This is a genomic window from Shewanella bicestrii (assembly GCF_002216875.1).
Classification (GTDB): Bacteria; Pseudomonadota; Gammaproteobacteria; order Enterobacterales; family Shewanellaceae; genus Shewanella; species Shewanella seohaensis.
On record NZ_CP022358.1, the window covers coordinates 173,015 to 230,685 of the forward strand.

Sequence of the window (57,671 nt, forward strand, 5' to 3'; positions counted from 1 at the left end):
GACGAAGTCTGGCGCGTTGATGATTTGCCATACAGGCTTGTCTTGACGGTTAAATTCTTCTGGGATGATAAAAAGGTTGCGGGCGAACAGTTGGTGCCAAGCGTATTGAGTCGTCACACGCACTGGCTGGTAATGTTCTGGATCTGCACCGACTTCGAGGTCAGATACAAACAACTCTTTATCGGCGAGGAATGCTTCTACACGCGCCCATAATCCTTCAAAAGCACCGGGTTCAAATGCTTGGTTGACGGGTCCCCATTCGATGTCAGCCGCTGAACTGTCTTCTTTTACAATGAAGCGATCGCCAGGAGAGCGACCTGTGCGGGTACCGGTTTTAGCAACCAGTGCGCCGTTTGCAGTCAATTCACCTTCGCCGCGTAGCAGGGCAAATTCGACCAGTTGTGCTGTTGAGGGGTTGTAGTGAACGCGGTTTAATCCATCCGCCATAGTGAGGTCTCCATTGACTTGTATTTGTAAGGTTATTTTTTTATCGATCGTCTGCCGATTTTGTTTTTATTTATCGCGCTAGTCGTGCTAGGCGACAAAGTGTGCCGATTGTATCCTATCCGTGGGTAAAGTGTGAGCTGGATCATTGAGGCGGTACAAAAAAGGGCACCCTAAGGTGCCCTTTTAACAGTCAATTTTGACTTACTGCTGGGTATTTGAGCCGGTGCCGTTGGCATAAATGGCTGCGATATCAATGCCATCGAATACGTATTTCGCATTGCAGTATTCACAGCCCATTTCGACTTTACCGTCTTCGGTCAGAATGGCTTCGACTTCGGCTTGATCAATCGTTTTGATCGCGGCTGCGCTGCGCTCACGTGAGCAAGTGCATTTAAAGCTGACTTCGATAGGATCGAATAGACGCACTTCTTCTTGGTGATATAGGCGGTGCAAGATGTCCTGCGCATCTAAGGTGAATAACTCTTCCGCCTTGATGGTCGCGGTCAGCTGACACAAATGCTCGAAGTCGGCATTGTGGTCTTCTTGGCTTGGCAATACTTGCAGGAACATACCCGCAGCTTGTTTACCGTCGGCAAATAACCACAGTGCAGTAGGTAATTGCTCTGACTGGTTAAAGTAGTCTTCAACACAGGCGGCTAAGGTTGGCTTGTCGAGGGCGACCACGCCTTGGTAACGCTCACCTTCATCCGGTGTTAGGGTGATAACCATATAACCTTGGCCAAACAGATCGGCGAGGCTTGCATCGTCGGCTAACTCACCTTCCCAGCGCGCAATACCGCGTAATTGCTGCTGGTTATTGCCATTGATCACCGCCAGTGATACTGGGCCGTTACCCTGCAACTGCACGCTGATATCGCCACTGAATTTTAAGGTGGCGGTTAACAGCGACGTTGCCGCCAGCAATTCACCCAGCAGGATTTGCAACACGGGTGGGTAAGCGTGTGAGCCAATCACCTGTTGATAGCTGTCTTGTAACTGTACGAGTTCACCACGCACATCGGCATTGTCGAACAGGTAGCGGTTTAAAATATCTTGTATCATCTTGTATCTCACTGTTAGGTAACTTTTACGTAATTCTTAGTATTCTTTAAAACGGATAAGTTGGCGTCGTTGCTTTTTATCCGGTTTATGGTCGGGCGCAGGATTATTGAGAATATTCAATCGTCTTGCTTCGGCGTTTACCGCACGCTTGGCCACACTAGCAGCCGTTTCTTCGTACAATTCCTGCGCAATCGTCGCGCTTTGGCGCATTTCAGATAATTTTTTTATGACGATCTCTTTATCGTCATATCCTTGTCGTATCTTAAGGACGGCACCTATCTCGGCATTCTTACTAGATTTGGTGCGAGCACCGTTGTAATGTACTTTGCCGCCGTTGATCATTTCTTTGGCAATGGCACGGGTTTTATAAAAACGTGCGGCCCATAACCACTTATCGAGTCGAACGCTGCCACTGTCGCCTGAACTTTGCGTCATAGTGTCTCCAAGATAAAAGCTCGATGAGCTCACATGCTGAGCAATAAAATGCCTAAGTCGCATTGCGATGATGTTAAAGGGTGGTGCGCTTCACACCCTTTTGAGGCGGGCAAAGTTAGCATAAATGGCCAATTTTCGCCAATTGCAATACTGTTATGGGCTTGTTGCCAAATGCGGCCTAGGTTAGCATGTGGCGAACATTATAAATTTTATAATCAGAACAGAGACCTGTATTGAGGGTCCACATAAATATGGATTTATTAGATAAAGTTATCGCTAAAGCTGCAGGTATTCCGCATAAGCCATTGAGTCAGGTTGTTTTCTGGTTTGGTTTTATTCTGAGTTTACTCTTAGCCGCGCAAATTACATGGAAACTCGTACCTAGCACTTCATCCCCAACGGCTTGGTCGCCAACGGCTGTCACGACAACGGGCAAAGGCGCTGGGCAAGTTGATCTTGCGGGATTACAGCAGCTTGCACTGTTTGGTAGAGCCGATGCCAAATCGGATAAACCGAAAGTGGAAGTGGTTGAGACTGTGACCGATGCGCCCAAGACTTCCCTCTCTATTCAATTAACGGGTGTGGTGGCTTCAACCGCCGATCAAAAGGGCCTCGCGATTATCGAGTCCAGCGGCAGCCAAGAAACCTACAGCCTAGGCGATAAGATCAAAGGCACTTCGGCGTCGTTAAAAGAAGTCTATGCCGACCGGATTATCATCACTAACGCAGGCCGTTACGAGACCCTGATGCTCGATGGTCTGGTTTACACCAGCCAAAGCCCTGCGAATCAGCAATTACAAAAGGCTAAGAGTGAAAAGGCCGAAGTGGTTAGCCGCGTTGATCAACGCAAAAATACTGGAATTTCCCAAGAGCTGGCCGAATCCCGCAGTGAACTCTTAGCCGATCCCAGCAAAATTACCGATTACATCGCGATTTCTCCCGTTAGACAGGGCGAAAGCGTCGTGGGTTACCGTTTAAACCCAGGTAAAGATGTGAACCTTTTTAAGCAAGCGGGCTTTAAACCCAATGACCTTGCAAAATCGATTAATGGATACGACCTGACTGTGATGAGTCAGGCGTTAGAAATGATGAGCCAATTGTCTGAATTAACTGAAGTTTCTGTTATGGTTGAACGGGAAGGGCAGTTGGTTGAAATCATGTTTAGTTTGCCGCAATAACACGCGTTAGGGGAAAGTAAAATAATGAATAACAAACGGATTCGACGCAAACTGATTGCTGGAGTTGTGGCGGGCGCCACTATGCTGACCTCGCAATTTGTTTGGTCTGAACAATATGCGGCCAACTTTAAAGGCACTGATATTCAAGAGTTTATCAATATTGTTGGTAAAAACTTGAACAAAACCATCATTGTTGACCCGACGATTCGCGGCAAGATCAACGTTCGCAGCTATGATCTGCTCAATGACGAGCAGTATTACCAGTTCTTCCTCAACGTGCTGCAAGTATACGGTTATGCCATCGTCGAGATGGAAAATAACGTTATCAAAGTGATCAAAGACAAAGATGCGAAAACCGCGGCGATTCGTGTTGCTAATGACAACGATCCTGGCCTAGGCGATGAAATGGTTACCCGCATCGTGGCGTTGTATAACACCGAAGCCAAGCAATTAGCACCATTATTACGTCAGTTAAACGATAACGCTGGTGGTGGTAACGTAGTGAACTACGATCCATCAAACGTGCTGATGCTCTCTGGCCGCGCTGCGGTGGTTAATAAGTTAGTTGAAATCATTCGCCGTGTAGATAAACAGGGTGATACCTCTGTTCAAGTCGTGCCACTTGAATATGCTTCTGCTGGCGAAATGGTGCGAATTATCGATACCCTGTACCGCGCGACAGCTAACCAAGCGCAGCTTCCCGGACAAGCGCCTAAGGTTGTTGCCGACGAGCGGATTAACGCCGTAGTGGTCAGTGGTGATGAAAAGAGTCGTCAACGGGTGGTGGAGCTGATCCACCGTCTCGATGCGGAGCAAGCCAGCACGGGCAATACGAAAGTACGTTATTTACGTTATGCCAAGGCCGAAGACTTAGTTGAAGTGCTAACCGGTTTCGCCCAAAAGTTGGAAGGTGAAAAAGATCCTAGCGCTCAGGCAGCGGGTGGTGGCAAACGTCGTAATGAAATCAATATTATGGCCCACACTGATACTAACGCATTAGTGATCAGCGCTGAGCCAGATCAAATGCGCACTATTGAAAGCGTGATCAACCAACTCGATATTCGCCGCGCCCAAGTATTAGTAGAAGCCATTATCGTGGAAGTTGCCGAAGGCGATAACGTCGGCTTTGGGGTGCAATGGGCCGCGAAAGCGGATGGTGGCACTCAGTTCAATAACTTAGGCCCAACCATAGGCGAGATTGGCGCGGGTGTATGGCAGGCGCAGGATAAAGAAGGAACCTATATCACTAACCCAAGCACGGGCGAGGTGATTGGCCAGAACCCAAAAACTAAGGGTGATGTGACCTTGTTGGCGCAGGCCTTAGGTAAAGTGAATGGTATGGCATGGGGTGTAGCCATGGGCGACTTTGGCGCCCTAGTACAAGCTGTGTCGGCCGATACCAACTCAAACGTACTGGCAACACCTTCTATTACTACCTTAGATAACCAAGAAGCATCTTTCATCGTCGGTGATGAAGTGCCTATTCTGACTGGTTCTACCGCCAGCTCAAACAACAGTAACCCATTCCAAACCGTTGAGCGTAAAGAGGTTGGGGTGAAGTTAAAAGTGGTGCCGCAGATCAACGAAGGTAACGCGGTTAAGCTTGCGATTGAGCAAGAAGTCTCCGGCGTAAACGGTAACACGGGTGTGGATATTTCCTTCGCGACTCGCCGTTTAACCACTACTGTTATGGCTGATTCAGGCCAAATCGTGGTACTCGGTGGTTTGATTAACGAAGAAGTCCAAGAAAGCGTGCAGAAAGTGCCATTCCTCGGTGATATTCCGGTACTTGGCCATCTATTCAAGTCGTCTTCTAGTAAGAAGACCAAAAAGAACCTGATGATCTTTATCAAGCCCACTATTATTCGTGATGGTGTGACTATGGAAGGAATTGCAGGCCGTAAATACAATTATTTCAGAGCATTACAACTTGAGCAGCAAGAGCGTGGCGTGAACTTGATGCCAAATACTCAAGTGCCAATCTTGGAAGAATGGAATCAGTCTGAGTACGTGCCACCGGAAGTAAACGATATTTTGGATCGTTACAAAGAAGGCAAAGGGTTAGAAACTCAGATGCGTAAAACGGACTCGACCCTCAAGTCGCTGGATGAAAACAAGAACAAAGACAAAACACAATGAGTGAAATACAAGTAACCCAAGTCGAGGATTTAAGCCTAGTTTCTAACGAACTAGGTCTTGAAGCCGAAGGTGATGAGGTATTTCGCTCTAGCAGCAAAGAGCGTTTACCCTTTGCCTTTGCCCACCGCCATGAAGTGATTTTAGCCTATGGCGATGATGGCGCCTTGAACCTGTTTTATACCGCCAAAACCCCATTAGCGGCCATGCTCGAAGCGCGCCGCTACTCAGGGGTGGATTTGCCTTTAGTGTTGCTCGAGCCAAGCAAGTTTGAGGCGAAATTAACTCAGGCTTATCAAGCCAACTCCTCTGAAGCGCAGCAGCTGATGGAAGATATTGGCAACGAGATGGATTTATTTACCCTCGCTGAAGAGTTGCCACAAACCGAAGATCTGCTCGAAGGCGATGATGATGCGCCTATTATCAAGCTGATTAACGCCTTGTTATCTGAAGCGATTAAAGAAGAGGCCTCGGATATCCATATCGAAACCTACGAGAAGCAATTGGTCGTGCGTTTCCGTATCGACGGTGTGCTGAAGGAAGTGCTTAAACCGAATCGTAAGTTGTCATCTCTGTTGGTGTCACGGATTAAGGTAATGGCGCGCCTCGATATCGCCGAGAAACGTGTACCGCAGGACGGCCGTATTTCGCTGCGGATTGCGGGTCGTGCGGTGGACGTGCGGGTATCGACCATGCCATCAAGCCATGGCGAGCGGGTGGTGCTGCGTCTGTTAGATAAAAATGCCGGTAATTTGGACTTAAAACAACTGGGTATGACCGACAGTATCCGTGCCCAGTTCGATGAGCTTATCCGTCGTCCACACGGCATTATTCTGGTGACTGGCCCTACGGGTTCGGGTAAGAGTACCACGCTGTACGCGGGTCTTACAGAAATTAACTCTAAAGATACCAATATCTTAACCGTTGAAGATCCTATCGAATACGAATTAGAAGGTATAGGTCAAACCCAAGTGAATACTAAGGCGGACATGACCTTCGCCCGTGGTCTACGGGCGATTCTGCGTCAAGACCCGGATGTGGTAATGATCGGGGAAATCCGTGACCTAGAAACCGCCCAAATTGCGGTGCAGGCGTCTTTGACTGGTCACTTAGTGATTTCAACCCTGCATACCAACACGGCCTCTGGCGCGATTACCCGTTTGCAGGACATGGGCGTAGAGCCTTTCTTAGTCTCATCGAGTTTGCTTGGGGTATTAGCCCAGCGCTTAATTCGTACTCTTTGTCCAAAATGTAAAACAGAACATGTGCCCGATGAGCGTGAGCGTGAGCTGCTGGGTATTACTGCGGATGATCAGCGCCATATTTACCGCGCCAATGGCTGTAAGGCCTGTGGTAGCAGTGGCTACCGTGGTCGTACGGGTATCCATGAGCTGTTGCTGGTCGATGATAATGTGCGCGAGCTGATCCACGGTGGACGTGGCGAACTGGCGATTGAGAAATATATCCGCCAGTCGGTACCAAGCATTCGCCACGATGGCATGAGCAAGGTGCTCTCAGGTATCACCACTCTGGAAGAAGTCCTGAGGGTGACCCGCGAGGAGTAAGCTATGCCAGCATTTGAATATAAGGCGCTGGACGCCAAGGGAAAACAGCTAAAAGGGGTGATTGAGGCGGATACCGCCAGACATGCCCGTAGTCAGCTGCGTGACCAACGCATGATGCCGCTGGAGATTTTGCCTGTCACCGAAAAGGAAGCCAAGGCAAAAGGCACCGGATTCTCGCCCTTTAAACGCGGGATTTCGGTGGCGGAATTAGCATTGATCACCCGTCAAATTGCCACGCTAGTTGCGGCGGGCTTACCGATTGAGGAGTGTCTCAAGGCGGTGGGTCAGCAATGTGAGAAGGCGCGCTTAGCCAGCATGATCATGGCGGTACGCTCCCGCGTGGTGGAAGGCTATAGTCTGGCCGACTCTCTTGCCGAATTTCCGCATATTTTCGATGACTTGTACCGCGCCATGGTGGCCTCGGGTGAAAAATCCGGTCACTTAGAAGTGGTACTGAACCGCTTAGCCGATTACACCGAGCGTCGCCAGCAGCTGAAGTCCAAACTGCAACAGGCGATGATTTACCCCATTATGCTAACGATTGTCGCTATTGGGGTGGTATCAGTGTTATTGGCCGCCGTGGTGCCAAAAGTCGTTGGCCAATTTGAGCATATGGGCGCCGAGTTACCGGCGACGACCCGTTTCTTAATTGCCGCCTCAGACTTTGTCCAACACTATGGTCTGTTTGTGATCTTGGCGATCGGTATTCTGCTGGTGGTGTTCCAGCGTCTACTCAAGTCACCGATTTTCAAGATGAAATACCATACGTTTTTGCTAAAAATGCCGGTGATTGGCCGAGTGAGTAAAGGACTCAATACTGCGCGTTTTGCGCGTACCTTGAGTATTTTATCCGCCAGTTCGGTGCCTTTGTTAGATGGGATGCGCATTGCCAGCGAAGTATTGCAAAATGTGCGGGTGCGAGCGGCGGTGGATGATGCCACGGCGCGCGTACGGGAAGGAACTAGCCTAGGCGCAGCGTTGACTAACACTAAGCTATTCCCAGCGATGATGTTATATATGATCGCCTCGGGGGAGAAGAGTGGTCAGCTCGAGGAAATGCTTGAGCGTGCTGCGGATAACCAAGATAGGGAATTTGAGAGTAATGTTACACTGGCGCTGGGTGTGTTCGAACCCATGTTGGTGGTGAGCATGGCGGGGGTTGTACTCTTTATCGTGATGGCCATTCTGCAACCTATTTTGGCACTGAACAATTTGATTAGTGGCTAGTTTTTAATTTATGGATTATTGCCTCTTTGGACTCAGAGATGGCGCAGGTTTTTCTAGGAGATGTAGTCGATGCAAATGAACAAAAAGCACAAGGGTTTTACCTTACTCGAAGTGATGGTGGTAATCGTTATCCTCGGTATTTTGGCGTCTATGGTGGTGCCAAACCTGATGGGCAACAAAGATAAAGCCGATCAACAGAAAGCGGTATCTGACATAGTGGCGCTCGAAAACGCCTTAGATATGTACAAGTTAGATAACGGTGTTTATCCAACGACTGAACAAGGTTTAGAAGCCTTAGTACAAAAACCAACCATTTCACCCGAGCCACGTAACTACCGTGAAGAAGGCTATGTGAAGCGTTTACCACAGGATCCATGGCGCAATAACTACTTACTGTTAAGCCCAGGCGAAAACAGCAAGTTAGATATCTTTAGTGCAGGCCCAGATGGTCAGCCAGGTACCGAAGACGATATCGGTAACTGGAACTTACAGAACTTCCAATAAGATGTTAACGCTGCGCCACGCCGGCTTCACCTTGATGGAGGTGATGCTGGTGATTTTGTTAATGGGACTCACCGCTGCGGCGGTGACTATGTCTATTGGCAATTCAGGCCCACAACAGGCGCTGGAAAAAAATGCGCAGCAATTTATCGCCGCCACAGAGCTAGTGCTGGATGAAACCGTATTGAGCGGTCAATTTATCGGTATCGTGGTGGAAAAAACCAGCTATCAGTTTGTTTATTATAAAGATGGTAAATGGAATCCATTGGAGAAGGACAGGATTCTGTCTGAAAAACAAATGGAACCCGGCGTAGTGCTGAATCTAGTGCTCGATGGTTTACCCTTAGTGCAGGAGGATGAGAAGGACGAGTCGTGGTTCGACGAGCCCTTAATCGAGCCTTCTGCGGAAGATAAGAAAAAGCATCCAGAGCCGCAGATTTTGCTGTTTCCGAGTGGTGAAATGAGCGCCTTCGAGCTGAGCTTTATGACCAAGACCGACAAGGGGCCACTCGATGTGTTAGTGGTGGGCGATGCCCTTGGCCGTTTAACCCTAGGGCGACCCGATGAAATACGCTAAGGGTATGACCCTACTCGAAGTCATTGTGGCCTTGGCGGTATTTGCCATCGCCGCCGTCTCTATCACCAAAAGCTTAGGTGAACAGATGGCGAATATGCCGATTCTGGAGTCACGCACCCTTGCCCAATGGGTGGCGGACAATCAAATGGTCGACGCCAGACTCGATCCGCAATTTCCCGAATTAGGCAAAAAAGAAGGGCAGGTAGAACTCGCGGGTAAGGATTGGTACTGGCGTAAAGAAGTGGTGAAAACCACGGATGATAACTTTCGCATGATCCGCATTAGTGTCAGTGAAGATGAACGTTATCAGCGTATTGCAGCGCAAGTGAGCAGTTATGTCCTTAAAACAAACTAAGGCTCATAAGGGATTTACCCTGCTGGAAATGCTGATCGCGATTGCGATTTTTGCCATGTTAGGTTTAGCCGCCAATGCGGTGTTAAGCACTGTGCTGACCAACGATGAAGTGACCCGTAACTTCTCGGTGCGTTTAAAGGCATTGCAGCAGGGCTTTGGCGCGATTGAGCGCGACCTTGGGCAGATGGTGGCGCGGACACCCAGATTACTCGAAGGCGGCCGTGGTACCACAGTCTTCCAAACAGGTAACGATATTTTAGATTCGGAATCAGAGGCCTTAGTGTTCTACCGCTTAGGCTGGCTCAACCCCGACGGCATATTGCCCCGTGGCAGCATACAGTCAGTTGCCTACGTGGTGCGCGAAGGAAAATTAGAGCGTTGGTATTTTCCGTATCCCGAACCCGAGTTTGGCGCCGAGCCAATGAAGACTGTGATTATCGATAAGGTGCTCTCGGTCGAGTATTCCTTCTTTATGGAGGACAAATGGGAGCGTAAGGTCGAAGCGACCAAGTTACCCAAAGCCATCGCAATGGAAATTGAGATTGAAGGCTTAGGCAAAATTCAACGTAAGTTTATGTTGCCCTTGGGCGCGGCGGCGCCAGAAAAGTCCAATGATGAGGACAACAAGAACGATAACGCCGATGACAATAAAGACGACAACGGCGACCAAGACAATAACGGCGATGGCTCGGGTAACGGTGAAGAAGATCCCGGCAAAGGTGACCCAGGTAATGAGGATGGCGCATGATAAAGCGAAGTCCGACTAAACAACGTGGTGTCGCGCTGATTGTGGTGCTATTGATCGTGGCCATGGTGGTGATTATCGCCACCAATATAACCAGCCGTAATCAGTTGTCGATGCGCCGCACCTTAAACTTAGCCCAGTACGATCAGGCCTATTGGTACGCGATTTCCGCCGAAGAGCTGGCGAAGAAAATCCTTAAGCAGGACTTAGACGATTCGGAAGGCCGGGTACACAAGCAACAATATTGGGCCATGAGCGACGTGGTATTTCCGGCGGAATATGGTGAGATTGCAGGCAAGATCACCGATATGCGTTCGTGTTTTAACTTAAATGCTTTGTCCGTCACCACAAAAGATGTGGAAAACGGTCAACCTAAATTGCCGTTAGCGGCAAAGCAATACAAAGCGTTATTAGTGAGTTTAGGGATGGATGATTTTACCGCGGATCATTTAACCCAAACCCTAAAGGATTATATCGACGAGGACACGGTCGCGAGTCCATATGGCGCCGAAGATGCCGAGTACGAGGCGCGAAATGTGCCTTATCGCGCCGCAAATACCCTGATGAATCACAGGAGTGAGTTGCGGGCGGTGATAGGTTACACCCAAGATATTTATCTGAAATTATTGCCTTATATTTGCGTCATTCCGGGGAATGACAGACAACTGTTAAACGTAAACACCATAGAGGTTGAGCAAGCGGCGCTGCTGGCGGCCATGCTGGATAATCAGATTTCGGTTGGCGAGGCCGAAAGCATTATCAACCAACGCCCCGGCGATGGTTTTGCCAAGATCGATGATTTTTATGAATCCTCCTCAATGGGGTCGATTAAGTGGGAAGATGCGATGAAGTCCAGTTTTGTGGTGGACAGTCAGTACTTCCTCCTCGCCTCGGGCGCAAAGGTCGACAACGCCATTTTTAGAATGGAGAGCGTGCTCAAAAAGAGCAGCGGTAACAAAATGGATGTGCTCACCCGTCAGTTTGGTGGACAAAAATAATAGCAAACAAGCTCAATCTTTTAAGATGGAAGCTGGTGGAGAAAAACTGTGAGTGAACGGCTATTTATTCGCTTAGGCAGAACCGCAGAGCAGGCATGCTCTTGGCTGGTTTGGTCCGAACAAGAACAAGAAATTATCGCCTCTGGTGAACTTGCCAACGCCCAAGGTTTATCAACCTTAACCGAGCGCGCGGGAAATCGGCCTATCGATGTATTGGTGCCAGCCTCCGCCATGACGCTCACCAGCGTGAATCTGCCCGAAAAAGGCCAACGTCAAGCCTTAAAAGCCCTGCCTTTTATGCTGGAAGAAACCATCGCCGATGATGTGGATGCGATGCACTTTACCGTTGGCCCACGCAATGGCGATGCCCTCAGCGTGGTAGCCGTTGCCCATGAGCAAATGCAAACTTGGCTTAGCTGCTTGGCTGAAGCGGGTTTAAAAGTGAAGCGTATCGTGCCCGATTGCCTCGCCTTGCCATTGCAGGAATGCCAATGGGCGGCAATGCGTTTCGGTAACGAGTTATTACTGCGTACAGGATTAGGAACCGGCCATAGCCTGCCTTTACCTTGGCTGCCAGTCGCTATGAAGCAACTGACGGCACAGGCCGACGAAGTGTCGGTCGCCAGTTACACTGAGATGGAGCTGGACGGCGTTGAGCTTAAGCCACAGCCGCTCGATTTACCTATGTTGGTGCTAGCGCGCGGTATCTTACATGCGCCCATCAACTTACTCACGGGTGTGTATACGCCGAAGCGCGAATACAGTAAGCATCTGTTGCAATGGAAAAATGCCGCAATCGTATTAGGTGTTGCCATTGTCTTGTCCTTGGTGAATAAGGGCTTAACTATTCATCAGGTGAATGGCCAGATTGCCGATTTGAAGGCACAGAGTGAAGCCATTTATCAACAAGTGGTGCCGGGGAACTCACGCATTGTGAATTTACGTTCGCAGATGGAAAGCCAACTGCGCGCACTCCAAGGCCAAGGCAGTGGTGCTGAGTTTTTTGCGATGCTCGATGGTTTACAGGACGCCTTTAAACAAGTGCCCGAGCTGAAACCAAACACCCTAAGATTTGAGAGCGCCCGTAATGAAATCCGTATGCAAGTTACGGCTAAGAATTACGCGCAAATTGAGAAGTTTAAAGAGATAGTCGGCCGTCGTTTCCAAATGGATGGCGGTACGATGAACAGCGGTGAAGATCAGGTCACCAGTACCTTAACCTTGAGGAGCAAATAAGATGGATAATTTGCGGACTTGGTGGCAAGGGCTTGCATCGCGCGAGCAGCAAATCGTCGGATTCGGCGCCGTTTTCTTAGTGATCGGCGTGTTTTACTGGGGCATCTGGACACCCATTGCCAATGCCGAAGCCAATGCTCTACGCAACTTAACGGCGCAGCAGCAGACACTGACCTATGTAAAGCAAACAGCGAATAAAATCGCAGGCTTAAAACAAAGCGGCGCTAAACCGACAATGTCAGGCAGCTTAAGCTCGGTCGTTAACCAAACAGCGGGCACTTACGGATTAGTGATCACTCGTATGCAGCCCCAGGGCGATAAAATCCAAGTTTGGATGGATGATGTGCCATTCGATGCCTTACTCAATTATTTGAGTGACTTAGTGCAGAAAAAAGGCCTATCACTTGAGAGTGTTGATTTGGCAGAGGCCGACGCGGCTGGCTATGTCAAAGTAAGACGTATCCAACTAGCGCAATAGGTTAAGGTGTAGCTGTGAGTTTGATAAAAAAAATCATTATAGGTGTACTGGTTTATTTAGTGTTTTTACTGGCGTTATTCCCTGCCAGTGTCGCTGTGCGCCTCGCACCACTGCCTGCAAATGTGGGGATTTCTGGCGTGAGTGGCAGTATTTGGTCTGGCAGCATTGAAACCTTAAATCTGCAGCAACGCCAATTGGAACAAGTACGCTGGGAGCTGAGCCCTTGGGCGTTGTTTTTGGGTAAAGTGAAGCTGGATTTTCAAGTGGGTAGCCGTGCAACCCCAGTGAGTGCCAAAGGGTTAATCACTTGGTCAATGGGTGGTATCAGCGCTCAAGGATTGCGTTTTGAAGCGCCCGATAGCTTCTTGATTGGCAATGCTAAACTGCCCTTTAGAACCGAAATTAACGGTGAAGTCAGCCTGCTGGTGGAAACCCTAGAGCAAGGTAAGCCTTGGTGCGAGCAGTTATCGGGTAAGCTGTTTTTAAATCAAACCAATGTGAAGAACCAATTCGGCAATTATCCACTGGGTAATATCGAACTGGGGCTGAGTTGTGTTGAGGGTAAAGCCCAGCTTGCTACCGATGAGAGCAAAAACCAGTTGGGGATTATCGGCACGCTACAGCTAGACGAAGGCAATATGGTCAAGGTTGCCGCTAAGATTAAAGAAACCAACGAACAGCCAGAAGATATGCGTAAATCCCTCGGTATGCTCGGCAAACGTGGCAGCGATGGTTACTTCCCTGTGGTTTATCAAGGTCGTATTCCAGGGCTTTAATCTTAGATAAGCTTGTGCATGATTCGATAAAGGCACCTTAGGGTGCCTTTTGTATTTTAAGGGATTAACCCGCGAGATCGGCAAACAGCAGACGATAGTCGCTAATGGCCGGAAAATCATTGAAGGTTTTAGCCGGTTTTTGGCTATCGGGATTGCTGATCCCGAGCTGATGCCCCACGCCCGCTAAGCGCGCTGCATTTAAAATAGGCTCGCTATCATCGATAAACAGGCAGCGCTCTGGCACTAGGGCGAATTTTTCAAATAGCGTTTGCCAAAATTGTGGGTGTTCCTTGGGATAACCCGTTTCATGGCTTGAAATCATCGCATCTAAGCCGCTCGCCAGTTCAGTGTGCTCCAGCTTAAGGGCAAGACTCTTAGGGTGGGCATTGGTGACTAAGATGCGTTTTTTCCCAGCGGCGGCGAGGGCATCGAGAAAAGGCATACTGTCTTGGCGCAGCTGAATACGGTCAACTAAGTTACGGTGAAGCCCCATAATGTCGAGCTGCAGCTCGGACTGCCAATAATCGAGGCAATACCAATCTAACGTGCCCGCGACTCTGCCGTAGGCTTGTTCCACCAGTTGTTGTGCCTGACTCTGGCTTAATCCCCGCTGCTTGCTCAGCTCCTGTGGCACCAGACTCAGCCAAAAATGGTTATCAAAGTGCAGGTCGAGCAAGGTGCCATCCATATCGAGCAGTACTGTATCAATCTTCTTCCAGTCAAACATGGGATGTCCTGTGTGGTTGCTATTTGTCCAACAAAAAGTGGTGAATATATTCCTAACGACAAAACATGTTTTCAGATGTTTCGTATTTGTTTTGCGCTATCCTTATTTGGCGTCTATTTTGTTTATTGTTGGTTAAATTTTATGGGTTGAAATCGGTAAGTCGAAATGATTATACCGTGAATTCAACACTGCTTTGGATAACTGCCCTAGATTGTGTGGGTAAGAAGTTCATTTATCCACATAAGTTTATTTTCACCCAGATTATGGTTAGGTGTCTTAGTCGTACGCTTTGACATTTCTATATAAATAATGATTTCAGAAAGCAAGGGATTGAATGGCGGCTCAATTACATTTTATTTCGGGTTTACCTCGTTCTGGCTCCACGCTGCTTGCCGGAATATTGAGGCAAAATCCACGTTTTCACGCTGCTATGAGTAGTCCTGTTGCGGGACTTGTGAATGGCGCCTTGGAGCAAATGGGCGCAGGAAGTGAAAGCTATTCCTTTTTTGATGAACAAAAGCGCAAAGCCATTTGTCGAGCATTGATCGATGCCTACTACAGCGATAAAAGCCAAGCAGTTATTTTTGATACCAATCGTCTATGGACAGCGCGTCTTCATCAGTTAGTTGAATTAGTTGATGATTTTAAAGTGATTTGTTGTGTGCGAAATCCTGCATGGATTATGGATAGCTTTGAAAAAATTTACCGTAAAAACCCCTTTGACTACAGTCGGATGTTTAACGCAGCTACTCGGCAAACCGTATATAGCCGCTGCGAAGCTCTTATTAATACGGGTGGTAGTGTGGGGGCCGCTTGGACGGCATTAAAAGAGGCTTATTACGGCGAATATTCAGATCGATTGTTATTGGTGGATTACGATTTGCTGACTCAGCATCCTGCTCGCACTCTAGAATTAATTTACCGCTTTATTGGCGAGCCTTTGTTTGCGCATGATTTCGATAATGTCGATTATTCAGAGAATGAGTTTGATCAAAACCTAGGTGTAAAAGGTTTACATAACGTTGGTAGAAAGGTGGAGTTTAAAAGTCGGCGCAGCATTTTGCCGCCGGATTTATTTGTGAAGTACCAAGAAATGGACTTCTGGCTGGATACTACTGGCACTGCAGCCAATATTATTGCCAGTAAAAAGTCGCCAGTAATACCAGTTAAAAACTAAGGAACTTAGAGTACTATGGCAAACAAAATTCTTACCGGGTTGTCTTCTCTGTTGCTTCCCTTTGGGCTTTATGGCGCGCCCGTGCAGCTTTCTTCTGGTTATTCACGTTCGTATCTTTCGGCTACGGCTCAAGGAAACCTACTTCCAGTAAGCACTGCTGCATCTTCAAAGGTGCTACGCGGATTAGCGCCTGAAAAGGCTAACGACCTAGATATAATTGGTGCCTACCTCGTTAAGGAGTTGGTGGTTATTGATTCTGCTGTACCGGACAAACAACTCTTTTATCGTGGCCTTAAACCCGGGATTGATATTGTTGAAATCGATTCGAGCCAATCTGGGGTACGTCAACTAAAGACTATTCTCGCTAAATATCATGACCTTACTGCAATTCACATTGTCTCCCATGCGCAAGAGGGAGCCTTGTTACTCGGTAACTCTCATATCACTGCCGAGAATATCAAGAAAGAAATGGAGGTTTTCGCTGCCTTAAATGGTGCAGTACGCGAAGGTGGTGACCTGCTGTTTTACGGTTGTGAGTTAGCGGCAAATGCTGCTGGTGAGGAGTTGCTGGATATAGTTCAGCACAACACTCATCTGGATGTGGCTGCATCAAACAATTTAACTGGAGATGCACGGCAACATGGTGACTGGAACTTAGAAATTCAGCGCGGTCATATTGAGACTGAACTGGCCTTTACCGAAAAAGCGCTTAAGGATTTTTCTGCGGTCTTAGGCCAGTATACGCCTTTGAATTTTTGTCCAGACGGATATAGTTTTAATGTACCGAGTGTCACTTCTACAGATACACACTACACTATTACAACCTCTCCAAATCGTTTATATTGTGCCCGATTCGGACAAGTGGGTTACTCAATTCCAATGCCATCCACACACACTATTACCGTGACTGGCAGTAACGGAGTTTTTAATCTTAGCCAGCTTCAAATAGGCGGTGGGACTTGTCCAACTAACAAGGTCTACGGCTATAACAGTAACTCATTAGTTGCTTCGTCGACTAACAATCCTCCAGATCCTACGAACTTTAAAACAGATATTAATATGTCCGCTTTTAGCGGAATAGCTATCGATAAGTTTGTTATTAAACTCTCTAGCTGTGCTGGTTCATCGGGTATCGCCTCATTTACCGTGCCCGATCCGGATAATACGCCGCCAACAGTAAATTCAGTAAATTCGAGTGTCGCAAATGCTACGTACAAAGTGGGTGATGTCATTGGTGTTCGGGTGAACTTTAGTGAGGTTGTAAACGTTATTGGCACTCCACAGTTAACCCTTGAAACTGGTTCAACAGATAGGGTAGTGAATTATTCAAGTGGTACAGGGACAAGTGCACTGCTCTTTAATTATACGGTTCAGGCAGGGGATACCACGTCCGACTTGGATTATGTGACAACGAATCCCCTGTCACTCAACGGCGGTTCTATCAAAGATGCTGCGGCCAATAATGCAACACTGACATTACCATCTCCGGGGGCTGCCAACTCTCTAGGGGCCAATAAAAACATCGTCATAGATGGCGTGGTGCCTACTGTGTCCTCGGTCACGTCAAGCACAAGCAGTGGCACTTATAAAGCTGGTGATGTGATTAGTATCCAGGTGAATTTCAGTGAAACAGTCAATGTGACCGGTACACCGCAACTGACGCTGGAAAATGGATCAAGTAATAGGACTGTGAACTATTCGACTGGGTCAGGTACTAGTTCGCTCACATTCAGTTACACAGTACAAGCGGGAGATATCTCCAGCGATCTGGATTATGTGGCAACAAATTCCCTTGCACCCAATGGGGGTACAATTAAAGATGCTGCAGGTAACAATGCGACTTTAACTCTTGCATCGCCTGGAGCAGCAAACTCCTTAGGTGCGAATACAGCGATAGTGATTGACGCGGTGACACCTTCGGTGACGAGTATCGCCCCCAGTGGTGGAGCAGTATCAACTGATACCAGTGTGGATTTCACGGTGAACTTCAGTGAGTCGGTGAGCAATATTTCCACCGATGATTTCAGCTTAGTAACAACTGGCGGTGCAATGGGCACAATTGCCAGTGTGTCCGCTAGTACAGGTTCCAGTGTGACAGTGACGGTCAGTGGTATCAGTGGGAATGGCTCGATCAAGCTCAATCTGAACGGTTCAACAAACATTTCAGATGCCGCAGGTAATTCAGGTCCTGCTGCCTATAGCAGCGGTACAACCCACACGGTCGCAATTCCTACTGCACCAAGTGCACCTACGATAGGTACGGCAACAGCGGGGGATGGTCAAGCAAACGTGACCTTCACAGCTCCTGGCAGTAATGGTGGTTCGGATATTACCACTTACACCGCAACAGCTAATCCTGGAGGGGCGACAGGAAACTGTGCTGGTCCTGCAGCCTGCACCATTACAGTTGGATCATTAACTAACGGTACTGCCTATACCTTCACTGTAACTGCGACCAATGCTATTGGAACTGGCTTGGCATCAGGGAGCTCAAATGCAGTAACTCCGAAAGCTGATCAGATCATTACTTTTGCGCAACCTGCCAATTATAACTTTGGTGCTACACCAACGCTGACGGCGACTTCTAATTCAGGACTGACAGTAAGTTTCTCGTCGTCAACCTCAGGCGTTTGTACTATCACTTCCGGTGGCGCGCTTACCTTTGTCACTGCCGGTACTTGTACTATAGATGCCGATCAATCCGGTAACGCTGCGACTAATGCCGCTATGACGGTTACGCGTTCGTTTGCTGTTAATGCGGTAACACCGACGGCACCAACAATCGGTACTGCAATCGCAGGGAATACTCAAGCATCGGTTAGCTTTACCGCTCCTGTAAGTAATGGCGGTGCAGCGGTTACGGGTTATACAGTTACCTCTAATCCCGGTGGTTTTATTGGATCAGGAACCAGCTCGCCAATTGCTGTTACTGGTTTGACAAATGGAGTGTCCTATACATTTACCGTTACCGCGACCAACTCTGTCGGGACAGGTTCTGCTTCCGCAGCGTCCAATTCTGTTACTCCAGTGTCACCTCAGACAATTACTTTTACGAATCCTGGTGCACAGAGTTTTGGTTCCTCGCCAACTTTAGTCGCGACATCCGACTCAGGGTTAACAACGACTTTTACTTCATCAACTACAGGGGTTTGTACTATCACAACGGGCGGAACCCTGACGTTCGTTACGGCTGGTTCTTGCACCATTAACGCTGACCAAGTGGGTAATTCATCCTACTTGCCTGCAACTCAAGTTTCCCAAACCTTTACAGTTAATCCTGCATTGCCTAGTGTTCCTACAAGTGTAACTGCGACGGCTGGGAATGCTCAGGCAAGTGTGGCCTTTACCGCTCCGGTCAATACTGGTGGCACGAGTATTACAGGTTATACAGTAACAGTCAGCCCTGCGGATGTTGCACCAATTAATGGTTCAGGTTCACCGATAGTAGTGTCGGGTTTAACTAACGGGCAGGCTTATACTTTTACTGTCACTGCTAATAACTCAGCAGGAACTGGTCCTGCATCAGCAGCATCCAACTCGATAACCCCCAAAGCGACTCAGATCATTACTTTCAATAACCCCGGTGCGCAGAACTTTGGTTCGTCACCAATGTTTAGTGCGACTTCTGATTCTGGTTTGTCACCGACCTTTACTTCATCCACAACTGGTGTCTGTACGATCACAAGCCTTGGTGCTGTTACATTCGTCACTGCGGGAACTTGTACTATTAATGTAGATCAGTCTGGTAACGCCAGTTATTTACCAGCGACTCAAGTTAGTCGTTCCTTTACAGTGAATGCTGTTGTTCCTGGTGCGCCAGTCATTGGCACGGCGACAGCGGGTGATGCTCAAGCCTCGGTGAGTTTTACCGCTCCAGGATTTAGTGGTGGTACAGCAGTTACGGGATATACCTTAGTCTCTACTCCTGGTGGTATTACCGCATCGGGTGCTTCTTCACCCATCACTATTACGGGATTAACCAATGGAACTTCCTATTCATTTACTGTAGCTGCGACAAATTCGGCTGGTTTAGGTAGTGCTTCAGCGGCAAGTAACACAGTAAAACCCAATGGCGCACCAGTCATTAATGGCACACCAACGTTAACCGTTAACCAAGGTGCGTTATATAACTTCGCGCCAGTAGCGACTGATTCCCTTGGAGATAGTCTAACGTTTAGTATTAATCAGACTATTTCATGGCTGACCTTTAATAGCGTAACGGGAGCTTTATCTGGCACACCTTCTAATCAAGATGTGGGTGTGATTAACGGTATTGTGATCAGTGTGTCAGATGGTTCACTGTCTGCCAGTCTTCCTCCCTTTGATCTGAGAGTGATTAACGTCAACGATGCACCGACCATCAGTTCAACGGCGTTAACGAGTGCCACTCAAGATGCTGCCTATAGCTACACCTTGGTGGCGACGGACAGCGACGTGGGCGACAGTCTCACCTTAAGCGCCGTGACACTGCCAAGCTGGCTGAGCTTCAATGCGGCGACGGGCGTGCTGAGTGGTACTCCGACTAACGCTAATGTGGGTAGTCATGCAGTAGTGTTACGCGCCACAGACGGAGATGGTCTGACGTTTGACCAGAGCTTTACGATTGTGGTGGCGAACGTCAACGATGCACCGACCATCAGTTCAACGGCGTTAACGAGTGCCACTCAAGATGCGGCCTATAGCTACACCTTGGTGGCGACGGACAGCGATGTGGGCGACAGCCTCACCTTAAGCGCCGTCACACTGCCAAGCTGGCTGAGCTTCAATGCGGCGACAGGCGTGCTGAGTGGTACCCCAACTAATGCTAACGTGGGTAACCATGCGGTATTGCTACGAGCAACGGATGTTGATGGCTTAACCGCAGACCAGAGCTTTACGATTGTGGTGGCGAACGTCAATGATGCACCGACCATCAGTTCAACCGCACTCACCAGTGCCACCCAAGATGCGGCCTATAGCTACACCTTGGTGGCGACGGATAGCGACGTGGGCGACAGTCTGACCTTAAGCGCCGTGACACTGCCAAGCTGGCTGAACTTCAATGCGGCGACAGGCGTGCTGAGTGGTACCCCAACTAATGCTAACGTCGGCAGTTATGCGGTAGTGTTACGCGCTACGGACGGAGATGGTCTGACGATTGACCAGAGCTTTACGATTGTGGTGGCAAACGTCAACGATGCACCGACCATCAGCTCGACGGCAATAACGAGTGCCACTCAAGATGCAGCCTATAGCTACACCTTAGTGGCGACGGACAGCGATGTAGGCGACAATCTCACCTTAAGCGCCGTCACACTGCCAAGCTGGCTGAGCTTCAATGCGGCGACGGGTGTGCTGAGTGGGACTCCAAGTAATGCTAACGTTGGTAACCATGCGGTATTGCTACGAGCAACGGATGTTGATGGCTTAACCGCAGACCAGAGCTTTACGATTGTGGTGGCGAACGTCAATGATGCGCCGACTATCAGTTCAACGGCGTTAACGAGTGCCACTCAAGATGCAGCCTATAGCTACACCTTGGTGGCAACGGACAGCGATGTAGGCGACAGTCTCACCTTAAGCGCCGTCACACTGCCAAGCTGGCTGAACTTCAATGCGGCGACGGGCGTGCTGAGTGGTACTCCAACTAACGCCAATGTCGGCAGTCATGCGGTGGTGCTACGTGCCACGGACGGGGATGGTCTGACGATTGACCAGAGCTTTACGATTGCGGTGGCAAACGTTAACGATGCACCAGTTGCTACCAATCAGACAGTAACGCTAGAAGAAGATAGTTCGCTGATGATCACGCTTGCCGCTGAGGATGTCGATAATGATCCTCTGACCTATGAGATCACCGCGCAACCTACCTCTGGTACCTTAGAGCAACATGGTAGTGTCTGGCTCTATACACCTGAGAAGGATTTTAATGGTACTGATTCTATTGGCTTTATCGCTAAAGATGCAGAGTTAAGCTCAGAGCCAGCGACTGTCACAGTTACGGTTACGCCAGTGAACGATGATCCTCAAGCTGTCGATGACAGCTATATCTTAACCAGTACCCCCAATGACACCTATTCGCTGGCGGTGTTGGCAAACGATGTGGATGTCGATGGTGACAACTTAACCATTGATGGTGCTGCTGCGGATATTGGCAGTGTACAAATCACCTCGGATGGACTCAGCTTTACCGCGCCCGAGGCTTATGTGGGGCCTGTTGCACTGCGTTATACCATTAGCGATGGAAACAAAGGCCGAGCAACCGCCAAAGTGAATGTGCTGATTGAAGGCGCTGACTCAGCGAATCAACCTGTGATCACCCTACCTGATGATGTGGAGGTGAATGCGACAGGTCTGTTTACGCGGGTGAAACTCGGTTTTGCCAAGGCGGTTGACCGTAATGGGCATCCATTACCTGTGTCGCTGGTGAATAAGAGCTTGTTCTTCGCCCCTGGCAACTACTTAGCCTATTGGCAGGCAGTGGATGGCGAGGGTAATAAGGCGATTAAAGCGCAGAAGGTCAAAGTCAATCCATTGATTTCACTGAGCAAAGATCAAGTTGTTGCTGAAGGCAATCAAGTGACAGTGAGTGTTCACCTCAATGGTGAGGCGCCAAGTTATCCACTGAGTATTCCATACACAGTATCCGGTTCAGCCGATAGCAGCGACCATGATTTGGTTGATGGTGTTGTCGAGATAACCTCGGGTCAAATGGCAGAAATCCACTTTACTACCCTGAACGATGGTGTGACCGAAGGGAATGAAGAGGTGCTTATCAGCCTAGATTCAAGCCTGAATCTTGGTAGTAAGCAGCAGACTCAAGTGGTGATTACCGAAGCTAATATTGCACCACAGGTCAGTTTAGCGGTGACTCAAGCTGGCCAGCAGCAAGTCATTGTCGCGCAAAATGGCGGTGATGTGCATATTCGTGCCACTGCCTCCGATGCCAATGAGCAAGATACATTGACGCTGACGTGGGCAAGCGGCGCGTTAAGCTTGCAAGCGGATGCGACAGGCATGACATTCTCTCCAGCCCCGGTGTCACCGGGGATTTATCCTGTGAGCCTAACGGTGACCGATGATGGTTCGCCTGTGCTGTCGAGTACCGAAACTGTGTACATCGTAGTGCGCCCAAGTTTAGCTGCATTGACGAGTGCCGATACGGATGGCGATTTAATTCCCGATGATCAAGAAGGCTATAGCGACAGCGATCGTGATGGCATCCCAGATTATTTGGATGCAAATAACGACTGTAATGTAATGCCTGAAGGTGAATTGCAGCCAGTCTACTTCTTGGCCGAAGGGCAGGCGGGCGTCTGTTTACGTTTGGGGAATATTGCCCTAAGCCGTGGACAGAGCGGCGTGCAGCTACAGCCAGAAGCCGTGGCAGAAGATGCTTTAGCCGCAAATGTGGGCGGTATTTTCGACTTTATCGCCACGGGCCTACCACAACAGGGCCAAAGCTATAGCTTAGTATTGCCACAACGCTCACCTGTTCCTGCGAATGCCGTCTACCGCAAGTTCAATGCTCAAGCGGGCTGGCGAGACTTTGTGATTGATGCAAACAACATTGTTGCCAGTACCGAGGGTGAACGTGGTTTCTGCCCGCCACCTGGGGATAGCCGTTGGACGCCGGGATTAACCGAAGGTCATTGGTGTGTGCAGTTGACCATCGAAGATGGCGGCCCTAACGATGATGATGGTGTGGCTAACCGTACTATTGTTGACCCAAGTGGTGTTGCTGTGATGCTTAATGGTAACCACTTGCCTGTCGCCAATCCCGACTCGGCAGCAATTGCTTGGAACCAGAGTATCGATGTGAACGTGCTTGCCAATGATACGGATAGCGATGGGGATAGTTTGAGCGTCACACAAGTGATTAGTGAGTTTGGCACTGTCACAGTGTTAGCTGATCAACGGATCAGTTACACACCGGCGGCAGACTTTATCGGCACCGATGTGTTGGTGTATAGCATTACCGATGGCAAAGGTGGTACGGCAAGTAGTGAGCTGACGATAGTGGTGAATGGCAACACGGCACCTGTGACTGTCGACGACAGCGCCGCCACCGATGATCGCACCAGCCTGCTTATCGATGTGCTGAGTAATGACACCGATGTGGATGTTAATACGTTGACCCTGCTTAGTGCGACGGCTCAACAAGGCACTGTGACTATCGAGGCGAATAAACTGCGCTATATCCCTAAAACAGGATTCGATGGTGTGGATACCGTGACCTATAGGATTAGCGACGGCCAAGGTGGTGAAGCGACGGGGCAAGTGCTTATCACAGTGAAAGCCTATCAAGAGGTCATTATCGATAATAAGTCAGGAGGAGGTAGTATGACCTTATGGGCGTTGGCATTCATCTTGGCTTGCGCGATGTTGCGTCGCCGTGAGTTACAGCGATTGGCCTTAGGCTGCCTGTTATTGCTCAGTGTGACGCAACAGGCACAGGCAACAGACTGGTATGTTGAGGGTTTTATTGGCCAAGCTCAGGCCGATAAAACACTGCCTGAGTTGAATACCCAAGTGGGGGAGGGACAGCTCCTCAACGTCGATGACTCGGATACTGCTTTTGGGGTGAGTCTGGGTTATCAATGGACGCCGACCGTAGCGTTAGAACTGGGCTATGCCGATTTTGGTGAAGGAAGTGCGAGAATTAAGGGCGCAACGCTAACGCCGGAGCAATACCATGAGCTGGTGAAAACCGTCACTCCAGTCCTTGCCGATGGTGTTACGTTGGGCTTGAGATTTACCTTGCTGCAGCATCAAGGTTGGCGCTTTGAAGTGCCCGTTGGCTTGTTCCATTGGCAAGCCGATATCAGTAGTACCATGGGCAATACCACGATCAAGACCGATTTAGATGGCACCGATTGGTATGCGGGAGTGCGTTTCAGTTACCAATTTAGTGATGCTTGGTCTGTAGGCTTAGGTTATCAATACATTGATATTGAACCGAATGACCTATTGAGCTATCAACTCAATCTGCGTTATCAGTTTTAGTTTATGTCGACATTAAAAGGGGCCTAGCCCCTTTTTTGTTGGTGAATTTTCGCGATAAAAAGCGGAAAGTTTTAACCGCTTCTCCTTTGTCGTGGCTGAGTATGTGATTTAAATCCCATGGCTTGGATGGTGGTCTTTGGAATAGCCGCACTAAATTCAGGTTGTAGATTAAAGACAGGATAGTAAGATTGTCACTTATCCTAGTTAGTTTGTTGCTATTTTTATCCAGGGGCAGTTATGTCGCAGCGGCACCATAAGCCGGAAATCTTACATACCGAAGTTGTCGCTAAGAGCCGCTTGTTTCAAATTGAACAGGTCCATCTTAAATTCTCCAACGGTGTCGAGCGCCAGTATGAGCGGATGAAAGGTGGTAGTCGTGGCGCTGTGATGGTGGTACCCATTCATCAAGGCAACATGCTGTTAGCCCGTGAGTATGCTGCTGGCACCGACAATTACGAGCTAGGTTTTCCTAAGGGATTAATCGACCCAGGTGAGCAAGCTATCGAAGCGGCCAATCGAGAATTGCAGGAAGAAATCGGTTTTGGGGCACGTAAGCTGACACTGCTGAAAGAACTTAGCCTTGCGCCGGGTTATTTCTCTAGCAAGATGCAAATTTTCATAGCAGAAGATTTATATGAAAGCCGTCTCGAAGGCGACGAGCCTGAACCCATAGATGTGGTGCCTTGGGCGTTGGCCGAGTGGGAAGCGTTACTCGATAATAGCGATTTTTCCGAATCTCGTAGTGTGAGCGCATTGTTTTTAGCGCAGAAACACCTACAACTTAAATAATCTTTTTCGTTAAAGCGTTCAGCAACTGAGTGCTTGTAAATCATTCGCGAAGTTTGCGATTGGAGTGGTTATGAAGCCAGAAGAGTTAATCGACGAGGTGATTGCGATAGCAACGGATGCGGGTCGCACTATTCGTGAGATTTACCTCAAGGGTAATTTTGAGCGAGAAACCAAGTCTGATAATACCCCTGTCACCTCGGCGGACCTAGCGGCGAATAAGCTGATCTGTGAACGCTTAGCCGCATTGACGCCCGATATTCCTATCCTGTCTGAAGAGGCTGCCGATATTCCCCTAAGCGTGCGTGAAGGCTGGAAACGTTATTGGTTAGTCGACCCTCTCGATGGCACTGGGGAGTTTATTGCCGGTAGTGGTGACTTTTCGGTGATCATCGCGCTGGTGGAACACAATCGTCCGGTGATGGGTGTGGTGTATGTGCCGATGACGCAGGTGTGCTATTACGCTATCGCGGGATTAGGTGCCTATAAACGGACCGATAAGCAAGAAGTGCGTATTAGCAGTCGGCAGATTGAGCACCGTGAGCAAGTTTCCCTAAGGTTAGCTGTGAGTCGTCGTCAGGATCCTCAATCTGTATTGACCCTGTTCAATCAGCCTAAGCACTGTGAGCTGGTGGTCATGGGCGGTGCGGCCCTGAAGAGCTGTCTGGTTGCCGAAGGACGCGCCGATTGTTATGTGCGAGTCGGGCCGACAGGTGAGTGGGACACCGGCGCCGCGCAGATTATTATTGAGGAAGCGGGTGGCCAGCTCATGGATACCGAGCTGCAGCCTTTAACCTATAACGAGCGTGAAACGCTTGAAAATCCTAATTTCATTGTTGTTGGTGCGCCCAATTTAGAGTGGGATAAAATTTTAATTGGTGAATAGTTTTACATGCAGTCTATCCGTCCAGTATTAAAGTCAGAGTTAGCCGATGTTTTTCAACTCGAACAGGCTATCTTTGGCGATCATTGTTATCCCGATTTTTTCTTCCGCCAAGGGTTTGATTGTTGGCCTGAGCAGTTTCTGGTTGCCGTAGATGATGGCGGGGAACTTTTAGGCTATTTGCTCTGCGCTCAAAGTAGCGCCCCTGCTTGTATGTGGATTCTATCCGTGGCAGTGAGTGAGCAAGCCCGCGGCCAAGGTATTGGTAAACAATTAATCCAGCAATGTTTAACCCAACTACCACCTCAGGTGAAGCGGGTGGATTTAACCGTCGATCCCCATAATCCTGCCCATGGTTTATACCAGCGTTTAGGATTTGTCGATACCGACTTCGAAGCGGACTATTTTGGCGCTGGGGCCGATAGAGTCGTGATGAGTTATCACTGCCGCTAGGTAAAAGTTCAATGTCGAAACGGCGCCCTCGATTGAGGGCGCCGTTTTTTATGCGCTAAAAGTTAAATTTCTACCAAGGTTCCCATCGAGCGAATACCTGAGAATTAACCCTTCTTCCCTCATTTTTATGCCTTTTATTCCATGCTGTACGCAAAATAAACTTATTTTGAACGTTGTTTTTTATTTTTGAGGCTGTTAATCTCACTGCATTCAACAGGGAGTGAGACCTATGGCGAGACGCAAAGAACATAGTCATGATGAGATTCGTGCTATGGCAGTAGAGGCGGCAATGGCATTGCTGCAACAGCAAGGGACACAAGAACTGAGTTTACGCAAGATTGCTAGCCAGATTGGCTATGTGCCGAGCACCTTAATCAATATCTTTGGTAGCTATAACTACCTTCTGTTAGCCGTTTCTGAGGCAACGTTGCAGGCACTGATGCATGAGCTCTCCGAGGTAAATGCAGAAAATAGTCGCAATCAAATCATCAGCATGGCGCACAAATACGCTGAGTTTGCCCATGCACAGCGCCAATGTTTTAAGTTGGTATTTGAACTGCAGTTACTCGACAGTGAACCTTTGCCCGAATCCCAAGGCCAACTTATCGCGGGCTTATTCAGTTTAATTGAACGTGAGTTAGCCCTGTTGTTCCCCAATAAGACGGCTGCACAGCAACTCCAAATGAGCCGAGTACTCTGGGGCGGCATCCACGGCCTCACCGCCTTATCACTGGATAATAAATTGTTTGCCGATACGGCATCTTTACCCGCTTTGTTAGAAAGTCATGTGACAGGGTACTTACAGGGAATGGGTTATCAGAGGGAAGCATCATGCTGCTAACAAAACGTTTTTTACCGTATTTTGCTACCCAATGCCTTGGGGCACTTAACGACAATATCTATAAAAATGTGTTGTTACTGCTGGTTACCTTCAGCCAAGTCAACGATTTACCTATTAGTGTCGACATGTTTGTCAATTTGGCGGCGGGGGTCTTTATCCTGCCGTTTTTCCTATTTTCGGCCCATGCAGGCGTGGTGGCCGACAATATGGATAAGGCCAAACTTATCCGTCGCTTAAAACTGCTCGAAGTCATCATTATGTTCAGTGCCGCTGCGGCCATCGTGAGCGAGAATTACATGATGATGTTATTACTGCTGTTCTTAACCGGTAGTCAGTCAGCCTATTTTGGCCCGGTCAAATATTCCCTATTACCTCAAGCCTTAAAAGAGGATGAGTTAGTGACGGGTAACGCCTGGGTTGAGATGGGGACGTTTTTGTCTATCTTGATTGGTACCTTGAGTGCCGGGATTTTAGTGTCTGAAAATAATGCCACCCTATGGTCGGCCATCACGGTCGCGAGTCTTGCCTTGGCGGGGTATTTATCTAGCCGCGCGATCCCTGCTTTACCGCCGCAGGGCACAGTAGAAAAAATCCAATTTCGGCCATTATCAGGCACTTGGCGCACCATAAAGAAGGCGCGCCAAACGCCTTCGATTTGGATGGCCATCCTCGCCATTAGCTGGTTCTGGTTCTTGGGGGCCACTTATCTGACTCAATTTCCTAACTTTGCTAAGCTGCACCTGCACTCAGGCGCGACCGTAGTGTCGCTGCTGCTGGGGATGTTCTCTATCGGGATTGCGGTGGGCTCCTTTGTCTGTGAGCGTTTTTCCTTTGGCCATGTGGAGTTAGGCTTGCTGCCCTTTGGAGTGCTAGGGTTAACTGTGTTTGGTGTGGACTTGCTGTGGGCGATTCCTCCCGCACCTGCGGATGCGCAGTTTGTCTATGGCTTACACTCCTTTATTGCCGAGCCGAAGCATTATCGCGTGATGCTGGACTTCTTTATGATTGGTGTCAGCGGTGGTCTATTTATCGTGCCTCTGTATGCCTTTATTCAAGCGCGCTCCGCTAAGGGTGAATGTGCGCAAGCGATTGCCGCGAATAACATTATGAACTCGCTGTTTATGGTGGCGTCGGCGTTGTTGTCTATGCTGTTACTCGGGGTGGCTGGCTGGAGTATTCCACAGTTATTCTTACTGCTGGCGGTGATGAACTTTGTGGTTGCACTTTACGTGTATTCGCAGGTGCCTGAGTTCACACAACGATTTATCAGTTACTTACTCAGCCATGTGATGTATCGGGTGACTGTGACTGGGCGAGAAAAGATCCCTAAAGAAGGCGCTGGCATCATAGTCTGTAACCATGTGAGCTATGTGGATGCGTTGATCATTATGGGGGCCTCGACCCGGCCGATTCGTTTCGTGATGGATAAATCTATCAGTGAAATCCCTGTGCTGAAATACCTGTTCCGCCATGCCGGGGTGATCCCGATTTGTTCGCCGCGCCAGAGTGAGGCCACTTACAATCAAGCCTTTGAATCAATTCATGAGGCGTTAGCGAATGGCGAGTTGGTATGTATCTTCCCCGAAGGTCGTTTAACCCCCGATGGTGAACTCGGCGAGTTTCGCCCCGGTATCGATAAAATCTTGGCCCGCGACCCTGTGCCGGTGATCCCTATGGCGCTCAATGGACTGTGGGGTTCTTATTTTAGTCATAAGGACGGCCATGCGTTGACCACAATGCCGAAACGCTTTTGGTCCAAGGTATCGGTGAGCTTAACGGATGTGGTGGATGGACAAAATGCTGATCGGCACTCGCTCAGGGATAGTGTCGCGAATCTACTCAATAAGTCCTAACTTAACGAGATAGATAAAGAAAACCGTGGCAGTTAGCACACGGTTTTCTTGTTTTTAGCCTTTTGAGTGCTGGCTATCCAACGGATCGTTATTCCGCTGATAGTTATCCAGCCACTCATGCGTAGCTTGGTGACTCCCTCTAAACAGAATATTGCCGGCTTTTTTCTGCAACTGGTATTCGTACATGGGGTCGTAATACTTGTGCAGTAGCAGGCTTATCCAAGCCAAATGCTGTGAGGTTTGGTTTTGATTAAGTTGCTGAGACAGTGCTTGTTGCATGATGTCTTGCAGCTCTTGATATTGCTTTCCGCCAAGACGTTTGCGAATGCTGCCAAGACTCTGTAATAGGTAGTGGCTAAAGGCTTCGAAACCTGCCTCTAAGCCGAGACGCTCGATAAATCCTCGGTGCATTTTATGAACATATTCATCGAGTAAGCGAGTGAGCCTGATGTCATCATCTTCTTCGAGTACTACAATATCGGCTGTCTGCATGGCGCTATAAAAGCTTTGCGGCAGCGCCGAGCGGCCAATCAAAAAGCTTTCATCCTCGAGCAACAAACAGGCGTGATTGCCTAATTGATGGTGCAACAGGGCAATGGCGAGCCGATTTTCAAAGTTAATTTGCGTCGGTTGTGGGTCGATGTTTTTTCCAAAGCTCGAGCCTCTGTGATTTGCTATGCCTTCGAGATCGATTGCTTCTTTACGTCGTTTTAAAAAATCGGTTTTACCGCTTCCCGTCATGCCGCTCAGGCTTAGCAAGGGTTGCAGACTTGGCGCCGTCTCAATCATACCAATTAAATATTGGCGCATGCCTTTGTAGCCGCCTTGCACATAAGGCACGGTAACGCCTGCTTCTTGCAGCCATTGTTGAGTTAACTGTGAGCGTAGCCCGCCGCGAAAGCAGTAAAGATAAGCTTGGGGGTGGGCCGATAAAAAGTTTAACCAAGCATCAATACGCTGCTGTTTTACCACGCCATGTACGAGGGAATGGCCCAAGGCTATGGCGGCTTGCTGTCCTTGCTCCTTGTAGCAAGTGCCGACCTTTTCCCTTTCCTTATCAACCATTAACGGCAGATTTACCGAGGAAGGAAAAGCGCCGCGGTCAAACTCGATTGGCGCCCTTAAGTCGATTAATGGCTGCCCAGCGATAAATATATCGTGATATTGCTGGGCGGGGATGAGCTTAGTTGTCATTAACACAGCACCACATTAGCGGTGGAGGTGGGCGTTTCTAGCGAACCAATACAGATAGGCTCAATCTGATGGGCATTCAGCAGTGCTACCAGTTCGGCTTCGGCCACACTCGACACCGCCACTAACAAGCCGCCACTGGTTTGTGGGTCACACAAAATGGCTTTTTGATGATCGGTAAGTGCGGGCAAGTGTTCGCCATAACTGTCGTAGTTACGATGGGTGCCGCCGGGTATACAGCCTTGCGCTAGATAGTCGAGGGCGCGGGGCAAGAGTGGTACCGAATCAAGGTCAAGTTTAGCGGTGAGTTTAGCGCCTTGGCATACTTCCAGTAGGTGGCCCGCAAGCCCAAAACCTGTGACATCGGTGAGGGCGTTTACGCCTGTAATCTTAGCGATTTTGGCGCCTATGCTATTGAGCTGGCACATGGCATTGACTGCAATTTGGCTATCTTCATCTTTGAGCTTCTTCTGCTTTTGTGCCGTAGTGAGAATGCCAATACCGATAGGTTTAGTGAGATACAAGCGATCGCCCGCTTTTGCAGTATCGTTTTGTTTTAAATCCGTCAGGGCGATTTGCCCTGTGACCGCAAGGCCAAAGATTGGCTCAGGCGCATCGATACTGTGACCACCGGCCAGCATAATCCCTGCTTCCATACAGGCTTGACGGCCACCATCGACTACTTGCTGCGCGATCTCGGCGGGAAGTTTGTTCACTGGCCAGCCTAAAATCGCAATCGCCATCATGGGAGTGCCACCCATGGCATAGATATCGCTAATGGCATTGGTGGCGGCGATACGGCCAAAGGTAAAGGGGTCATCTACGATAGGCATAAAAAAGTCGGTGGTGCTGATAATGCCGATTTCATCATTGAGCTTATAAACGGCGGCATCATCACGGCTTTGATTGCCGACCAACAGGTTAGGATCGGTGAATACAGGCAGCTGCGAGGCAAGAATCGTGGTCAGTACTTTAGGGGAAATTTTACAACCGCAGCCGGCACCATGACTATATTCTGTGAGTTTAATGCTATCGGCGGAAGATACAGCGGAATTCGACATGAGCCCTACATCCTGTAAAAAGTGATTGAGGCATCATCATAATAGGATACGGCCACCATGCAAGGCGGCCGTATGATTTTTACCGAGAATTGTGGTCTAGCTATAACTTGCCGTGAGGCTCTTCCAGCTTTTTTGCTGAGTCAGGAATCGTGTCTTCAATTCTTCGACTTGCAGTAACAACTGTTGATCGACCAGTTGCTTACGCTTGGCTTCTAACAGCGCCTTTTTCGCCTGATAGTATTCGAGTAAATGTTCCTTCATTAACTCGTATTCCTGTTGGATTTTCTCAATCACTTCATCGGCATTGGGCAGATGGATCACTTTATTTTTGGCATTCAGCAGTTGCATCTGTAAGCGTGCGCTCTCAATCCGTTCCTGTGGACTGGTGCGTAAGTCTTTGGCTAAGCCAACCCAAGATAACGCCTTAATCAACCACTTAGTCGGATCGTAATGCCACCACTTAATGCCGTTACGGTAATCGTTTTCGAAGATATGGTGGAAATTATGGTAACCCTCACCGTAGGTCAACATCGCCAGAAAACCGTTGTCACGGGCGGTGTTTTTATCGGTATAAGGTTGGCTACCCCACACGTGGGCGAGGGAGTTAATGAAGAAGGTGCAATGATGCACAACGACTAAGCGCAGTAATCCTGCCATCAGCAACATGCCAGCGATATTGCCAGTGAACCAGCCGAGTAGCGCGGGCAAACCAATGTTCATCAGAATGACGAGGGCGAGATAGTGCTTGTGTTGCCACATCACGATACGGTCGTTCTGCAAATCACGCACGTTTTGGTAGTCATGGTAGCGCTGGGCTTGGTATTCGCGCAGCATCCAACCGATATGGCTGTACCAGAACCCCATGTTAGCCGAGTAGGGGTCTTTATCATTGTCATCGACATGCTTATGGTGCACACGATGATCGGATGCCCAATGTAATGCACTGTTTTGTAATGCTAATGCACCGCCAAGCGCGTAGAGGAAACGTACCGCAGGGTGAGCTTTATAGGCCTTGTGCGACCATAGTCTATGGTAACCCGCTGTGATCGACAGACCACTTGCAAAGGCTAACACCACAAAAGCAATCCATTCACTGGCGCCATAACCGTGTGTTAGGCCATACCAAGGAACGAGGATAACTGCACTGAGGAAGGTGAGGCTAAAGAGGATGACATTTAGCCAGATGATAGGGGGTTTATTCATTATAGTTTCCAATATCCGCATTTGAGCGTACAACTGTAAGCTAATTTAGCCTAGCAATCTTGTTTGGTCAAGGTGGGTGGGGCTGTGTTTCAGACGCAAAAGCGGTATTATCGCGTCATTACATTCAGTTAGCGGATTGAAGAATGGGTATTCGAGCACAGCAAAAAGAGAAAACTCGGCGGGCATTAGTCGATGCGGCGTTTAACCAGCTCAGTGCTGAGCGAAGTTTCTCTAGCTTAAGCTTGCGTGAGGTGGCGAGGGAAGCCAACATTGCGCCCACATCCTTTTATCGTCATTTTAAGGATATGAATGAGCTTGGGTTGACCATGGTCGACGAAGGCGGGCTCACCCTAAGACAGATGATGCGAAAGGGGCGGCAACGTGCCGAAGCTGGGGGCAGTGTGATCCGCATTTCTGTGGATACCTTTATGGAAGTGCTTGATTCTAATCCAAACGTTTTCAGAATCTTACTACATGAGCGTTCAGGTACCTCGGCGGCCTTCCGTGCGGCGGTAGCCCGCGAGATTGAACATTTTATCTCTGAACTGGCCCATTACACCGAAGCGACGGCGGGCCGTACGCCTATGCTGGCCAGAGCACAGGCAGAAGCGCTCGTGACCTTAGTGTTTAACGCCGGAGCGTCGGCACTCGATATGAAGCGTGCCGATCGTAAAGTGCTTGCCGATCAACTGGTGATGCAATTACGTATGGTGGCGAAGGGCGCCGAAGCCTTACAACATAAGGTTGAGCATCGTTAAGTGAAATTGTGATTTAGCCCAAAAATAAAGGAGCCAATGGCTCCTTTATTTTTAGGTGCATAGAGTCGCTTAACGACGCTCAAGCAGTACACCTGTTTCCATATGATCGGTATAAGGGAATTGATCGAACAGGGCAAAACGGGTGACTTTATGGGTCTGATTTAATTGCCGCAAATTGTCTTTCAAGGTGTCGGGATTACAAGAGATATACAGGATCCGCTCATAACCTTGCACTAACTCTAACGTGGCAGGGTCGATACCTGCTCGTGGAGGGTCGACAAAAATGGTGTTGCAGACATAGCTATCCAGATCTATGCCTTCTAAGCGTCTAAAACTGCGTTTTTTCGCCATCGCATCGCTAAATTCTTCCGCCGACATACGGATAATCTGCAGATTATTGATATTGTTGACTTCGATATTGTATTGGGCAGCATCGACTGAAGGTTTAGCCAACTCGGTCGCGAGCACGCGATTAAAGTTTTGTGCCAGTGCGATGGAGAAGTTGCCATTACCACAGTAAAGCTCCAGTAAATCGCCTTGGCTATTTTGAGTCACGTCGATAGCCCACTCCAGCATCTTGATAGCCACTTTGGCATTTGGCTGGGTAAAGCTGTTTTCGATTTGTTTGTAATGGAAAACTTTGTCATTCACTTGCAGTGACTCAACCACAAAGTCTTTATCTAAATCGATTTTCTGTTTGCGCGCACGGCCAATGATATTGACCTTAAATTGGCTACTCAATCTGGCTTTAAGTGCAGCGGCTTCGCTGCGCCATTGATCATCAAGCTGTCTGTGATACAGCAGGGACACTAAAATCTCACCACTGAGCGTTGATAAAAAATCAACTTGGAAGAGTTTATGGCGTAGGCTGTGGTTCGGTTTTAACTCGGCGATCAGAGCCGCCATCATCTGATTGATTAAGGCACTCGCGGGTAAGTATTGATCGCAACGAACTTTGTCGTTCAATACTTTATCGAACATGTAATAGTATAAATCGTCGCCCTCGTGCCATACGCGAAACTCGGCACGCATCCGATAGTGGGCAGGTTCTGAGGCAAACACTTCAACACTCGGTGTCTCAAATTGGGCAAAGGCCTGCTCTAGCTTGATACGCTTTGCAGTTAATTGCGCATCATAGGTCGTGGGATCCATTGCTGCTAAGTTCATTGTCGATTCACCGTGGCTGTAAATTGGGGCGCAAATTTTATACTAGGTGACACGAATGTCCAGCATCTTGGTTTTGCGGTTTGAGCAAAGCTGTGGGAAAATCCGCCCGCGCATGGGGCAACGAATTAACTGGAGACGGGCTTGTCGCAACCAATATTAGTATTCGATTCTGGCATCGGCGGTCTATCCGTATTGGCCGAAATTCGCAAACTGCTCCCACATCACGATTACTGCTATTTATTCGATAATGCCAGATTGCCCTATGGCGAATTGGAAGAGCAGGAACTTATCTCGGGTTGTGTTGCGCTCATCGACCAAGTTGTCGAGCGTACCCACGCTGCCATTGTTGTCGTAGCTTGCAATACCGCGAGTACTGTTGTGCTGCCCGCGCTGCGTGCCACTCTATCTATTCCTGTGGTGGGCGTTGTCCCCGCCATTAAACCCGCGGCGCAGTTATCTAAAAGTAAGCGTATTGGTTTGCTGGCCACTCCTGGTACGGTCAAGCGTCACTATACCTACGAACTCATTAGCCAATTTGCCGATGATTGCCACGTTGAGCTGTTTGGATCTTCCGAATTAGTGCTAATGGCCGAACAGAAGATTGCTACCGGCCAATTAGATATGGTGCGGTTAACACAGGTGCTATCACCAATAGTCGAAGCGGACTTAGATGTTTTGGTGCTTGGATGTACTCATTTCCCCATGCTGCGTGATGAACTGCAACAGGTATTAGGCCAAGGTGTCACCTTGCTCGATTCTGGAGAGGCTATCGCCAAGCGAGTCAAAACCTTGTTGGCTGAGACTAAGATTGATGAGCAAGTTCAGGAAGAAGACGCGCACAGTAATTTACTTATGCAGGCGTTTTATACTAAAGCAGAAATCAGTGAGGGATTAGCGACTACGTTAGTCGATTGTGGCTTTTCAACCCTAGAGCGAATCACCACAATCAACTCAAACGGATAAATTAACGCGGATTATTCATCGGTACCTGTACGGTCGGCAGCTTCCGAATCTTGAGTCTTCGCTTCTCTAACCTTCAAGGTTCTTTCTTGGAAGTTAAAATCGTTCAACTTGACCATCGCCTTTTGAGCTCCCGCTTCGGACATTTCCACAAAGCCGAACCCTTTACGACGTCCCGTTTTACGATCACGTACTAAACGTACTGAGTTGACGGGGCCGAACTCACCAAACAGAACCTTTACTTCACCCTCATGGACACGATAAGGCAAGTTGCCTACATAGAGTGTCATGGTCGGGCCAACATATTGCTCATCTGCACCTTGAGCTTGGTTTGTCTCAGGGACAAATTTAAAAACGAGAGTAGTAATGATAACGCCAGCAACAAAAGCGATGTACGCAGGTAATGTAGTTGCAAATTGAGATAGCGCGATTGCGCCGAGAATGGCAATAACCAAAACAATAAGAAATGACTTTTGCATATAAATGCTCTCTGAATGAAATAGAAAATGATAAATAACTGTTAACGGCAAGTCATATGGTAATGAATTATTTACTTTTACACTAGACCGCTGCCGAAAAATTGAGCGTGATTTATCATTTCTCAGATAAAAATTCGCTTTTAAATCGAATAACAAAGCAGAAATAGATAAAAAATAGACATGATGTTTAAAATATCGGCGTACGATTTGAAGAAGCGAAAAAAGCCCTTGCGTAAAAAGTTCTGCTGCCTATAATGCGCATCCACTGACACGGCAGACAGCGATACGCAGTTTCAAGTGCCAGTTCATCGAGTGATTTACTCCTCGATGAGCGAAAAGAAAGTTGCAAAAACTACTTGACGCAAAAACGGGAATGCGTAGAATACGCAGCCCTGACCCGCTGAAATCACTTACGATAAGGCGATGGTCAACGCTCTTTAACAATTTATCAAGCAAATCTGTGTGGACACTCACAGGTGTTGAGTTAATCGAAATTACTCTGCCGTTTGGCGAGTAATCAAAATTTAAATCAATGAATGAGTGTTCATAGCAATATGTACAACGACTTATTAAGTTAAGTCGATTCAGAATTCATTGAGTCGAATCTTCGGATTCACAAAACTTTTAATTGAAGAGTTTGATCATGGCTCAGATTGAACGCTGGCGGCAGGCCTAACACATGCAAGTCGAGCGGCAGCACAAGGGAGTTTACTCCTGAGGTGGCGAGCGGCGGACGGGTGAGTAATGCCTAGGGATCTGCCCAGTCGAGGGGGATAACAGTTGGAAACGACTGCTAATACCGCATACGCCCTACGGGGGAAAGAGGGGGACTTTCGGGCCTCTCGCGATTGGATGAACCTAGGTGGGATTAGCTAGTTGGTGAGGTAATGGCTCACCAAGGCGACGATCCCTAGCTGTTCTGAGAGGATGATCAGCCACACTGGGACTGAGACACGGCCCAGACTCCTACGGGAGGCAGCAGTGGGGAATATTGCACAATGGGGGAAACCCTGATGCAGCCATGCCGCGTGTGTGAAGAAGGCCTTCGGGTTGTAAAGCACTTTCAGTAGGGAGGAAAGGTTGTAAGTTAATACCTTGCAGCTGTGACGTTACCTACAGAAGAAGGACCGGCTAACTCCGTGCCAGCAGCCGCGGTAATACGGAGGGTCCAAGCGTTAATCGGAATTACTGGGCGTAAAGCGTGCGCAGGCGGTTTGTTAAGCGAGATGTGAAAGCCCCGGGCTCAACCTGGGAATTGCATTTCGAACTGGCAAACTAGAGTCTTGTAGAGGGGGGTAGAATTCCAGGTGTAGCGGTGAAATGCGTAGAGATCTGGAGGAATACCGGTGGCGAAGGCGGCCCCCTGGACAAAGACTGACGCTCAGGCACGAAAGCGTGGGGAGCAAACAGGATTAGATACCCTGGTAGTCCACGCCGTAAACGATGTCTACTCGGAGTTTGGTGTCTTGAACACTGGGCTCTCAAGCTAACGCATTAAGTAGACCGCCTGGGGAGTACGGCCGCAAGGTTAAAACTCAAATGAATTGACGGGGGCCCGCACAAGCGGTGGAGCATGTGGTTTAATTCGATGCAACGCGAAGAACCTTACCTACTCTTGACATCCAGAGAATTCGCTAGAGATAGCTTAGTGCCTTCGGGAACTCTGAGACAGGTGCTGCATGGCTGTCGTCAGCTCGTGTTGTGAAATGTTGGGTTAAGTCCCGCAACGAGCGCAACCCCTATCCTTATTTGCCAGCGCGTAATGGCGGGAACTCTAGGGAGACTGCCGGTGATAAACCGGAGGAAGGTGGGGACGACGTCAAGTCATCATGGCCCTTACGAGTAGGGCTACACACGTGCTACAATGGCGAGTACAGAGGGTTGCAAAGCCGCGAGGTGGAGCTAATCTCACAAAGCTCGTCGTAGTCCGGATTGGAGTCTGCAACTCGACTCCATGAAGTCGGAATCGCTAGTAATCGTGGATCAGAATGCCACGGTGAATACGTTCCCGGGCCTTGTACACACCGCCCGTCACACCATGGGAGTGGGCTGCAAAAGAAGTGGGTAGCTTAACCTTCGGGAGGGCGCTCACCACTTTGTGGTTCATGACTGGGGTGAAGTCGTAACAAGGTAGCCCTAGGGGAACCTGGGGCTGGATCACCTCCTTACCTATACGACTAACTCGATGTTTGTTGAGTGTTCACACAGATTTGCTTGATAGAAGATAGAGTAAAAGATGGGTCTGTAGCTCAGCTGGTTAGAGCGCACCCCTGATAAGGGTGAGGTCGGTGGTTCAAGTCCACTCTGACCCACCAATCCTTCCTTCTCAGCGTTGAAAAGTGACTCGTTTAGTGAACTAAACGTCGCCACTGTCCGCCTTGATAAGAAATGATTGGCAAACCAATCCTTTAAGAGGTTTGGAACATCTTATTTGCTCGCACTGCATGTAAATGGGGCTATAGCTCAGCTGGGAGAGCGCCTGCCTTGCACGCAGGAGGTCTGCGGTTCGATCCCGCATAGCTCCACCATTTACTGCAATCTGGTTAGAGATGCCAAAGATAAACTGAAAAATTATCTTTGGCTTTTTTAAGCCCGCTCTTTAACAATTTGGAAAGCTGATAGTAATTAATACAATGATGTCTGTCGTTGTGTTAATACGAAAAAAATTGAGTTCTTAAAACACTTTTTAAGTGTCTTGAATATTCAAGTCTAAGGCGAGTCCATTTCCTTGGTCGGAAATGAGACAAGTAAAACCAGCTGGTCGCAACAATTCAAGTGAAACTCATTTGGGTTGTATGGTTAAGCGACTAAGCGTATACGGTGGATGCCTTGGCAGTCAGAGGCGATGAAGGACGTAGTAACTTGCGAAAAGCGTTGGCGAGCTAGTAACAAGCATTTGAGCTAACGATGTCCGAATGGGGGAACCCAGCAGCATAAGCTGTTATCACTACATGAATACATAGTGTAGTGAGGCAAACGAGGGGAACTGAAACATCTAAGTACCCTTAGGAAAAGAAATCAACCGAGATTCCCCTAGTAGCGGCGAGCGAACGGGGATTAGCCCTTAAGTCAGAGGGGTGTTAGTGGAATGGTCTGGAAAGTCCAGCGGCACAGGGTGATAGCCCCGTACACGAAAACTAACCTTTGATGAAAACGAGTAAGGCGGGACACGTGATATCCTGTTTGAATATGGGGGGACCATCCTCCAAGGCTAAATACTCCTGACTGACCGATAGTGAACCAGTACCGTGAGGGAAAGGCGAAAAGAACCCCTGTGAGGGGAGTGAAATAGAACCTGAAACCGTATACGTACAAGCAGTGGGAGCGGTACTTGAGACCGTGACTGCGTACCTTTTGTATAATGGGTCAGCGACTTACGTTTTGTAGCGAGGTTAAGCGAATAGCGGAGCCGTAGGGAAACCGAGTGTTAACTGCGCGTTTAGTTGCAAGGCGTAGACCCGAAACCCGGTGATCTAGCCATGGGCAGGTTGAAGGTTGAGTAACATCAACTGGAGGACCGAACCGACTAATGTTGAAAAATTAGCGGATGACTTGTGGCTGGGGGTGAAAGGCCAATCAAACCGGGAGATATCTGGTTCTCCTCGAAAGCTATTTAGGTAGCGCCTCGGACGAACACCTTTGGGGGTAGAGCACTGTTAAGGCTAGGGGGTCATCCCGACTTACCAACCCTTTGCAAACTCCGAATACCAAAGAGTGCTATCCGGGAGACAGACGGCGGGTGCTAACGTCCGTCGTCAAAAGGGAAACAACCCAGACCGTCAGCTAAGGTCCCAAAGTGTATGTTAAGTGGGAAACGATGTGGGAAGGCTTAGACAGCTAGGATGTTGGCTTAGAAGCAGCCATCATTTAAAGAAAGCGTAATAGCTCACTAGTCGAGTCGGCCTGCGCGGAAGATGTAACGGGGCTAAACATACCACCGAAGCTACGGGTGCAATCCATTAGGGTTGCGCGGTAGAGGAGCGTTCTGTAAGCCGTTGAAGGTGAAGGGGTAACCCACGCTGGAGGTATCAGAAGTGCGAATGCTGACATGAGTAACGATAAAGGGGGTGAAAAACCCCCTCGCCGAAAGACCAAGGGTTCCTGTCCAACGTTAATCGGGGCAGGGTGAGTCGACCCCTAAGGCGAGGCCGAAAGGCGTAGTCGATGGGAAACAGATTAATATTTCTGTACTTCCGCTAACTGCGATGGAGAGACGGAGAAGGCTAGGCTAGCGCGGCGTTGGTAGTCCGCGTTTAAGGTGGTAGGTGGGTGACTTAGGCAAATCCGGGTCACTATACACTGAGAGCTGATGACGAGTCCCCAAGGGGATGAAGTAGTTGATGCCATGCTTCCAGGAAAATCTTCTAAGCTTCAGGTTAGCGGGAATCGTACCCCAAACCGACACAGGTGGTCGGGTAGAGAATACCAAGGCGCTTGAGAGAACTCGGCTGAAGGAACTAGGCAAAATGGTACCGTAACTTCGGGAGAAGGTACGCTGCTGTTGGTGATGGGACTTGCTCCCTAAGCTGACGGCAGTCGCAGATACCAGGTGGCTGCAACTGTTTATCAAAAACACAGCACTGTGCAAAATCGCAAGATGACGTATACGGTGTGACGCCTGCCCGGTGCCGGAAGGTTAATTGATTGGGTTATCGCAAGAGAAGCTCATGATCGAAGCCCCGGTAAACGGCGGCCGTAACTATAACGGTCCTAAGGTAGCGAAATTCCTTGTCGGGTAAGTTCCGACCTGCACGAATGGCGTAATGATGGCCACGCTGTCTCCAGCCGAGACTCAGTGAAGTTGAAATTGCGGTGAAGATGCCGTATACCCGCGGCTAGACGGAAAGACCCCGTGAACCTTTACTATAGCTTGGCACTGAACATTGACCCTACATGTGTAGGATAGGTGGGAGACTTTGAAGCGGGAACGCTAGTTCTCGTGGAGTCGTCCTTGAAATACCACCCTTGTAGTGTTGATGTTCTAACTTGGGCCCCTAATCGGGGTTAAGGACAGTGCCTGGTGGGTAGTTTGACTGGGGCGGTCTCCTCCCAAAGAGTAACGGAGGAGCACGAAGGTTGGCTAAGTACGGTCGGACATCGTACGGTTAGTGCAATGGCATAAGCCAGCTTAACTGCGAGACAGACACGTCGAGCAGGTACGAAAGTAGGTCATAGTGATCCGGTGGTTCTGAATGGAAGGGCCATCGCTCAACGGATAAAAGGTACTCCGGGGATAACAGGCTGATACCGCCCAAGAGTTCATATCGACGGCGGTGTTTGGCACCTCGATGTCGGCTCATCACATCCTGGGGCTGAAGTCGGTCCCAAGGGTATGGCTGTTCGCCATTTAAAGTGGTACGCGAGCTGGGTTCAGAACGTCGTGAGACAGTTCGGTCCCTATCTGCCGTGGGCGTTGGATGATTGAGGGGAGTTGCTCCTAGTACGAGAGGACCGGAGTGAACGAACCGCTGGTGTTCGGGTTGTCATGCCAATGGCATTGCCCGGTAGCTATGTTCGGAATCGATAACCGCTGAAAGCATCTAAGCGGGAAGCGAGCCCCAAGATGAGTCATCCCTTGGACTTTAAGTCCACTAAAGAGCCGTTCGAGACTAGGACGTTGATAGGTCAGGTGTGTAAGCGTTGTGAGGCGTTGAGCTAACTGATACTAATGACTCGAGAGGCTTAACCATACAACCCAGATGGGTTTTGCTAAGTAGCACTTAGCTTGAATACAAACACTTAAGAAGTGCACTCAATCCAGCTTTCCGAATTAATTTACTGCCTGCATGAGATAAGACGGGTAAGTAAATAGCAAATTTGCTTGGTGACAATAGCATTGTGGTCCCACCTGATCCCATCCCGAACTCAGAAGTGAAACGCAATCGCGCCGATGGTAGTGTGGGGTCTCCCCATGTGAGAGTAGGTCATCGCCAAGCGCCTAATTAAACGAAGAAGCCAGCTGAATAAGCTGGCTTTTTTTGTTTTTTTCGTTCTTAACTGCCACTTCCACTGTTGTTTTTACTCTTGTTCAAGATCATGCCGTATTGATTTGCCTGCTTTTACCGATCTACCTCAGTTTGCTGCAATTCTAGGGTGAAACGTTTACAATGTCGCTTTTGTCGCGGCAGAACATCACCATGTCTTTTCCATATTCGCTAAAGCCGTTTAATACTTTTGGCGTGGAGCAATCTTGCTTATCCATGATTGAAGTCCATTCCAAGGCAGAGCTGCAATCGACCTGCTTATCCTTATATCAGTCTAAGCGACCTATGCTTGTCCTCGGCGGCGGCAGCAATATCGTATTCACCGATGATTTTAATGGCACTATAGTGCGAGTGTTGACTAAGGGTATTTCCTTCTCTGAAGATGACACTCACTTTTACCTTGCCGTTGAGGCGGGTGAGAACTGGCATGAATTGGTTCAGTTCAGCTTAAATCAGAACATGCCAGGTCTTGAGAACTTAGCGCTTATCCCTGGTACTGTTGGTGCAGCTCCGATCCAAAACATCGGTGCCTATGGCGTTGAGCTTTGCGATATTTGTGATTGGGTCGAATACATGGATCTCGAGTCTGGCAACTTGTTAAGGCTTACAGTCGATGAGTGTGAGTTTGCCTATCGGGAGTCGATATTTAAAGGCAGCTTACGCGACAAAGCTGTGATAAGCGCCATTGGTTTGCGCCTCCCTAAAGCCTGGCAACCGAAATTGGCCTATGGTCCGTTGCAATCATTTAACGCTGAGACGGTGACCCCAAGGGAGATTTTTGAGCGTGTCTGTGAGGTGAGGAGCGAAAAGCTACCCAACCCTGAAGAACTCGGCAATGCAGGTAGCTTCTTTAAAAATCCTATCGTAAGCGCGGCGACTTATATGCAGCTTGCTGCGCGTTTCCCGAGTATTGTCGGTTATGCTCAACCCAATGGAGAGGTCAAACTGGCTGCTGGTTGGCTGATTGAGCATGCGGGTCTTAAGGGCTTTGCCCTCGGGAACGCGGGAGTGCACGCGAAGCAAGCCTTAGTATTAGTCAATTTAGGCCATGCAACTGGCCAAGATATTTGTCGATTAGCATTACATGTTATTGCGCGAGTGAATGAGGTTTTTGGCGTTAAGTTAGAAGCCGAGCCAAGAATTATGGGATTAACAGGGGAGACGAGTCTCGATGTCTGATAACTGGGTGAGAAAACGCGAAATACTGGGATTACTGTCGAGCGAACATTTTGTCTCGGGTGAAGAGTTGGCGACACAACTGGGTATTTCTCGTGCGGCGGTGAGCAAGCATGTCGATGCTTTGGAAGACTATGGCGTGGCAATTTACAGTGTCAAAGGCCGTGGTTATAAGTTAGCGAACCCCATCTCCCTTATCGACTCGGCTCGGTTAATTCAGTCGATTGATAATCGCTGCTTTTATTTTGATGAGATCCCAAGCACCAACGGTTTTATGTTAAGCCATACGGGTGAGCTTAAGAGTGGCGACCTGTGTGTCGCGGAATACCAGTCGGCAGGACGAGGTCGCCGTGGCCGTACTTGGGTTTCTCCCTATGGGCATCATTTATATTTCTCGCAGTTTTGGTCATTCCCCCAGGGGATGGCGCAGGCAATGGGCCTAAGCCTAGTGGTGGCTTGTAGCTTAGTTGAGGTATTGAAGTCCTTTGGTGTGGATAATATCGGCGTGAAATGGCCAAACGATATTTACCTTAATTATAAAAAGCTTGCAGGGATTTTAATTGAGATGTCAGGTCAGGCTGACAGCGAGTGCCAATTGATCATTGGTATTGGCGTCAACATGGCCATGTCGGAAGATCAAGGTAAAGGTATAGACCAGCCTTGGAGCGATCTATCCGCCTTAGCGACTATGCCAAATAAAACGGATCTCGTGATTGCGCTGCAAAAGCAGCTTAAGAAAGATATTCAACTATTTGAACGCGAAGGATTAGCAGCATTCAAAATGCGTTGGCAAGCGGCTGATTTATTCTATGGCAAAGAGATCCGTCTGCTCATGGGTGAAAATCATGTTGAGGGTATTTGCCGCGGCGTCGACGAGCAGGGCGCAGTGCTACTTGAAACCGCCGATGGCACACAGGCATACATCGGCGGCGAAATTAGTTTAAGGCCGAAATAGGCTATTTGCGCAACAATACGTGGGACATCAAGTGATCCTGGCCTTTTTGCAGGATCAGGTGTGCCCGCTCTCTTGTCGGCTGGATATTGAGTTGTAAATTGGGGCCGTTGATTGTGTCCCAAATCTTCGCCGCAATCGCATTCGCCTCATCATCGCTTAGGCTGGCGTAGTGATGGAAATACGACTTTTCATCACTAAAGGCGCCTTTACGGAATTGCAAAAAGCGCTCCTGATACCACTGCTTTAATAAGTGCTCTTCGGCATCGACGTAAATAGAGAAGTCGACAAAGTCGGAGACGAAGGGGCGACGTATATCTACCGGTGAATCTAAACCAGTTTGCAGTACATTGAGTCCTTCTAGGATCAAAATATCGGGCTGAGAAACCGTTTGATGCTGGCCGCGAATACGATCGTAAGTCACGTGGGAATAGATAGGCGCATTTACATGGGCCTGCCCGGATTTTACCGCCGAAATAAATTCGACCAACATCTTCATGTCGTAACTTTCAGGAAAGCCTTTACGCTGCAAAAGGCCCTTGCGCTTTAAGTCGGCCAGAGGATACAGAAAACCATCGGTAGTCACTAAATCGACCTTAGGATGCTCAGGCCAGTGGCGCAGCAATGCTTGTAAAATACGCGCTGTGGTACTTTTACCCACCGCAACGCTACCAGCGATACTAATGATATAAGGGCTGCTCGAGGGTTTTTGGCCGAGAAACTCATCCAAGACTAAGCCTCGTTGTTGCTTAGATTTTACGATGAGATTGAGTAACCGACTTAGAGGCAAGTAAATATCGGTTACTTCAGAGAGGGAAACCTTCTCATTAATACCGCGCAAATTTTCCAAGTCTTGTTCACTCAGTGTCATTGGCACTGCGTCCCGTAAAACAGACCATTGCGCGCGCTCAAAGGCAAGATAGAGTGCTTTTTGAATTGGATTTTTTGACGTCATTGGCTTTCCTCGGCTTAGGGATCGCACAGTACACCATGACTTAAGTATCGACAATATAAAATCTATTCCCGATGCCCCGTTTGTTTGTCTCGCTTGAGTATTCGCAGAATAATTGCACGACAGCCTAGGTTTGAGTGTAAAAAAACATCATTTGATTGCTTTTTTTAAACAAATCGTCGATTTTTGCTTGCACTTGGGCACACATTTACCTAATATCCCGTTCCGAAATGATTTGCCGGCATAGCTCAGTTGGTAGAGCAACTGACTTGTAATCAGTAGGTCCCGAGTTCGACTCTTGGTGCCGGCACCATTTTACTGGAGGGGTTCCCGAGTGGCCAAAGGGATCAGACTGTAAATCTGACGGCTCCGCCTTCGAAGGTTCGAATCCTTCTCCCTCCACCATTTTCTAGGTAGTTAGGTAGCCTTAGTTAGGTTGCGCGGGCATCGTATAATGGTATTACTCCAGCCTTCCAAGCTGATAACGCGGGTTCGATTCCCGCTGCCCGCTCCAAATTTAGTTGCTGATATGGCTCAGTTGGTAGAGCACACCCTTGGTAAGGGTGAGGTCGGCAGTTCGAATCTGCCTATCAGCACCAGCCTTTCTAAATTAAGCTCCTATACCTAAATAATCGGTTCGATGTCATTTATATGCATCGGATTTTTTCTATATGTATGTTTTCATCACCAAGACTCTTGGATTGAGGCAATACCATGGCAAAAGCTAAATTTGAACGTAATAAGCCCCATGTTAACGTGGGCACCATCGGTCACGTTGACCATGGTAAAACCACTCTGACTGCAGCTATCTCTCACGTACTGGCTAAGACCTACGGTGGTGAAGCTAAAGACTTCTCTCAAATCGATAACGCTCCAGAAGAGCGTGAGCGCGGTATTACCATCAATACCTCTCACATCGAATACGATACTCCAACTCGCCACTACGCACACGTAGACTGCCCAGGCCACGCTGACTATGTTAAAAACATGATCACTGGTGCTGCACAGATGGACGGCGCGATCCTGGTAGTAGCTTCTACTGACGGTCCAATGCCACAAACTCGTGAGCACATCCTGCTGTCTCGCCAAGTAGGCGTACCATTCATCATCGTATTCATGAACAAGTGTGACATGGTTGACGATGCTGAACTGTTAGAATTAGTAGAAATGGAAGTACGTGAACTGTTATCAGAATACGACTTCCCAGGTGATGACTTACCAGTTATCCAAGGTTCTGCTCTGAAAGCGCTAGAAGGCGAGCCAGAGTGGGAAGCTAAGATCATCGAATTAGCAGCGGCACTGGATTCATACATTCCAGAACCAGAGCGTGATATCGATAAGCCATTCCTGATGCCAATCGAAGACGTATTCTCAATCTCTGGTCGTGGTACAGTAGTAACTGGTCGTGTTGAGCGTGGTATCGTACGTGTTGGTGACGAAGTAGAAATCGTTGGTATCCGTGCAACTACTAAGACAACCTGTACTGGTGTTGAAATGTTCCGTAAGCTGCTTGACGAAGGTCGTGCAGGTGAGAACTGTGGTATCCTGTTACGTGGTACTAAGCGTGATGACGTAGAACGTGGTCAAGTATTATCTAAGCCAGGTTCAATCAACCCACACACTACTTTTGAATCAGAAGTATACGTTCTGTCAAAAGAAGAAGGTGGTCGTCACACTCCATTCTTCAAAGGCTACCGTCCACAGTTCTACTTCCGTACAACTGACGTGACTGGAACTATCGAACTGCCAGAAGGCGTAGAGATGGTAATGCCAGGCGACAACATCAAGATGAAAGTCACTCTGATCTGCCCAATCGCGATGGACGAAGGTTTACGCTTCGCAATCCGTGAAGGTGGCCGTACAGTAGGTGCTGGTGTTGTAGCTAAGATTTTCGCTTAATCGCGAATTAGTTATAGTACTGAAAAAGGAAGCTTCGGCTTCCTTTTTTGTTTAAGTCGATTATTTACTAGGTTTTGTGGGTTGCAACGGCTGTGCATCCTTGCTAACAAAGTCGAATAAGAATACAATCTATGGCCGATTTTTGACCCTGAGCTTATGCAACATGCGTTTCTAAGGGTATTCGGAATGCAGAGTATCTAAAGCGTATTGTAACTGGGTCGTATGTCCCTAATTATTGTGCTCAAGCTCAGGCCGTATTGAGTAACGGAATAACCGATGACAACAAATACTGAAAACCAGACTAACTCTCTGGATATCGTGAAGTGGGGTTTAGCGATCCTATTGCTGGCCGCTGCTGTTATTGGCAATCAAATGTATAGCGAGACAAGTGCCGTGATCCGTGCACTGGCTGTTATCGTTGCATTCGCTATTGCTGGTTTTATTGCCCTGCAAACAGAAAAGGGTAAGAAAGCCTTAGCGTTCGCTCGTGAGTCGCAAATTGAAGTGCGCAAGGTCGTATGGCCAACACGTCAAGAAGCGCTTAACACCACTTTTATTGTCCTTGCTGCAACAGGTATTTTAGCCCTTGTTTTATGGGGTTTAGATGCAGTGTTAATGCACATTGTCAATTTCATCACTGGCGTATAGGCACCTCGAATGACTGAAGCTAAAGAAGCTAAAAAAAGATGGTATGTAGTGCAGGCATTCTCAGGCTATGAAAGCCGAGTTTGTAAGTCACTGATTGAATACATTAAAATGCACGGCATGGAAGAGTACTTCGGCGAAGTATTGGTTCCGACTGAAGAAGTCATTGAAATGCGTGCAGGCCAGCGTCGTAAGAGCGAGCGTAAGTTTTTCCCTGGTTATGTTCTAGTCCAGATGGAAATGAACGATGACAGCTGGCATTTAGTCAAAAGCATCCCGCGTGTTTTAGGCTTTATTGGCGGAACTTCTGATCGTCCTGCCCCAATTTCAGATAGAGAAGCGGATGCAATTCTGCGTCGCTTACAAGAAACCACAGCTTCACCGACTCACCGTGTTATTTTCGAGCCGGGCGAAGTGGTGCGTGTTTGTGATGGTCCATTTGCTGACTTTAACGGTACTGTTGAAGAAGTGGATTATGACAAGAGCCGCGTAAAAGTGTCAGTAATGATCTTTGGTCGTTCTACACCTGTTGAGCTCGATTTTAATCAGGTCGAAAAAGGCTGATTAAATTAAATACAAAAATCCGTTTGGCAACGGGTGCGGATTTCTATATAATCCGCACCCGTTGTTTTCGGGGGAGCACGTCGGCATGTCGCTGATGCGCGTTTGAACCCAAACTGAGGAAATGTCAGATGGCAAAAAAGATTGATGCTTATATTAAGCTACAAGTGAAATCAGGTTCTGCGAACCCTTCACCACCAGTTGGTCCAGCTCTGGGTCAGAAAGGTGTGAACATCATGGAATTCTGTAAAGCGTTCAACGCCCGTACAGAAAAAATGGAAAAAGGCATGCCTATTCCAGTCGTGATCACTGTGTACAGTGACCGTTCATTCACTTTCGAAACTAAGACTCCGCCAGCTTCTTACTTACTGAAGACTGCTGCAGGCCTGAAATCAGGTTCTCCACGTCCAAACACTCAGAAAGTAGGTACTATCGCTCGTGCTAAGATTCAAGAAATTGCTGAATTGAAAGCGGCCGATATGACTGGTGCTGATGTTGAAGCGATGACTCGCTCAATCGAAGGTACTGCGCGTTCAATGGGTTTGGTTGTAGAGGGTTAATATAATGGCAAAACTAACTAAACGCATGCGCGTAATCCGCGAGAAAGTTGACGGTACTAAGTTATACGAAATCAACGACGCTGTTGCTCTGTTAAAAGAATTAGCAACCGCTAAGTTCGTTGAAAGTGTTGACGTTGCTGTTAACCTGGGTATCGACCCACGTAAATCAGACCAAAACGTTCGTGGTGCTACTGTATTACCACACGGTACTGGTCGTGAAGTTCGCGTTGCAGTATTTACACAAGGTGCAAATGCTGAAGCTGCAAAAGCTGCTGGTGCAGAACTCGTTGGTATGGATGATCTGGCTGAGCAAATCAAAGCTGGTGAAATGAACTTCGACGTAGTTATCGCATCTCCAGATGCAATGCGCGTTGTTGGTATGTTAGGTCAAATCTTAGGCCCACGTGGTTTAATGCCTAACCCAAAAACTGGCACAGTAACACCAAACGTTGCTGAAGCAGTTAAGAACGCTAAAGCTGGTCAAGTTCGTTACCGTAACGACAAGAACGGTATTATCCACACTACTATCGGTAAAGTGGATTTCACACCAGTTCAATTGAAAGAAAACTTGGAAGCGTTAATCTCGGCACTGAAAAAGGCTAAGCCTGCAGTTGCTAAAGGTGTATACGTGAAGAAAGTTAGCATCTCTACCACTATGGGTGCAGGTGTAGCTATCGACCAAGCGACTCTCGATACAGCTAACTAATTTTACAAGGTGAGCGCATTAGTCTATAATGCGCGCACTTTGTGGGTTGAAGCCTGTTTTTGATGTGTAACGCATCGTGAAACGGGCTTCCGTCCAAGACCGCAGGTGTTTTCCTTATCGGTTTACTTAATTTCCTGCGTAGACGGTGTCAGGCCCCAGCTAAATTTTTTTACTGGATAATCTGCACCGTAAGTCACTAAATACATAAGTATTTAGTATGGTAAATACTAGGGGAATACCCTAGGTGGAATCCAGGAGTAAAGCCAATGGCATTAAGACTCGAAGACAAAAAAGCGATTGTTGCTGAAGTCAACGAAGCTGCCAAAGGTGCGCTATCTGCAGTAGCCGCTGATTCACGCGGTGTAACTGTAGGTGCTATGACCGGTCTGCGTAAAAAAGCTCGTGAAGCTGGTGTTTATGTACGTGTAGTACGTAACACTCTGGCTCGTCGTGCTGTTGAAGGTACTGCATTTGAGTGCCTAGCAGAAACGTTCACTGGCCCAACTTTGATTGCTTTCTCTAACGAGCACCCAGGTGCTGCAGCACGTCTGTTAAAAGACTTTGCTAAAGAGCAAGCTAACTTCGAAGTTAAAGGCGCAGCCTTTGAAGGGAATTTCATCCCTGCAGCTGAAATTGATCGTTTGGCGAAACTGCCAACATACGAAGAAGCACTAGCACAGTTAATGATGACTATGAAAGAAGCATCTGCTGGCAAGTTCGTTCGTACTCTGGCCGCCCTGCGCGATCAAAAACAAGAAGCCGCTTAATTTTAAGCTGGCTGCTTAATAAAATTGAATTCAGAACAATAGGAAACATTTGTTATGTCTATCACTAAAGACCAAATCTTAGAAGCCTTTGCAGCTATGTCTGTAATGGAAGTTGTTGAACTGATCGAAGCTATGGAAGAGAAGTTCGGCGTTTCTGCTGCTGCTGCAGTAGTTGCTGGCGGTGCTGCTGATGCAGGTGCTGCTGCTGAAGAACAAACAGAATTCACTGTTATGTTAACTGCTCACGGCGACAACAAAGTTGCTGTTATTAAAGCAATCCGTGGCGCAACTGGTTTAGGCCTGAAAGAAGCTAAAGCAATGTCTGAAGCTGCTCCAGTAGCAGTTAAAGAAGGCGTTTCTAAAGAAGAAGCTGAAGCTCTGAAGAAAGAACTGGTTGAAGCTGGTGCTACAGTAGAGATCAAGTAAGCTATTATGTAGCTTACTCACCCAAGCCAATTGGGTGGAGGCTGGCGGTTTTTTAACCGTCGGCCTTTTTTGCGCTATATGCGTCGGCGATTTTTTTTCACCGTTTATCGCCAAATTTTGCAGTCCCTAGCAGAGATTACTGGTTAGGTTCTTGCCATCAACGGTGATGGGCAAACGTGCTGAATTTAATGACTATTGTTATAAGTTCAGTCTTGGTCACATCTCGCAAGCAGAGGAAACCCATGGTTTACTCCTATTCTGAAAAGAAGCGTATTCGCAAAGACTTTGGTAAGCGTCCACAGGTGTTGGATATTCCTTACCTTTTGTCTATTCAGTTAGACTCTTTTAAGAAGTTCACCGATCAAGATCCTACCGGTGAGCGCGGTTTAGAAGCCGCCTTCCGTAGCGTTTTTCCCATCAAGAGCTTTTCTGGTAATTCAGAACTGCAATACGTCAGCTATAAGCTTGGCGAGCCTGTTTTTGATGTGAAAGAGTGTCAGATCCGTGGTGTTACATATTCAGCTCCACTGCGCGTTAAGTTACGCATGGTGTTGTATGATCGTGAAGCAGCGGCCGGCACTGTAAAAGATATTAAAGAACAAGAAGTCTACATGGGCGATATCCCATTGATGACTGACAACGGTACCTTTGTGATCAACGGTACTGAGCGTGTAATCGTATCTCAATTACACCGTTCTCCAGGCGTATTCTTCGATCACGACCGTGGTAAAACCCACTCATCAGGTAAGGTGCTGTATAACGCACGTATCATTCCTTACCGTGGTTCATGGTTAGACTTTGAATTCGATCCTAAAGATGCGCTGTTCGTACGTATTGACCGTCGCCGTAAATTACCTGCGACCATCATTCTGCGCGCATTAGAGTACTCTACTCAAGAGATCCTCGACCTGTTCTTCGAACGTGTTGAATTCAAGATCAAGAAAGATACTCTGGTTATGACCTTAGTACCTGAGCGTCTGCGTGGCGAAACCGCCAGCTACGACATCAAGGATGCTGAAGGTACCGTATTGGTTGAAGCGGGCCGTCGCGTGACTGCACGTCATATTCGCCAACTCGAAAAAACCAACACCACTGAACTCGAAGTACCAGTTGAGTACATCGTGGGCAAATATGCTGCTCAAGATTACATCGATCCGGACACGGGTGAAGTATTAGTTTCTGCTAACAGTGAAATCAGCTTAGAAGACTTAGCGAAGTTATCACTGGCAGGCATCAAAGAGCTAAGCACGTTGTACATCAACGAGCTAGACCACGGTGCTTACATCTCTGACACTCTGCGTATCGATCCAACCACTAACCGCTTAGAAGCGTTAGTTGAGATCTACCGCATGATGCGTCCTGGTGAGCCACCAACCAAAGATGCAGCAGAAGCCCTGTTCCAAAACTTATTCTTCAGCGAAGAACGTTATGACCTGTCTAAAGTAGGTCGTATGAAGTTCAACCGTCGTCTCAGCATTCCTGATGACGAAGGTAGCGGCGTACTGTCTAAAGAAGACATCGTTGCAGTAATGAAGAACATCATTCACATCCGTAACGGCTTCGACGAAGTGGACGATATCGACCACTTAGGTAACCGTCGTATTCGTTCTGTGGGTGAAATGGCTGAAAACCAATTCCGTGTTGGTCTGGTCCGTGTTGAGCGCGCCGTGCGTGAACGTCTGTCATTAGGCGATCTGAACGAGCTGATGCCACAAGACTTAATCAACGCTAAGCCAATCTCTGCTGCAGTGAAAGAGTTCTTCGGTTCTTCTCAGCTGTCACAATTCATGGACCAAAACAACCCGCTGTCAGAAGTAACGCATAAGCGTCGTATTTCTGCTCTTGGCCCAGGTGGTTTGACCCGTGAACGTGCTGGCTTCGAAGTCCGCGACGTACACCCAACGCACTATGGTCGTTTATGTCCAATTGAGACCCCTGAAGGTCCAAACATTGGTCTGATCAACTCATTAGCGAGCTTTGCCCGTACTAACTCTTACGGCTTCTTAGAAACCCCATACCGCAAAGTGGTAGACGGTGTGATCACTGACGATGTGGAATACTTGTCAGCGATTGAAGAAGGTCGTTATGTGATTGCACAGGCGAACATCGAAGTTGACTCACAAGGTCGCATGGTTGAAGAACAGATCGCATGTCGTCACAAAGGTGAATCTACCTTTATGCGCGCGTCTGACATTCAATACATGGACGTATCGCCACAACAGATCATCTCTGTTGCTGCGTCTCTGATCCCGTTCTTAGAACACGACGACGCGAACCGTGCATTGATGGGTGCGAACATGCAACGTCAAGCGGTACCAACACTGAAATCAGAGAAGCCTCTGGTCGGTACTGGTATTGAGCGCACGTTAGCTGTGGACTCAGGCGTAGTTGTTGCTGCCAAACGTGGTGGTGTGATCGATTACGTTGATGCGAGCCGTATCGTAGTTAAAGTAAATGAAGACGAGCTGCGCCCTGGCGAAGCGGGTATCGACATTTACAACCTGACTAAGTACACCCGTTCTAACCAAAACACTTGTATCAACCAACGTCCATGTTGTTCAGTTGGTGAGCCAGTGGTTCGTGGCGACGTGTTAGCAGACGGTCCGTCTACTGACTTAGGTGACTTAGCCCTTGGCCAGAACATGCGTATCGCGTTCATGCCTTGGAACGGTTACAACTTCGAAGACTCGATCTTAATTTCTGAGCGTGTTGCACAGGAAGACCGTTTCACCACTATCCACATTCAAGAGCTGTCTTGTATCGCTCGTGATACCAAGCTGGGTAGCGAAGAAATCACTGCTGACATTCCAAACGTAGGTGAATCTGCTCTGTCGAAACTCGACGAGTCAGGTATCGTTTACATCGGTGCAGAAGTGAAGGGTGGTGACATTCTGGTAGGTAAAGTCACGCCAAAAGGCGAGACACAACTGACTCCAGAAGAGAAGTTACTGCGCGCCATCTTCGGTGAGAAAGCGTCTGATGTGAAAGACAGCTCACTGCGTGTACCTAACTCTGTTAAAGGTACCATCATCGACGTTCAGGTATTTACCCGTGACGGCGTTGAGAAAGACAAACGCGCCATTGAAATCGAAGAAATGCACATTGCCCAAGCTCGTAAAGACTTAGGCGAAGAGTTCAAGATCCTTGAAGAAGGCGTATTGAGCCGTGCGCGCAACTTATTATTAAGTGCCGGTTTCACTGAAGCACAAATCGCAGCATTGCCACGTAAAGATGTATTGGTTCAAGTCATTGACGATGAAACCAAACAAACTGAACTTGAGCAATTAGCTGAACAGCATGAAGAGCTGAAAGCAGACTTCGATAAGAAGTTTGAAATCAAACGTCGCAAGATCACCCAAGGTGATGACTTGGCACCAGGCGTACTGAAGATCGTTAAGGTTTACTTAGCGGTTAAACGTACTATCCAACCAGGTGACAAGATGGCGGGTCGTCACGGTAACAAGGGTGTTATCTCTAAGATTAACCCAATTGAAGACATGCCGTACGACGAGCAAGGCAACCCTGTGGACATCGTATTGAACCCGCTAGGCGTTCCATCACGTATGAACATCGGTCAGGTTCTTGAAGTTCACTTAGGTGCTGCTGCTAAAGGTATTGGTAACAAGATTGCTGCCATGCTGGAAGATCAGCGCGAGAAGGGACTTGCAGAAGTTCGTAGCTACATCAAGCAAGTGTACGAATTAGGTGACGAAGTGCAGCAGCGCGTTGACATCGATTCATTCACTGATGATGAGTTACTGCGCTTAGCCAACAACCTGAAAGGCGGTATCCCAGTTGCTACGCCAGCCTTCGACGGTGCTAAAGAGAAAGAGATCAAGCAGATGCTTGAGCTTGCAGGCTTGCCAACCTCTGGTCAGCTGAAATTATTTGATGGTCGTACCGGTAACGAATTTGAGCGTCCAGTAACTGTTGGTTACATGTACATGCTCAAACTGAACCACTTAGTTGACGATAAGATGCACGCCCGTTCTACTGGTTCGTACAGCTTAGTGACTCAACAACCACTGGGCGGTAAAGCTCAGTTCGGTGGTCAGCGTTTCGGGGAGATGGAAGTGTGGGCACTAGAAGCATACGGTGCCGCTTATACGCTTCAAGAAATGCTCACCGTGAAATCGGATGACGTTAACGGTCGTACTCAGATGTATAAGAACATCGTCGACGGTAACCATCAGATGCAGCCTGGCATGCCAGAGTCCTTCAACGTATTACTGAAGGAGATCCGTTCACTCGGTATCAACATCGAGTTGGATCAGGAATAAGCGCAGGTATTTAGCCGCGTTTGGCAACAGAATGGTGCTCCGTGAGAGCGGAGCACCCGGTTTAACTCCTTCAGGAGAGAAACGTGAAAGACTTATTAAAGTTTCTGAAACAGCAAAGCAAGACTGAAGAATTTAACGGCATCAAAATTGGTCTGGCATCGCCTGATCTGATCCGTTCTTGGTCTTTTGGTGAAGTTAAGAAGCCAGAAACCATTAACTACCGTACCTTCAAGCCTGAGCGTGAAGGTCTGTTCTGTGCGCGTATCTTTGGCCCGGTCAAAGATTACGAATGTTTGTGCGGTAAGTACAAGCGTTTGAAGCACCGTGGTGTGATCTGTGAAAAGTGTGGTGTAGAAGTTACCCAGACTAAAGTACGTCGTGAGCGTATGGGTCACATTGAACTGGCTAGCCCAGTTGCCCACATTTGGTTCTTGAAATCACTGCCGTCCCGTATCGGTTTAATGCTGGACATGACGCTGCGTGATATCGAGCGCGTACTGTATTTTGAATCTTTCGTCGTGATCGAGCCTGGCATGACCAGCCTTGAACGTGGCCAAATGCTGACAGAAGAAAACTATCTGGACGCATTAGAAGAATACGGTGACGAATTCGAAGCTAAGATGGGTGCTGAAGCGGTATTAGAACTGCTGCGCGCAATCGATCTCGAAAAAGAAATCGAACAAATGCGTGAAGAGCTGCCATCAATCAACTCTGAGACTCGTCGCAAGAAAGTGACCAAGCGTCTTAAGTTGATGGAAGCGTTCCACACGTCTGGCAACAAGCCAGAGTGGATGATCTTAAAAGTACTGCCTGTGTTACCACCTGACTTACGTCCGCTGGTACCGCTCGATGGCGGCCGCTTCGCGACTTCAGATCTGAACGATCTGTACCGCCGCGTGATCAACCGTAACAACCGTTTGAAGCGTCTGTTAGATTTAGCTGCGCCGGACATCATCGTACGCAACGAAAAGCGTATGTTACAAGAGTCTGTTGATGCGCTATTAGATAACGGTCGTCGTGGTCGTGCTATTACTGGTTCTAACAAACGTCCTCTGAAATCTTTGGCCGATATGATCAAAGGTAAACAAGGTCGTTTCCGTCAGAACTTGTTAGGTAAGCGTGTTGACTACTCTGGTCGTTCGGTAATTACCGTAGGTCCTACTTTACGTCTGCACCAATGTGGTCTTCCTAAAAAGATGGCACTGGAACTGTTCAAGCCATTCATCTATGGCAAGCTGGAAGGTCGTGGCTTAGCGACAACCATCAAAGCGGCTAAGAAGATGGTAGAGCGTGAAGTGGCGGAAGTTTGGGACGTTCTGGATGAAGTGATCCGCGAACATCCAGTGATGCTTAACCGTGCACCAACACTGCACAGACTGGGTATCCAAGCGTTCGAACCTGTACTGATTGAAGGTAAAGCAATCCAGTTACACCCACTCGTTTGTGCGGCATACAACGCCGACTTCGACGGTGACCAAATGGCGGTACACGTACCGTTAACACTGGAAGCGCAGCTTGAAGCTCGTGCCCTGATGATGTCTACCAACAACATCCTGTCACCAGCGAACGGCGAGCCTGTAATCACGCCGTCTCAAGACGTGGTATTAGGTCTGTACTACACCAGCCGTGAGCGTATCAACGGCCGTGGTGAAGGTATGTACTTTATGTCTGTTGCTGAAGTTGAAAAAGCTTACGCAACTGGCGCTGCTGAACTGCATGCCCGCGTGAAAGTGCGTATCACTGAAACCGTTATCGGTGACAATGGTGAGCGCAGCGAACAACGTCGTATCGTAGATACTACTGTTGGCCGTGCTCTGCTGTCACAAATTCTGCCAGCAGGTTTGTCATTTGATCTGGTTAACCAGAACATGGGCAAAAAGCAGATTTCTAAACTATTGAACACTTGTTACCGCCAATTAGGTCTGAAAGATACCGTAATCTTCGCTGACCAACTGATGTACACAGGTTTCCGTTACGCCACTATCTCTGGTGCATCTGTCGGTATCGACGACATGGTGATCCCAGCTGAGAAGTACACCTTAGTTGCTGACGCTGAAGCAGAAGTGCTCGAAATTCAAGAGCAGTTCCAATCAGGTCTGGTTACCGCGGGTGAGCGTTACAACAAAGTAATCGACATCTGGGCAAGTGCGAACGAAAAAGTTTCTAAAGCGATGATGGAAAACCTGTCAACTGAGACAGTGATTAACCGTGATGGCGTTGAAGAGAAACAAGCTTCGTTCAACAGCATTTACATGATGGCCGACTCGGGCGCTCGTGGTAGTGCCGCACAGATCCGTCAGTTAGCGGGTATGCGTGGTCTGATGGCGAAACCAGACGGTTCGATCATCGAAACCCCAATCGTAGCGAACTTCCGTGAAGGTCTGAACGTACTTCAGTACTTCATCTCAACCCACGGTGCGCGTAAAGGTCTAGCCGATACCGCATTGAAGACAGCGAACTCGGGTTACCTGACTCGTCGTCTGGTTGACGTTGCTCAAGACTTAGTGGTCATCGAAGACGATT

42 protein-coding genes, 6 tRNA genes, 3 rRNA genes and 1 pseudogene (2 of these 52 running past the window's edge) are annotated in these 57,671 nt (G+C 48.4%); 42 read left to right on the forward strand and 10 right to left on the reverse strand.

What is annotated here, in order from left to right:
• From CF168_RS00785 to hslR, 3 genes are all read right to left on the reverse strand, one after another.
• A protein-coding gene (locus CF168_RS00785; protein ID WP_089066674.1) for a phosphoenolpyruvate carboxykinase crosses the window boundary here: on the reverse strand, positions 1 to 447 show its 5' portion. Its footprint begins 1,095 nt before the window's first position; only the first 447 of its 1,542 coding nucleotides appear in the window; the start codon lies at positions 445 to 447; its stop codon lies off the left edge, out of view.
• Positions 448 to 648: 201 nt separating this feature from the next.
• The gene (gene hslO / locus CF168_RS00790; protein WP_089066675.1) at positions 649 to 1,509 is read right to left on the reverse strand and encodes an Hsp33 family molecular chaperone HslO; all 861 of its coding nucleotides are present in this window, start codon (positions 1,507 to 1,509) and stop codon (positions 649 to 651) included.
• Between the two features lie 36 nt (positions 1,510 to 1,545).
• Positions 1,546 to 1,944 (reverse strand): ribosome-associated heat shock protein Hsp15, encoded by a 399-nt coding sequence (hslR, locus tag CF168_RS00795; protein WP_089066676.1) that lies wholly within the window; start codon positions 1,942 to 1,944, stop codon positions 1,546 to 1,548.
• A gap of 251 nt (positions 1,945 to 2,195) precedes the next feature.
• Here hslR and gspC point away from each other — a divergent pair, with 251 nt between their 5' ends.
• The 12 genes from gspC to CF168_RS00855 all read left to right on the forward strand — a co-directional run bounded on the left by gspC (position 2,196) and on the right by CF168_RS00855 (position 13,716).
• Positions 2,196 to 3,122, forward strand: a complete 927-nt coding sequence (gspC, locus tag CF168_RS00800) for a type II secretion system protein GspC (RefSeq protein WP_089066677.1) — start codon at positions 2,196 to 2,198, stop codon at positions 3,120 to 3,122.
• A 24-nt stretch (positions 3,123 to 3,146) separates the two neighbouring features.
• Positions 3,147 to 5,261 carry a type II secretion system secretin GspD gene (gene gspD, locus CF168_RS00805; protein WP_089066678.1) on the forward strand — a complete coding sequence of 705 codons (2,115 nt, stop codon included), beginning with the start codon at positions 3,147 to 3,149 and terminating at the stop codon, positions 5,259 to 5,261.
• Positions 5,258 to 6,823, forward strand: coding sequence for a type II secretion system ATPase GspE (gene gspE, locus CF168_RS00810; protein WP_089066679.1), 1,566 nt, complete (start codon positions 5,258 to 5,260; stop codon positions 6,821 to 6,823). The genes gspD and gspE overlap by 4 nt, the downstream gene beginning before the upstream one ends.
• A 3-nt stretch (positions 6,824 to 6,826) precedes the next feature.
• Positions 6,827 to 8,050: a type II secretion system inner membrane protein GspF gene (gene gspF / locus CF168_RS00815; RefSeq protein ID WP_089066680.1), complete on the forward strand. Its 1,224-nt coding sequence runs from the start codon at positions 6,827 to 6,829 to the stop codon at positions 8,048 to 8,050.
• Positions 8,051 to 8,119: 69 nt separating this feature from the next.
• Positions 8,120 to 8,554: a type II secretion system major pseudopilin GspG gene (gspG, locus tag CF168_RS00820; protein ID WP_011715426.1), complete on the forward strand. Its 435-nt coding sequence runs from the start codon at positions 8,120 to 8,122 to the stop codon at positions 8,552 to 8,554.
• Position 8,555: 1 nt separating this feature from the next.
• Entirely contained in the window at positions 8,556 to 9,128 is a 573-nt protein-coding gene (gene gspH / locus CF168_RS00825; RefSeq protein ID WP_089066681.1) for a type II secretion system minor pseudopilin GspH, read from the forward strand.
• On the forward strand, positions 9,115 to 9,483 hold the full coding sequence (gspI, locus tag CF168_RS00830; RefSeq protein ID WP_011715428.1) for a type II secretion system minor pseudopilin GspI: 369 nt from the start codon (positions 9,115 to 9,117) through the stop codon (positions 9,481 to 9,483). Before gspH ends, gspI begins: the two co-directional genes overlap by 14 nt.
• Positions 9,464 to 10,231: a type II secretion system minor pseudopilin GspJ gene (gene gspJ / locus CF168_RS00835; protein ID WP_089066682.1), complete on the forward strand. Its 768-nt coding sequence runs from the start codon at positions 9,464 to 9,466 to the stop codon at positions 10,229 to 10,231. Before gspI ends, gspJ begins: the two co-directional genes overlap by 20 nt.
• Entirely contained in the window at positions 10,228 to 11,226 is a 999-nt protein-coding gene (gene gspK / locus CF168_RS00840; RefSeq protein WP_011620996.1) for a type II secretion system minor pseudopilin GspK, read from the forward strand. The genes gspJ and gspK overlap by 4 nt, the downstream gene beginning before the upstream one ends.
• A gap of 48 nt (positions 11,227 to 11,274) precedes the next feature.
• Complete coding sequence (gene gspL / locus CF168_RS00845; protein ID WP_011620997.1) at positions 11,275 to 12,462, forward strand: type II secretion system protein GspL; 1,188 nt, start codon at positions 11,275 to 11,277, stop codon at positions 12,460 to 12,462.
• A gap of 1 nt (position 12,463) precedes the next feature.
• Complete coding sequence (locus tag CF168_RS00850; protein ID WP_011620998.1) at positions 12,464 to 12,940, forward strand: type II secretion system protein M; 477 nt, start codon at positions 12,464 to 12,466, stop codon at positions 12,938 to 12,940.
• Between the two features lie 14 nt (positions 12,941 to 12,954).
• Positions 12,955 to 13,716 carry a type II secretion system protein N gene (locus CF168_RS00855; RefSeq protein WP_011624783.1) on the forward strand — a complete coding sequence of 254 codons (762 nt, stop codon included), beginning with the start codon at positions 12,955 to 12,957 and terminating at the stop codon, positions 13,714 to 13,716.
• Positions 13,717 to 13,780: 64 nt separating this feature from the next.
• Here CF168_RS00855 and yrfG read toward each other — a convergent pair whose 3' ends face one another.
• On the reverse strand, positions 13,781 to 14,443 hold the full coding sequence (gene yrfG / locus CF168_RS00860; protein ID WP_023266223.1) for a GMP/IMP nucleotidase: 663 nt from the start codon (positions 14,441 to 14,443) through the stop codon (positions 13,781 to 13,783).
• 334 nt (positions 14,444 to 14,777) lie between these two features.
• Between yrfG and CF168_RS00865 the strand changes: the two genes are divergently transcribed.
• From CF168_RS00865 to CF168_RS00895, 8 genes and pseudogenes are all read left to right on the forward strand, one after another.
• Positions 14,778 to 15,620: a sulfotransferase family protein gene (locus CF168_RS00865; RefSeq protein ID WP_089066683.1), complete on the forward strand. Its 843-nt coding sequence runs from the start codon at positions 14,778 to 14,780 to the stop codon at positions 15,618 to 15,620.
• Between the two features lie 15 nt (positions 15,621 to 15,635).
• Positions 15,636 to 16,340, forward strand: a pseudogene (locus CF168_RS22710) (DUF4347 domain-containing protein); the annotation flags it as partial.
• A gap of 339 nt (positions 16,341 to 16,679) precedes the next feature.
• Entirely contained in the window at positions 16,680 to 24,605 is a 7,926-nt protein-coding gene (locus tag CF168_RS00870; RefSeq protein WP_430980738.1) for a putative Ig domain-containing protein, read from the forward strand.
• 237 nt (positions 24,606 to 24,842) lie between these two features.
• Positions 24,843 to 25,394: an ADP compounds hydrolase NudE gene (gene nudE, locus CF168_RS00875; protein WP_011621002.1), complete on the forward strand. Its 552-nt coding sequence runs from the start codon at positions 24,843 to 24,845 to the stop codon at positions 25,392 to 25,394.
• A 70-nt stretch (positions 25,395 to 25,464) separates the two neighbouring features.
• Positions 25,465 to 26,277 carry a 3'(2'),5'-bisphosphate nucleotidase CysQ gene (gene cysQ / locus CF168_RS00880; RefSeq protein WP_011624787.1) on the forward strand — a complete coding sequence of 271 codons (813 nt, stop codon included), beginning with the start codon at positions 25,465 to 25,467 and terminating at the stop codon, positions 26,275 to 26,277.
• A gap of 6 nt (positions 26,278 to 26,283) precedes the next feature.
• Positions 26,284 to 26,727: a GNAT family N-acetyltransferase gene (locus CF168_RS00885; RefSeq protein WP_089066685.1), complete on the forward strand. Its 444-nt coding sequence runs from the start codon at positions 26,284 to 26,286 to the stop codon at positions 26,725 to 26,727.
• 229 nt (positions 26,728 to 26,956) lie between these two features.
• On the forward strand, positions 26,957 to 27,568 hold the full coding sequence (locus CF168_RS00890; protein WP_089066686.1) for a TetR/AcrR family transcriptional regulator: 612 nt from the start codon (positions 26,957 to 26,959) through the stop codon (positions 27,566 to 27,568).
• On the forward strand, positions 27,559 to 29,421 hold the full coding sequence (locus CF168_RS00895) for an MFS transporter (protein WP_089066687.1): 1,863 nt from the start codon (positions 27,559 to 27,561) through the stop codon (positions 29,419 to 29,421). Before CF168_RS00890 ends, CF168_RS00895 begins: the two co-directional genes overlap by 10 nt.
• A 54-nt stretch (positions 29,422 to 29,475) precedes the next feature.
• On the opposite strand, the gene mnmH is transcribed toward CF168_RS00895, so the two are convergent.
• The 3 genes from mnmH to CF168_RS00910 all read right to left on the reverse strand — a co-directional run bounded on the left by mnmH (position 29,476) and on the right by CF168_RS00910 (position 32,876).
• Entirely contained in the window at positions 29,476 to 30,615 is a 1,140-nt protein-coding gene (gene mnmH, locus CF168_RS00900) for a tRNA 2-selenouridine(34) synthase MnmH (protein WP_089066688.1), read from the reverse strand.
• Positions 30,615 to 31,673 (reverse strand): selenide, water dikinase SelD, encoded by a 1,059-nt coding sequence (gene selD, locus CF168_RS00905; protein ID WP_089066689.1) that lies wholly within the window; start codon positions 31,671 to 31,673, stop codon positions 30,615 to 30,617. Before selD ends, mnmH begins: the two co-directional genes overlap by 1 nt.
• Positions 31,674 to 31,769: 96 nt before the next feature.
• A complete protein-coding gene (locus CF168_RS00910) occupies positions 31,770 to 32,876 on the reverse strand; it encodes an acyl-CoA desaturase (RefSeq protein ID WP_089066690.1) in 1,107 nt (368 codons plus the stop codon).
• Positions 32,877 to 33,019: 143 nt separating this feature from the next.
• Between CF168_RS00910 and fabR the strand changes: the two genes are divergently transcribed.
• Entirely contained in the window at positions 33,020 to 33,634 is a 615-nt protein-coding gene (gene fabR, locus CF168_RS00915) for an HTH-type transcriptional repressor FabR (RefSeq protein ID WP_011070594.1), read from the forward strand.
• Positions 33,635 to 33,703: 69 nt separating this feature from the next.
• Here fabR and trmA read toward each other — a convergent pair whose 3' ends face one another.
• A complete protein-coding gene (trmA, locus tag CF168_RS00920) occupies positions 33,704 to 34,801 on the reverse strand; it encodes a tRNA (uridine(54)-C5)-methyltransferase TrmA (RefSeq protein WP_089066691.1) in 1,098 nt (365 codons plus the stop codon).
• A gap of 141 nt (positions 34,802 to 34,942) precedes the next feature.
• Between trmA and murI the strand changes: the two genes are divergently transcribed.
• Positions 34,943 to 35,764, forward strand: coding sequence for a glutamate racemase (gene murI, locus CF168_RS00925; RefSeq protein WP_089066692.1), 822 nt, complete (start codon positions 34,943 to 34,945; stop codon positions 35,762 to 35,764).
• An 11-nt stretch (positions 35,765 to 35,775) separates the two neighbouring features.
• Here murI and CF168_RS00930 read toward each other — a convergent pair whose 3' ends face one another.
• Positions 35,776 to 36,240: an RNA-binding protein gene (locus CF168_RS00930; protein WP_011715450.1), complete on the reverse strand. Its 465-nt coding sequence runs from the start codon at positions 36,238 to 36,240 to the stop codon at positions 35,776 to 35,778.
• A 625-nt stretch (positions 36,241 to 36,865) separates the two neighbouring features.
• On the opposite strand from CF168_RS00930, the gene CF168_RS00935 reads away from it, so the two are divergent.
• The 7 genes from CF168_RS00935 to birA all read left to right on the forward strand — a co-directional run bounded on the left by CF168_RS00935 (position 36,866) and on the right by birA (position 44,355).
• Positions 36,866 to 38,408, forward strand: a 16S ribosomal RNA gene (locus CF168_RS00935).
• A 70-nt stretch (positions 38,409 to 38,478) separates the two neighbouring features.
• A tRNA-Ile gene (locus CF168_RS00940) sits at positions 38,479 to 38,555 on the forward strand.
• Positions 38,556 to 38,692: 137 nt separating this feature from the next.
• A tRNA-Ala gene (locus CF168_RS00945) sits at positions 38,693 to 38,768 on the forward strand.
• Positions 38,769 to 39,037: 269 nt separating this feature from the next.
• Positions 39,038 to 41,930 (forward strand): 23S ribosomal RNA (locus tag CF168_RS00950).
• Between the two features lie 130 nt (positions 41,931 to 42,060).
• Positions 42,061 to 42,176, forward strand: a 5S ribosomal RNA gene (gene rrf / locus CF168_RS00955).
• The 16S, 23S and 5S rRNA genes sit together here with 2 tRNA genes alongside, the layout of an rRNA operon.
• Before the next feature lie 201 nt (positions 42,177 to 42,377).
• Positions 42,378 to 43,403 (forward strand): UDP-N-acetylmuramate dehydrogenase, encoded by a 1,026-nt coding sequence (gene murB / locus CF168_RS00960; RefSeq protein WP_089068878.1) that lies wholly within the window; start codon positions 42,378 to 42,380, stop codon positions 43,401 to 43,403.
• Entirely contained in the window at positions 43,396 to 44,355 is a 960-nt protein-coding gene (gene birA / locus CF168_RS00965) for a bifunctional biotin--[acetyl-CoA-carboxylase] ligase/biotin operon repressor BirA (RefSeq protein ID WP_089066693.1), read from the forward strand. Before murB ends, birA begins: the two co-directional genes overlap by 8 nt.
• 1 nt (position 44,356) lies before the next feature.
• Here birA and coaA read toward each other — a convergent pair whose 3' ends face one another.
• Positions 44,357 to 45,307, reverse strand: a complete 951-nt coding sequence (gene coaA, locus CF168_RS00970) for a type I pantothenate kinase (protein ID WP_089066694.1) — start codon at positions 45,305 to 45,307, stop codon at positions 44,357 to 44,359.
• A 234-nt stretch (positions 45,308 to 45,541) separates the two neighbouring features.
• Here coaA and CF168_RS00975 point away from each other — a divergent pair.
• From CF168_RS00975 to rpoC, 13 genes are all read left to right on the forward strand, one after another.
• Positions 45,542 to 45,617, forward strand: a tRNA-Thr gene (locus CF168_RS00975).
• A gap of 7 nt (positions 45,618 to 45,624) precedes the next feature.
• Positions 45,625 to 45,709: transfer RNA gene (locus tag CF168_RS00980), tRNA-Tyr, on the forward strand.
• Between the two features lie 35 nt (positions 45,710 to 45,744).
• A tRNA-Gly gene (locus tag CF168_RS00985) sits at positions 45,745 to 45,818 on the forward strand.
• 9 nt (positions 45,819 to 45,827) lie between these two features.
• Positions 45,828 to 45,903 (forward strand) — tRNA-Thr (locus CF168_RS00990).
• A gap of 115 nt (positions 45,904 to 46,018) precedes the next feature.
• Positions 46,019 to 47,203 (forward strand): elongation factor Tu, encoded by a 1,185-nt coding sequence (gene tuf, locus CF168_RS00995; RefSeq protein ID WP_011715454.1) that lies wholly within the window; start codon positions 46,019 to 46,021, stop codon positions 47,201 to 47,203.
• Between the two features lie 276 nt (positions 47,204 to 47,479).
• Positions 47,480 to 47,851, forward strand: coding sequence for a preprotein translocase subunit SecE (gene secE, locus CF168_RS01000; protein ID WP_011621018.1), 372 nt, complete (start codon positions 47,480 to 47,482; stop codon positions 47,849 to 47,851).
• A gap of 9 nt (positions 47,852 to 47,860) precedes the next feature.
• Positions 47,861 to 48,412 (forward strand): transcription termination/antitermination protein NusG, encoded by a 552-nt coding sequence (nusG, locus tag CF168_RS01005; RefSeq protein WP_088213140.1) that lies wholly within the window; start codon positions 47,861 to 47,863, stop codon positions 48,410 to 48,412.
• Positions 48,413 to 48,540: 128 nt separating this feature from the next.
• Entirely contained in the window at positions 48,541 to 48,969 is a 429-nt protein-coding gene (rplK, locus tag CF168_RS01010) for a 50S ribosomal protein L11 (protein ID WP_011621019.1), read from the forward strand.
• A 4-nt stretch (positions 48,970 to 48,973) separates the two neighbouring features.
• Positions 48,974 to 49,675 carry a 50S ribosomal protein L1 gene (rplA, locus tag CF168_RS01015; RefSeq protein WP_011715456.1) on the forward strand — a complete coding sequence of 234 codons (702 nt, stop codon included), beginning with the start codon at positions 48,974 to 48,976 and terminating at the stop codon, positions 49,673 to 49,675.
• Positions 49,676 to 49,941: 266 nt separating this feature from the next.
• The gene (rplJ, locus tag CF168_RS01020; protein ID WP_023265431.1) at positions 49,942 to 50,442 is read left to right on the forward strand and encodes a 50S ribosomal protein L10; all 501 of its coding nucleotides are present in this window, start codon (positions 49,942 to 49,944) and stop codon (positions 50,440 to 50,442) included.
• Between the two features lie 54 nt (positions 50,443 to 50,496).
• On the forward strand, positions 50,497 to 50,868 hold the full coding sequence (rplL, locus tag CF168_RS01025) for a 50S ribosomal protein L7/L12 (RefSeq protein WP_011624800.1): 372 nt from the start codon (positions 50,497 to 50,499) through the stop codon (positions 50,866 to 50,868).
• 242 nt (positions 50,869 to 51,110) lie between these two features.
• Positions 51,111 to 55,148: a DNA-directed RNA polymerase subunit beta gene (gene rpoB, locus CF168_RS01030; protein ID WP_089066695.1), complete on the forward strand. Its 4,038-nt coding sequence runs from the start codon at positions 51,111 to 51,113 to the stop codon at positions 55,146 to 55,148.
• A gap of 83 nt (positions 55,149 to 55,231) precedes the next feature.
• Positions 55,232 to 57,671, forward strand: the 5' portion of a protein-coding gene (gene rpoC / locus CF168_RS01035) for a DNA-directed RNA polymerase subunit beta' (protein ID WP_089066696.1). 1,778 nt of this gene lie beyond the right edge of the window; only the first 2,440 of its 4,218 coding nucleotides appear in the window; it begins with the start codon at positions 55,232 to 55,234; its stop codon lies beyond the right edge, outside the window.

Coding starts and splice junctions, on each gene's coding strand:
- CF168_RS00870 (WP_430980738.1), top strand. CDS start 16,680: ATGTCCGCTTTTAGCGGAATAGCTATCGATAAGTTTGTTATTAAACTC.
- gspG (WP_011715426.1), top strand. CDS start 8,120: ATGCAAATGAACAAAAAGCACAAGGGTTTTACCTTACTCGAAGTGATG.
- mnmH (WP_089066688.1), bottom strand. CDS start 30,615: ATGACAACTAAGCTCATCCCCGCCCAGCAATATCACGATATATTTATC.
- tuf (WP_011715454.1), top strand. CDS start 46,019: ATGGCAAAAGCTAAATTTGAACGTAATAAGCCCCATGTTAACGTGGGC.
- birA (WP_089066693.1), top strand. CDS start 43,396: ATGTCTGATAACTGGGTGAGAAAACGCGAAATACTGGGATTACTGTCG.
- rplL (WP_011624800.1), top strand. CDS start 50,497: ATGTCTATCACTAAAGACCAAATCTTAGAAGCCTTTGCAGCTATGTCT.
- gspE (WP_089066679.1), top strand. CDS start 5,258: ATGAGTGAAATACAAGTAACCCAAGTCGAGGATTTAAGCCTAGTTTCT.
- CF168_RS00865 (WP_089066683.1), top strand. CDS start 14,778: ATGGCGGCTCAATTACATTTTATTTCGGGTTTACCTCGTTCTGGCTCC.
- rpoB (WP_089066695.1), top strand. CDS start 51,111: ATGGTTTACTCCTATTCTGAAAAGAAGCGTATTCGCAAAGACTTTGGT.
- rplJ (WP_023265431.1), top strand. CDS start 49,942: ATGGCATTAAGACTCGAAGACAAAAAAGCGATTGTTGCTGAAGTCAAC.
- hslR (WP_089066676.1), bottom strand. CDS start 1,944: ATGACGCAAAGTTCAGGCGACAGTGGCAGCGTTCGACTCGATAAGTGG.
- CF168_RS00885 (WP_089066685.1), top strand. CDS start 26,284: ATGCAGTCTATCCGTCCAGTATTAAAGTCAGAGTTAGCCGATGTTTTT.
- CF168_RS00910 (WP_089066690.1), bottom strand. CDS start 32,876: ATGAATAAACCCCCTATCATCTGGCTAAATGTCATCCTCTTTAGCCTC.
- rplK (WP_011621019.1), top strand. CDS start 48,541: ATGGCAAAAAAGATTGATGCTTATATTAAGCTACAAGTGAAATCAGGT.
- rplA (WP_011715456.1), top strand. CDS start 48,974: ATGGCAAAACTAACTAAACGCATGCGCGTAATCCGCGAGAAAGTTGAC.
- secE (WP_011621018.1), top strand. CDS start 47,480: ATGACAACAAATACTGAAAACCAGACTAACTCTCTGGATATCGTGAAG.
- gspK (WP_011620996.1), top strand. CDS start 10,228: ATGATAAAGCGAAGTCCGACTAAACAACGTGGTGTCGCGCTGATTGTG.
- coaA (WP_089066694.1), bottom strand. CDS start 45,307: ATGACGTCAAAAAATCCAATTCAAAAAGCACTCTATCTTGCCTTTGAG.
- gspC (WP_089066677.1), top strand. CDS start 2,196: ATGGATTTATTAGATAAAGTTATCGCTAAAGCTGCAGGTATTCCGCAT.
- trmA (WP_089066691.1), bottom strand. CDS start 34,801: ATGAACTTAGCAGCAATGGATCCCACGACCTATGATGCGCAATTAACT.
- hslO (WP_089066675.1), bottom strand. CDS start 1,509: ATGATACAAGATATTTTAAACCGCTACCTGTTCGACAATGCCGATGTG.
- CF168_RS00890 (WP_089066686.1), top strand. CDS start 26,957: ATGGCGAGACGCAAAGAACATAGTCATGATGAGATTCGTGCTATGGCA.
- CF168_RS00930 (WP_011715450.1), bottom strand. CDS start 36,240: ATGCAAAAGTCATTTCTTATTGTTTTGGTTATTGCCATTCTCGGCGCA.
- gspH (WP_089066681.1), top strand. CDS start 8,556: ATGTTAACGCTGCGCCACGCCGGCTTCACCTTGATGGAGGTGATGCTG.
- gspD (WP_089066678.1), top strand. CDS start 3,147: ATGAATAACAAACGGATTCGACGCAAACTGATTGCTGGAGTTGTGGCG.
- yrfG (WP_023266223.1), bottom strand. CDS start 14,443: ATGTTTGACTGGAAGAAGATTGATACAGTACTGCTCGATATGGATGGC.
- CF168_RS00850 (WP_011620998.1), top strand. CDS start 12,464: ATGGATAATTTGCGGACTTGGTGGCAAGGGCTTGCATCGCGCGAGCAG.
- murB (WP_089068878.1), top strand. CDS start 42,378: ATGTCTTTTCCATATTCGCTAAAGCCGTTTAATACTTTTGGCGTGGAG.
- CF168_RS00895 (WP_089066687.1), top strand. CDS start 27,559: ATGCTGCTAACAAAACGTTTTTTACCGTATTTTGCTACCCAATGCCTT.
- gspJ (WP_089066682.1), top strand. CDS start 9,464: ATGTCCTTAAAACAAACTAAGGCTCATAAGGGATTTACCCTGCTGGAA.
- fabR (WP_011070594.1), top strand. CDS start 33,020: ATGGGTATTCGAGCACAGCAAAAAGAGAAAACTCGGCGGGCATTAGTC.
- gspF (WP_089066680.1), top strand. CDS start 6,827: ATGCCAGCATTTGAATATAAGGCGCTGGACGCCAAGGGAAAACAGCTA.
- cysQ (WP_011624787.1), top strand. CDS start 25,465: ATGAAGCCAGAAGAGTTAATCGACGAGGTGATTGCGATAGCAACGGAT.
- gspI (WP_011715428.1), top strand. CDS start 9,115: ATGAAATACGCTAAGGGTATGACCCTACTCGAAGTCATTGTGGCCTTG.
- nusG (WP_088213140.1), top strand. CDS start 47,861: ATGACTGAAGCTAAAGAAGCTAAAAAAAGATGGTATGTAGTGCAGGCA.
- nudE (WP_011621002.1), top strand. CDS start 24,843: ATGTCGCAGCGGCACCATAAGCCGGAAATCTTACATACCGAAGTTGTC.
- selD (WP_089066689.1), bottom strand. CDS start 31,673: ATGTCGAATTCCGCTGTATCTTCCGCCGATAGCATTAAACTCACAGAA.